The organism is Prochlorococcus marinus CUG1433 (assembly GCA_017644425.1).
GTDB classification, from domain to species: domain Bacteria; phylum Cyanobacteriota; class Cyanobacteriia; order PCC-6307; family Cyanobiaceae; genus Prochlorococcus_A; species Prochlorococcus_A marinus_U.
The window spans coordinates 513,341-569,425 of the sequence record JAEPLN010000001.1; the positions used below are offsets into that span (position 1 = coordinate 513,341).

At 30.7% G+C, this 56,085-nt stretch carries 72 protein-coding genes and 2 tRNA genes (2 of these 74 only partly in view); 32 read left to right on the plus strand and 42 right to left on the minus strand.

Annotated features, from left to right (window positions below; genetic code table 11):
- Positions 1–42, plus strand: the 3' portion of a protein-coding gene (locus JJ842_03000) for an NAD(P)H-quinone oxidoreductase subunit N (protein MBO6970883.1). 1,479 nt of this gene lie to the left of the window's left edge; only the last 42 of its 1,521 coding nucleotides appear in the window; the start codon falls outside the window, past its left edge; it ends in the stop codon at positions 40–42.
- 16 nt (positions 43–58) lie between these two features.
- Complete coding sequence (locus JJ842_03005; protein ID MBO6970884.1) at positions 59–745, plus strand: ABC transporter ATP-binding protein; 687 nt, start codon at positions 59–61, stop codon at positions 743–745.
- Between the two features lie 2 nt (positions 746–747).
- On the opposite strand, the gene JJ842_03010 is transcribed toward JJ842_03005, so the two are convergent.
- The gene (locus tag JJ842_03010) at positions 748–1,497 is read right to left on the minus strand and encodes a biotin--[acetyl-CoA-carboxylase] ligase (protein MBO6970885.1); all 750 of its coding nucleotides are present in this window, start codon (positions 1,495–1,497) and stop codon (positions 748–750) included.
- A 99-nt stretch (positions 1,498–1,596) separates the two neighbouring features.
- On the opposite strand from JJ842_03010, the gene JJ842_03015 reads away from it, so the two are divergent.
- Positions 1,597–2,058 (plus strand): DUF721 domain-containing protein, encoded by a 462-nt coding sequence (locus JJ842_03015; protein MBO6970886.1) that lies wholly within the window; start codon positions 1,597–1,599, stop codon positions 2,056–2,058.
- A 5-nt stretch (positions 2,059–2,063) separates the two neighbouring features.
- On the opposite strand, the gene ubiE is transcribed toward JJ842_03015, so the two are convergent.
- Positions 2,064–2,765, minus strand: a complete 702-nt coding sequence (ubiE, locus tag JJ842_03020; protein ID MBO6970887.1) for a bifunctional demethylmenaquinone methyltransferase/2-methoxy-6-polyprenyl-1,4-benzoquinol methylase UbiE — start codon at positions 2,763–2,765, stop codon at positions 2,064–2,066.
- Between the two features lie 44 nt (positions 2,766–2,809).
- Positions 2,810–3,580 carry an imidazole glycerol phosphate synthase subunit HisF gene (gene hisF, locus JJ842_03025; protein MBO6970888.1) on the minus strand — a complete coding sequence of 257 codons (771 nt, stop codon included), beginning with the start codon at positions 3,578–3,580 and terminating at the stop codon, positions 2,810–2,812.
- Between the two features lie 59 nt (positions 3,581–3,639).
- Here hisF and JJ842_03030 point away from each other — a divergent pair, with 59 nt between their 5' ends.
- Genes JJ842_03030 through JJ842_03040 form a run of 3 tightly spaced genes read left to right on the plus strand, consistent with a single transcriptional unit; the run spans position 3,640 to position 6,591 of the window.
- Positions 3,640–3,864: a DUF2862 domain-containing protein gene (locus JJ842_03030; protein MBO6970889.1), complete on the plus strand. Its 225-nt coding sequence runs from the start codon at positions 3,640–3,642 to the stop codon at positions 3,862–3,864.
- 8 nt (positions 3,865–3,872) lie between these two features.
- Positions 3,873–4,820 (plus strand): chlorophyll synthase ChlG, encoded by a 948-nt coding sequence (gene chlG, locus JJ842_03035; GenBank protein MBO6970890.1) that lies wholly within the window; start codon positions 3,873–3,875, stop codon positions 4,818–4,820.
- A gap of 1 nt (position 4,821) precedes the next feature.
- A complete protein-coding gene (locus tag JJ842_03040) occupies positions 4,822–6,591 on the plus strand; it encodes a transglycosylase domain-containing protein (protein ID MBO6970891.1) in 1,770 nt (589 codons plus the stop codon).
- An 8-nt stretch (positions 6,592–6,599) separates the two neighbouring features.
- Here JJ842_03040 and JJ842_03045 read toward each other — a convergent pair whose 3' ends face one another.
- From JJ842_03045 to JJ842_03070, 6 genes are all read right to left on the minus strand, one after another.
- Positions 6,600–7,916, minus strand: coding sequence for a 16S rRNA (cytosine(967)-C(5))-methyltransferase (locus tag JJ842_03045; protein MBO6970892.1), 1,317 nt, complete (start codon positions 7,914–7,916; stop codon positions 6,600–6,602).
- Between the two features lie 496 nt (positions 7,917–8,412).
- On the minus strand, positions 8,413–9,903 hold the full coding sequence (locus JJ842_03050; protein MBO6970893.1) for a cryptochrome/photolyase family protein: 1,491 nt from the start codon (positions 9,901–9,903) through the stop codon (positions 8,413–8,415).
- Positions 9,900–10,031 carry a DUF2256 domain-containing protein gene (locus tag JJ842_03055; GenBank protein MBO6970894.1) on the minus strand — a complete coding sequence of 44 codons (132 nt, stop codon included), beginning with the start codon at positions 10,029–10,031 and terminating at the stop codon, positions 9,900–9,902. Before JJ842_03055 ends, JJ842_03050 begins: the two co-directional genes overlap by 4 nt.
- A 3-nt stretch (positions 10,032–10,034) precedes the next feature.
- The gene (locus JJ842_03060; GenBank protein ID MBO6970895.1) at positions 10,035–10,271 is read right to left on the minus strand and encodes a TIGR03643 family protein; all 237 of its coding nucleotides are present in this window, start codon (positions 10,269–10,271) and stop codon (positions 10,035–10,037) included.
- A 2-nt stretch (positions 10,272–10,273) separates the two neighbouring features.
- Positions 10,274–10,666 (minus strand): DUF393 domain-containing protein, encoded by a 393-nt coding sequence (locus tag JJ842_03065; GenBank protein MBO6970896.1) that lies wholly within the window; start codon positions 10,664–10,666, stop codon positions 10,274–10,276.
- Between the two features lie 201 nt (positions 10,667–10,867).
- Positions 10,868–11,071 carry a hypothetical protein gene (locus JJ842_03070; protein MBO6970897.1) on the minus strand — a complete coding sequence of 68 codons (204 nt, stop codon included), beginning with the start codon at positions 11,069–11,071 and terminating at the stop codon, positions 10,868–10,870.
- A 98-nt stretch (positions 11,072–11,169) separates the two neighbouring features.
- Between JJ842_03070 and trmH the strand changes: the two genes are divergently transcribed.
- On the plus strand, positions 11,170–11,841 hold the full coding sequence (trmH, locus tag JJ842_03075) for a tRNA (guanosine(18)-2'-O)-methyltransferase TrmH (protein MBO6970898.1): 672 nt from the start codon (positions 11,170–11,172) through the stop codon (positions 11,839–11,841).
- A gap of 2 nt (positions 11,842–11,843) precedes the next feature.
- Here the strand turns inward: trmH and JJ842_03080 are convergent, their stop codons facing one another.
- From JJ842_03080 to JJ842_03090, 3 genes are all read right to left on the minus strand, one after another.
- Positions 11,844–12,599, minus strand: a complete 756-nt coding sequence (locus tag JJ842_03080; protein MBO6970899.1) for an ABC transporter permease — start codon at positions 12,597–12,599, stop codon at positions 11,844–11,846.
- A gap of 166 nt (positions 12,600–12,765) precedes the next feature.
- Positions 12,766–14,574 (minus strand): elongation factor 4, encoded by a 1,809-nt coding sequence (lepA, locus tag JJ842_03085; protein MBO6970900.1) that lies wholly within the window; start codon positions 14,572–14,574, stop codon positions 12,766–12,768.
- 54 nt (positions 14,575–14,628) lie between these two features.
- Entirely contained in the window at positions 14,629–16,125 is a 1,497-nt protein-coding gene (locus JJ842_03090) for a malate:quinone oxidoreductase (protein MBO6970901.1), read from the minus strand.
- Positions 16,126–16,195: 70 nt separating this feature from the next.
- Between JJ842_03090 and JJ842_03095 the strand changes: the two genes are divergently transcribed.
- Positions 16,196–16,441 carry a NifU family protein gene (locus JJ842_03095; GenBank protein ID MBO6970902.1) on the plus strand — a complete coding sequence of 82 codons (246 nt, stop codon included), beginning with the start codon at positions 16,196–16,198 and terminating at the stop codon, positions 16,439–16,441.
- Between the two features lie 21 nt (positions 16,442–16,462).
- Here JJ842_03095 and JJ842_03100 read toward each other — a convergent pair whose 3' ends face one another.
- Positions 16,463–16,720, minus strand: a complete 258-nt coding sequence (locus JJ842_03100; GenBank protein ID MBO6970903.1) for a hypothetical protein — start codon at positions 16,718–16,720, stop codon at positions 16,463–16,465.
- A gap of 251 nt (positions 16,721–16,971) precedes the next feature.
- Between JJ842_03100 and JJ842_03105 the strand changes: the two genes are divergently transcribed.
- The 3 genes from JJ842_03105 (at position 16,972) to JJ842_03115 (ending at position 19,238) form a co-directional block, all read left to right on the plus strand.
- The gene (locus tag JJ842_03105) at positions 16,972–17,145 is read left to right on the plus strand and encodes a DUF4278 domain-containing protein (protein MBO6970904.1); all 174 of its coding nucleotides are present in this window, start codon (positions 16,972–16,974) and stop codon (positions 17,143–17,145) included.
- A 77-nt stretch (positions 17,146–17,222) separates the two neighbouring features.
- Positions 17,223–18,017, plus strand: a complete 795-nt coding sequence (locus JJ842_03110; GenBank protein ID MBO6970905.1) for a methyltransferase domain-containing protein — start codon at positions 17,223–17,225, stop codon at positions 18,015–18,017.
- 36 nt (positions 18,018–18,053) lie between these two features.
- Positions 18,054–19,238, plus strand: a complete 1,185-nt coding sequence (locus tag JJ842_03115) for an aminotransferase class V-fold PLP-dependent enzyme (protein ID MBO6970906.1) — start codon at positions 18,054–18,056, stop codon at positions 19,236–19,238.
- A gap of 393 nt (positions 19,239–19,631) precedes the next feature.
- On the opposite strand, the gene JJ842_03120 is transcribed toward JJ842_03115, so the two are convergent.
- The 4 genes from JJ842_03120 to yidD all read right to left on the minus strand — a co-directional run bounded on the left by JJ842_03120 (position 19,632) and on the right by yidD (position 22,505).
- A complete protein-coding gene (locus JJ842_03120) occupies positions 19,632–20,336 on the minus strand; it encodes an SDR family NAD(P)-dependent oxidoreductase (GenBank protein ID MBO6970907.1) in 705 nt (234 codons plus the stop codon).
- A gap of 81 nt (positions 20,337–20,417) precedes the next feature.
- A complete protein-coding gene (locus JJ842_03125; GenBank protein MBO6970908.1) occupies positions 20,418–21,953 on the minus strand; it encodes a UDP-N-acetylmuramoyl-L-alanyl-D-glutamate--2,6-diaminopimelate ligase in 1,536 nt (511 codons plus the stop codon).
- An 8-nt stretch (positions 21,954–21,961) separates the two neighbouring features.
- Entirely contained in the window at positions 21,962–22,264 is a 303-nt protein-coding gene (locus JJ842_03130) for a glutaredoxin family protein (protein MBO6970909.1), read from the minus strand.
- Between the two features lie 4 nt (positions 22,265–22,268).
- Positions 22,269–22,505: a membrane protein insertion efficiency factor YidD gene (gene yidD, locus JJ842_03135; GenBank protein ID MBO6970910.1), complete on the minus strand. Its 237-nt coding sequence runs from the start codon at positions 22,503–22,505 to the stop codon at positions 22,269–22,271.
- A 95-nt stretch (positions 22,506–22,600) separates the two neighbouring features.
- On the opposite strand from yidD, the gene rpsD reads away from it, so the two are divergent.
- From rpsD to cysK, 4 genes are all read left to right on the plus strand, one after another.
- Positions 22,601–23,209, plus strand: a complete 609-nt coding sequence (rpsD, locus tag JJ842_03140) for a 30S ribosomal protein S4 (GenBank protein ID MBO6970911.1) — start codon at positions 22,601–22,603, stop codon at positions 23,207–23,209.
- Positions 23,210–23,283: 74 nt separating this feature from the next.
- A complete protein-coding gene (locus tag JJ842_03145; protein ID MBO6970912.1) occupies positions 23,284–24,447 on the plus strand; it encodes a PLP-dependent transferase in 1,164 nt (387 codons plus the stop codon).
- Positions 24,448–24,450: 3 nt separating this feature from the next.
- Positions 24,451–25,920 carry a PLP-dependent transferase gene (locus tag JJ842_03150; GenBank protein MBO6970913.1) on the plus strand — a complete coding sequence of 490 codons (1,470 nt, stop codon included), beginning with the start codon at positions 24,451–24,453 and terminating at the stop codon, positions 25,918–25,920.
- An 84-nt stretch (positions 25,921–26,004) separates the two neighbouring features.
- Positions 26,005–26,991, plus strand: a complete 987-nt coding sequence (gene cysK / locus JJ842_03155; GenBank protein ID MBO6970914.1) for a cysteine synthase A — start codon at positions 26,005–26,007, stop codon at positions 26,989–26,991.
- Positions 26,992–26,993: 2 nt separating this feature from the next.
- On the opposite strand, the gene queA is transcribed toward cysK, so the two are convergent.
- From queA to lipB, 5 genes are all read right to left on the minus strand, one after another.
- Positions 26,994–28,118: a tRNA preQ1(34) S-adenosylmethionine ribosyltransferase-isomerase QueA gene (gene queA / locus JJ842_03160; protein MBO6970915.1), complete on the minus strand. Its 1,125-nt coding sequence runs from the start codon at positions 28,116–28,118 to the stop codon at positions 26,994–26,996.
- A gap of 6 nt (positions 28,119–28,124) precedes the next feature.
- On the minus strand, positions 28,125–29,492 hold the full coding sequence (locus tag JJ842_03165; GenBank protein MBO6970916.1) for a 2-oxo acid dehydrogenase subunit E2: 1,368 nt from the start codon (positions 29,490–29,492) through the stop codon (positions 28,125–28,127).
- A gap of 216 nt (positions 29,493–29,708) precedes the next feature.
- A complete protein-coding gene (locus JJ842_03170; GenBank protein ID MBO6970917.1) occupies positions 29,709–30,152 on the minus strand; it encodes a YlqD family protein in 444 nt (147 codons plus the stop codon).
- Positions 30,153–30,190: 38 nt separating this feature from the next.
- Positions 30,191–32,134, minus strand: coding sequence for an AMP-binding protein (locus JJ842_03175; protein ID MBO6970918.1), 1,944 nt, complete (start codon positions 32,132–32,134; stop codon positions 30,191–30,193).
- 27 nt (positions 32,135–32,161) lie between these two features.
- On the minus strand, positions 32,162–32,812 hold the full coding sequence (gene lipB / locus JJ842_03180) for a lipoyl(octanoyl) transferase LipB (GenBank protein MBO6970919.1): 651 nt from the start codon (positions 32,810–32,812) through the stop codon (positions 32,162–32,164).
- Between the two features lie 44 nt (positions 32,813–32,856).
- On the opposite strand from lipB, the gene raiA reads away from it, so the two are divergent.
- From raiA to JJ842_03200, 4 genes are all read left to right on the plus strand, one after another.
- Positions 32,857–33,441: a ribosome-associated translation inhibitor RaiA gene (gene raiA, locus JJ842_03185; GenBank protein ID MBO6970920.1), complete on the plus strand. Its 585-nt coding sequence runs from the start codon at positions 32,857–32,859 to the stop codon at positions 33,439–33,441.
- A 7-nt stretch (positions 33,442–33,448) separates the two neighbouring features.
- Positions 33,449–34,108: a 2-deoxyribose-5-phosphate aldolase gene (locus JJ842_03190; protein ID MBO6970921.1), complete on the plus strand. Its 660-nt coding sequence runs from the start codon at positions 33,449–33,451 to the stop codon at positions 34,106–34,108.
- Positions 34,109–34,894, plus strand: coding sequence for a DNA repair protein RecO (gene recO / locus JJ842_03195; GenBank protein MBO6970922.1), 786 nt, complete (start codon positions 34,109–34,111; stop codon positions 34,892–34,894). It begins immediately after the preceding gene.
- An 85-nt stretch (positions 34,895–34,979) separates the two neighbouring features.
- Positions 34,980–36,146 carry a glycosyltransferase family 4 protein gene (locus JJ842_03200; GenBank protein MBO6970923.1) on the plus strand — a complete coding sequence of 389 codons (1,167 nt, stop codon included), beginning with the start codon at positions 34,980–34,982 and terminating at the stop codon, positions 36,144–36,146.
- Here JJ842_03200 and proC read toward each other — a convergent pair.
- From proC to aroQ, 10 genes are all read right to left on the minus strand, one after another.
- Entirely contained in the window at positions 36,143–36,955 is an 813-nt protein-coding gene (gene proC, locus JJ842_03205; GenBank protein MBO6970924.1) for a pyrroline-5-carboxylate reductase, read from the minus strand. The genes JJ842_03200 and proC overlap by 4 nt on opposite strands.
- A 7-nt stretch (positions 36,956–36,962) precedes the next feature.
- Positions 36,963–37,538, minus strand: coding sequence for a cell division protein SepF (locus JJ842_03210; protein MBO6970925.1), 576 nt, complete (start codon positions 37,536–37,538; stop codon positions 36,963–36,965).
- A 149-nt stretch (positions 37,539–37,687) separates the two neighbouring features.
- Positions 37,688–38,323, minus strand: a complete 636-nt coding sequence (locus tag JJ842_03215) for a YggS family pyridoxal phosphate-dependent enzyme (protein MBO6970926.1) — start codon at positions 38,321–38,323, stop codon at positions 37,688–37,690.
- Between the two features lie 3 nt (positions 38,324–38,326).
- Complete coding sequence (locus JJ842_03220) at positions 38,327–38,593, minus strand: PipX family protein (protein ID MBO6970927.1); 267 nt, start codon at positions 38,591–38,593, stop codon at positions 38,327–38,329.
- A 19-nt stretch (positions 38,594–38,612) separates the two neighbouring features.
- Positions 38,613–39,527: an energy-coupling factor transporter transmembrane protein EcfT gene (locus tag JJ842_03225; protein MBO6970928.1), complete on the minus strand. Its 915-nt coding sequence runs from the start codon at positions 39,525–39,527 to the stop codon at positions 38,613–38,615.
- Positions 39,527–40,900: a ribosome biogenesis GTPase Der gene (gene der / locus JJ842_03230; protein MBO6970929.1), complete on the minus strand. Its 1,374-nt coding sequence runs from the start codon at positions 40,898–40,900 to the stop codon at positions 39,527–39,529. The genes JJ842_03225 and der overlap by 1 nt, the downstream gene beginning before the upstream one ends.
- A 74-nt stretch (positions 40,901–40,974) precedes the next feature.
- Complete coding sequence (locus JJ842_03235) at positions 40,975–41,460, minus strand: DUF1823 family protein (GenBank protein ID MBO6970930.1); 486 nt, start codon at positions 41,458–41,460, stop codon at positions 40,975–40,977.
- Entirely contained in the window at positions 41,460–42,215 is a 756-nt protein-coding gene (cobI, locus tag JJ842_03240; GenBank protein ID MBO6970931.1) for a precorrin-2 C(20)-methyltransferase, read from the minus strand. The genes JJ842_03235 and cobI overlap by 1 nt, the downstream gene beginning before the upstream one ends.
- A gap of 15 nt (positions 42,216–42,230) precedes the next feature.
- Positions 42,231–42,839: a tRNA-(ms[2]io[6]A)-hydroxylase gene (locus JJ842_03245; protein ID MBO6970932.1), complete on the minus strand. Its 609-nt coding sequence runs from the start codon at positions 42,837–42,839 to the stop codon at positions 42,231–42,233.
- On the minus strand, positions 42,833–43,279 hold the full coding sequence (gene aroQ, locus JJ842_03250; GenBank protein MBO6970933.1) for a type II 3-dehydroquinate dehydratase: 447 nt from the start codon (positions 43,277–43,279) through the stop codon (positions 42,833–42,835). Before aroQ ends, JJ842_03245 begins: the two co-directional genes overlap by 7 nt.
- Before the next feature lie 102 nt (positions 43,280–43,381).
- Here aroQ and JJ842_03255 point away from each other — a divergent pair.
- The 3 genes from JJ842_03255 to JJ842_03265 all read left to right on the plus strand — a co-directional run bounded on the left by JJ842_03255 (position 43,382) and on the right by JJ842_03265 (position 44,137).
- Positions 43,382–43,463 (plus strand) — tRNA-Tyr (locus JJ842_03255).
- A 9-nt stretch (positions 43,464–43,472) separates the two neighbouring features.
- Positions 43,473–43,544: transfer RNA gene (locus JJ842_03260), tRNA-Thr, on the plus strand.
- A gap of 401 nt (positions 43,545–43,945) precedes the next feature.
- A complete protein-coding gene (locus JJ842_03265; protein MBO6970934.1) occupies positions 43,946–44,137 on the plus strand; it encodes a hypothetical protein in 192 nt (63 codons plus the stop codon).
- Between the two features lie 96 nt (positions 44,138–44,233).
- Here the strand turns inward: JJ842_03265 and JJ842_03270 are convergent, their stop codons facing one another.
- On the minus strand, positions 44,234–45,016 hold the full coding sequence (locus JJ842_03270; protein MBO6970935.1) for an SIMPL domain-containing protein: 783 nt from the start codon (positions 45,014–45,016) through the stop codon (positions 44,234–44,236).
- A gap of 198 nt (positions 45,017–45,214) precedes the next feature.
- Complete coding sequence (locus JJ842_03275) at positions 45,215–45,364, minus strand: hypothetical protein (GenBank protein MBO6970936.1); 150 nt, start codon at positions 45,362–45,364, stop codon at positions 45,215–45,217.
- A gap of 217 nt (positions 45,365–45,581) precedes the next feature.
- Here JJ842_03275 and JJ842_03280 point away from each other — a divergent pair, with 217 nt between their 5' ends.
- The 4 genes from JJ842_03280 to JJ842_03295 all read left to right on the plus strand — a co-directional run bounded on the left by JJ842_03280 (position 45,582) and on the right by JJ842_03295 (position 46,542).
- Positions 45,582–45,791 (plus strand): high light inducible protein, encoded by a 210-nt coding sequence (locus JJ842_03280; GenBank protein ID MBO6970937.1) that lies wholly within the window; start codon positions 45,582–45,584, stop codon positions 45,789–45,791.
- Positions 45,791–46,051 carry a high light inducible protein gene (locus JJ842_03285; protein ID MBO6970938.1) on the plus strand — a complete coding sequence of 87 codons (261 nt, stop codon included), beginning with the start codon at positions 45,791–45,793 and terminating at the stop codon, positions 46,049–46,051. Before JJ842_03280 ends, JJ842_03285 begins: the two co-directional genes overlap by 1 nt.
- Entirely contained in the window at positions 46,052–46,285 is a 234-nt protein-coding gene (locus tag JJ842_03290) for a M protein (protein ID MBO6970939.1), read from the plus strand.
- A 74-nt stretch (positions 46,286–46,359) separates the two neighbouring features.
- Positions 46,360–46,542: a hypothetical protein gene (locus JJ842_03295; GenBank protein ID MBO6970940.1), complete on the plus strand. Its 183-nt coding sequence runs from the start codon at positions 46,360–46,362 to the stop codon at positions 46,540–46,542.
- A gap of 36 nt (positions 46,543–46,578) precedes the next feature.
- On the opposite strand, the gene JJ842_03300 is transcribed toward JJ842_03295, so the two are convergent.
- The 3 genes from JJ842_03300 to JJ842_03310 form a co-directional block, all read right to left on the minus strand.
- A complete protein-coding gene (locus tag JJ842_03300; protein MBO6970941.1) occupies positions 46,579–46,956 on the minus strand; it encodes a phosphoenolpyruvate carboxykinase in 378 nt (125 codons plus the stop codon).
- A 71-nt stretch (positions 46,957–47,027) separates the two neighbouring features.
- Positions 47,028–47,495, minus strand: a complete 468-nt coding sequence (locus tag JJ842_03305; protein ID MBO6970942.1) for a cupin domain-containing protein — start codon at positions 47,493–47,495, stop codon at positions 47,028–47,030.
- Between the two features lie 83 nt (positions 47,496–47,578).
- Positions 47,579–47,722: a hypothetical protein gene (locus tag JJ842_03310; GenBank protein MBO6970943.1), complete on the minus strand. Its 144-nt coding sequence runs from the start codon at positions 47,720–47,722 to the stop codon at positions 47,579–47,581.
- A 182-nt stretch (positions 47,723–47,904) separates the two neighbouring features.
- Here JJ842_03310 and JJ842_03315 point away from each other — a divergent pair, with 182 nt between their 5' ends.
- Positions 47,905–48,090: a hypothetical protein gene (locus tag JJ842_03315; GenBank protein MBO6970944.1), complete on the plus strand. Its 186-nt coding sequence runs from the start codon at positions 47,905–47,907 to the stop codon at positions 48,088–48,090.
- A gap of 18 nt (positions 48,091–48,108) precedes the next feature.
- Here the strand turns inward: JJ842_03315 and thiD are convergent, their stop codons facing one another.
- Both thiD and JJ842_03325 read right to left on the minus strand, forming a co-directional pair.
- Complete coding sequence (thiD, locus tag JJ842_03320) at positions 48,109–48,888, minus strand: bifunctional hydroxymethylpyrimidine kinase/phosphomethylpyrimidine kinase (GenBank protein ID MBO6970945.1); 780 nt, start codon at positions 48,886–48,888, stop codon at positions 48,109–48,111.
- Between the two features lie 49 nt (positions 48,889–48,937).
- Positions 48,938–49,561 carry a TenA family protein gene (locus tag JJ842_03325; protein MBO6970946.1) on the minus strand — a complete coding sequence of 208 codons (624 nt, stop codon included), beginning with the start codon at positions 49,559–49,561 and terminating at the stop codon, positions 48,938–48,940.
- 86 nt (positions 49,562–49,647) lie between these two features.
- On the opposite strand from JJ842_03325, the gene JJ842_03330 reads away from it, so the two are divergent.
- Positions 49,648–51,144, plus strand: a complete 1,497-nt coding sequence (locus JJ842_03330; protein ID MBO6970947.1) for a deoxyribodipyrimidine photo-lyase — start codon at positions 49,648–49,650, stop codon at positions 51,142–51,144.
- A 128-nt stretch (positions 51,145–51,272) separates the two neighbouring features.
- On the plus strand, positions 51,273–51,446 hold the full coding sequence (locus tag JJ842_03335) for a hypothetical protein (GenBank protein ID MBO6970948.1): 174 nt from the start codon (positions 51,273–51,275) through the stop codon (positions 51,444–51,446).
- 23 nt (positions 51,447–51,469) lie between these two features.
- On the opposite strand, the gene pip is transcribed toward JJ842_03335, so the two are convergent.
- The gene (gene pip, locus JJ842_03340) at positions 51,470–52,420 is read right to left on the minus strand and encodes a prolyl aminopeptidase (GenBank protein ID MBO6970949.1); all 951 of its coding nucleotides are present in this window, start codon (positions 52,418–52,420) and stop codon (positions 51,470–51,472) included.
- Between the two features lie 1,206 nt (positions 52,421–53,626).
- Between pip and JJ842_03345 the strand changes: the two genes are divergently transcribed.
- A complete protein-coding gene (locus tag JJ842_03345) occupies positions 53,627–53,824 on the plus strand; it encodes a hypothetical protein (GenBank protein MBO6970950.1) in 198 nt (65 codons plus the stop codon).
- A 17-nt stretch (positions 53,825–53,841) separates the two neighbouring features.
- Entirely contained in the window at positions 53,842–54,702 is an 861-nt protein-coding gene (locus tag JJ842_03350) for a CPBP family intramembrane metalloprotease (protein MBO6970951.1), read from the plus strand.
- A gap of 255 nt (positions 54,703–54,957) precedes the next feature.
- On the opposite strand, the gene JJ842_03355 is transcribed toward JJ842_03350, so the two are convergent.
- Both JJ842_03355 and arfB read right to left on the minus strand, forming a co-directional pair.
- Complete coding sequence (locus tag JJ842_03355) at positions 54,958–55,206, minus strand: DUF1651 domain-containing protein (protein ID MBO6970952.1); 249 nt, start codon at positions 55,204–55,206, stop codon at positions 54,958–54,960.
- 72 nt (positions 55,207–55,278) lie between these two features.
- Entirely contained in the window at positions 55,279–55,707 is a 429-nt protein-coding gene (gene arfB / locus JJ842_03360) for an aminoacyl-tRNA hydrolase (GenBank protein ID MBO6970953.1), read from the minus strand.
- Between the two features lie 204 nt (positions 55,708–55,911).
- Here arfB and JJ842_03365 point away from each other — a divergent pair, with 204 nt between their 5' ends.
- A protein-coding gene (locus JJ842_03365; protein MBO6970954.1) for a hypothetical protein crosses the window boundary here: on the plus strand, positions 55,912–56,085 show its 5' portion. The gene runs 63 nt beyond the window's last position; only the first 174 of its 237 coding nucleotides appear in the window; the start codon lies at positions 55,912–55,914; its stop codon lies off the right edge, out of view.

Genomic DNA, 56,085 nt, shown 5'->3' on the forward strand with positions numbered 1-56,085 from the left:
TTCTTACAAGATGTTATTGCTGTAGCAAACAATATTTCCTAGAGGAATTTCTCAATAAATGTCTAAGAAAGTCGCAAGTTTAGAAAAAATATCTAAAAGATATGGGAAAGATGATCTAACTGTTAAAGCCTTAGATAGCATAAATTTAGAAATTTATAAAGGTGATTATTTAGCTGTAATGGGAGCTAGTGGCTCAGGGAAAAGTACAGCGATGAACATAATTGGATGTCTAGATAGACCATCTGAAGGAGTTTATAAATTAAATGGCATTCCTGTTGAGAAATTATCTGATGATGAGCTAGCGGAGATACGTAACCAAAAATTAGGCTTCGTATTTCAACAATTTCATCTTCTTTCAGATGCAACTGCACTTGAAAACGTAATTTTACCGATGATTTATGCTGGTATTGAGCCTGAGCAAAGATTAGAGCGAGGTAAAAATGCCTTAAAGAAAGTTGGCCTTTCTGAAAGAATGAATAATCGCCCCAACCAATTATCAGGAGGACAACAACAACGAGTTGCTATTGCTAGGGCTATCATCAATAACCCTGCAATATTATTAGCAGACGAGCCTACCGGAGCATTAGATTCAAAAACAACTGAAGATGTACTAGATCTTTTTGACAAACTGCATGAATCAGGAATAACTATAGTTTTAGTTACACACGAAGATGAAGTTGCAAATCGCGCAAAAAAAATAGCCAAATTTAAGGATGGGAAAATAGTTGAATTAAAAATAAATTAAATTCAGAACCTTCTAAGTACCTTAAGTTGAGTTTCATTTTCAATTCTTAAATTCCCATTCCAATCTATATCTTTAATTTTCCATGTATGAGGGCAAAAACCACTAGGTAAAAATTTTTTATTGAGAAACTTGTTTGCCGATTTGATCACATATTCTTTTTTGTTATTACATACAACTGAATCATGAAAAGCTTTAAGAACTTTAGCTGTCCAATAATATTGATTAATATTCTTAGTTTGAAGTACTTTTGATAATGAAATACCTTCTGATGGAGTGTAATTTAGAACATTCATGCCAAGACCTATTCTTACATAAACAATTTCCTTACCTCTGGTTATCACCCTTGGTAAAAATCCAATCAACTTTTTTGAACCAAAGAAAATATCATTAGGCCATTTCAAACAAACATTTATTTTTTCTTGTCTAAGCATTTCACATATCTTAATTCCTAGAGACAAATTAAATATTTGACTTGTAAATTCTTTTGAAAATATTGGGTAAGCTGCACTTAACCAAATTCCTCCTTTTGGGGAAACCCAAGTTTTTGAGTTTTGGCCAAACCCCGAGGATTGTTCTCTTGCTATTATGGCTAATGGCTGGTTTCTCTTTATTTCGGAATATCCAAGCCAGTTTGTTAGCTCATTTTCGGTACTTTTACATTTTATTTTGTATTGAAGTCTCCAACTTGGGTATTGACCCTGAATTTTTTTTAAATAAAAAACTGTCTCAGCTGCAGATCCAATAACTTTCACAAATTCTTTATTAAAACAACAAGCATCTTTTTGAAGATTATATTAACTTTAATCTTAATAAGTAAATTTTACAAATTGGACAAAAAGTATTTGCCGATATTGAATAAAAGAAATCCACATCCATTAAAAAATTGTCTTGATAATTTCAAAAAATCATGGGATGACTTAGATAAGCTTTCTAAAATCAACGAAAGCTGGAAAGACCTAATCGGTTTGGAACTATTTCAAGAATGCAAACCATTAAATATTGAAAAAAAAATACTTACTATTGCAGTAAATCATCCACAGTGGCGCCAAGCATTAATCTATAACAAGCATAAATTGAAAGAGAGAGTCGAGAAAATTGGAATAACTTTGAAAGAAATAAAAATTATACAAAATTATGAAATTAAGAATAAAAATATTAAAGCTACTAATGCAAAGATAGTTTGGGCAAATCATCCAAGCAGAATCCATCAAAATAATATGTGCATTTGTGCTTACTGTAAATCCCCAACTCCTGAAGGAGAAATCAAAAGATGGGGAAAGTGTTCTTTTTGTTGGAGAAAAATAAATAATTAAATACTTTATTTAGTTAAAATTAATATTCCCATTTGCCCCCAAAATATATTTCTATATTCAGCCTTTTTAAATCCAACATCTTTAGAAATTTTTATAAGCTCATTTTTCTTTGGAAAATTTCTAATACTTTTTTCAATATATTCGTACTCTAGACTTAAATTAAAAAGACGCGAAATGGGCACTACTATAAGTCTCAAATAAATTTTCTGAAAAATATTGGATAAAGAATTTTTTGTTGAGTGATTAAAGTCCAGGAATCCTGCCCTTCCTTTATCCTTCAAAAGATAAAAAACTTTTTTTATACCTTCTTCAACATTATGTAAGTTTCTTAAGCCATAGGACATGCAAATTCCATCAAAATTTCTCGAATAATCATTAATTTCCAAAACATCGTTAATTTCCCACTTAATAAATTTATTTTTTCTAAGCTCTGATTTTCTCTTTGCAATATTTAAAATATCCTCTGCACTATCAATACCAGTAATAGAGCCTCTTGGACTTACTTTCTTAAAAATTAAGAATGCTAAATCTCCAGTTCCACAGCACAAATCAGCCCAATCTTCACCATTTAAGGGTTCTAGTAAATTAACTAATTTTCTCTTCCATAATTTGTGCAATCCAAAACTTAATAAATTATTTAAAAAATCATATTTATAAGAAATTTTATTAAAAATGTTTTTTACTTCGATAGTTTTTGTGAATTTCATTTTTATTTTTTTAAATAAATTTTTTTGTGGATTTAAATAAATTTTTATTCATATGGTCTAATTGGAAGTTTTTTTTCAAGTAGAAAAGTTTTTATTTCTTGTAAGGTAAGTTTCTTATCATGGAGTAATGATGCCAAAAGTGCTGCTGATGCCCTGCCTTCTTTGAAAACATCATAAATATGTTCTAAAGAGCCTGCTCCTCCAGATGCAATTACTGGGATATTAACAATATTTGCAACAGATTTTGTCAAATCCAAATCATATCCATTCTGCGTACCATCACCATCCATTGAAGTCAGTAATATTTCACCTGCACCTAATTCCTCAACTTTCTTTGCCCAACTCAGAACATCTATTCCGGTATTCTCTCTCCCTCCTTTTATATATACATCCCATTGATCATCCTTATTAATCCTCCTTCTGGCATCAATTGCTATCACTATGCATTGATTACCAAATTCTTTAGAACTTTTAGAAATTAAATTAGGATTTTTAACGGCAGAAGAATTCAAGCTCACCTTATCGGCTCCTGCTCTTAAGAGATCATTTATAGAAGAAGGAGAATCTATACCTCCACCTACTGTAAAAGGGATTTTTACTGATTTTGCTGTTCTAGAAACAAGGTCAACTAAAGTATTTCTATTCTCAACACTTGCTCTAATATCTAAAAATACTAATTCATCTGCACCTTCATCAGAATACCTACAAGCTAATTCAACAGGATCACCTGAGTCTCTCAAGTTAACAAAATTTACACCTTTAACCACCCGTCCATTGGCGACATCTAAACAAGGAATTAAACGAAGAGCAACCATTTTAGTAAAAATTGTCCAAATGCTGTTAATCTTGCATAATAGCTTCCATTTTACCTCTTATGGCTGAAACAAAATTATTACCCAAAATCGGCAGTAAAATTAAAATTAACATTAATAAAGTAAAAGATAGACTACCAGAAAAATTAATTGATCAAATATCTTCTAATCCTAAAGCAGTAATAACAGGCTATAAAATGACAGATGGCAGAAGCATTGGTATTACTGCAAAATTTCAGAATGGAGAGCAAAACTGGTTTTTCCCAGAAGAAATTGAGAAAGGGTAAAGCGCAAAGTGAATGATCCAAAACAACTATTAGGAATTAAAGGCGCTTCTGAAACTTCAAGTATATGGAAACTTCGTATACAGCTAATGAAGCCAATTACATGGATCCCTTTGATATGGGGTGTTATTTGTGGAGCTGCTGCTAGTGGGAAATTTGAATGGACATTTAGTAATGTTTTAGCTTCACTAGCATGCATGTTGATGAGTGGGCCACTTCTAGCGGGTTATACACAAACCATAAATGATTTTTTTGATAAAGAAATTGACGCAATTAACGAGCCAAATAGACCAATTCCTTCTGGAAAAATTTCAATCAAAGATGTGAAAATTCAAATTTGGGTATTACTCATTGCAGGTCTTATAGTTGCTTTTCTATTAGATTTATATGCTAAACATAACTTTCCCTCAGTCTTACTTTTAGCATTAGGAGGATCTTTTGTTAGTTATATATATTCTGCACCACCTCTTAAATTAAAACAAAATGGTTGGCTTGGTAATTATGCATTAGGCGCATCATACATAGCTTTACCTTGGTGGGCAGGACAAGCCTTGTTTGGGAAATTAACTATTGTGACAGCATTGCTTACACTTGCTTATAGCCTCTCTGGGCTGGGTATTGCTGTTATTAACGATTTCAAAAGCGTTGAAGGAGACTCAAAGCTAGGTTTGAATTCTTTACCGGTAGTATTTGGAATTAAAAATGCAAGTAGAATAAGTGCTGGACTAATTGACATTTTTCAATTAGCAATGGTTGTAGTATTAGTCATTATTGGTCAACATTTAGCCTCTATAATTTTGGTTTTATTGGTAATTCCACAAATTACATTTCAAGATATGTGGTTACTAAGAGATCCTCTAAAGTTTGATGTCAAATATCAAGCAAGTGCACAACCGTTCCTGATAACTGGAATGTTAGTTACAGCTTTAGCGATAGGGCATAGTTTTTTAGTTGCCTAAAGTGCAAAAGATTAAATCCAAATCTTTTGTATTAATAATTCCAATATTGATTTTTTCTGGAATATCTCTTTATATTTATAATCTGATATTTACGACATTAAAATTCGAAATATCTAAAAACGAACGATACCGCTCAACCAAATATTCTTATGTAATATCATCTGCTGACAATAAGGTACTAAGCAAATTAAGCCGTAAATTTGAAATAGATAATAGTAGACATAAAATTCCATTTTTTCTTAAATATTCTTTTATAACTTCTGAGGATAAAAGATTTTATAAACATAATGGAATTGACTTCAGAAGTATTTCACGTGCCCTTTTTCAAAATATTAGAAGTGGTTATGTTAAGGAGGGTGGAAGCACGATTACTCAACAACTTGCCAGATTGATTTTTCTAAATAATGATTTAAGTTTTCAAAGAAAAATAAAAGAAATATTTATATCACTCATACTTGAATTCAGATATGACAAAAATCAAATTTTAAAATTATATTTAAACAATATTTATTTGGGATCAGGAGCATACGGGGTTAACGAGGCTTCTCAAGTTTATTTTGGAAAACTTGTAGAAGAATTGACTTTATCAGAATCCGCATTACTTGCAGGATTAGCTCCAGCTCCGTCAATTTATTCACCTTATCAAAATATAGAACTAGCTATTAAAAATAGAAATAAAGTTCTTGAATCAATGTATATTGATGGATATATTTCTCTTGAGAATAAAAATAAGGCTATTAAAGAGAAATTAAACTTAAATCATCAAACAGCTAATAATTCTTTAGATGATAAATTACTAATAAATTTTATCCTTGAGGAAACCGATAAAGTAATTGAAAGTAATAATGATTATAAGTTTTTAAGGATTAAATCTTCCATCAACAAAAATTGGCAAGAAAAAGCCCAAAAAATTTCAAGATATGTTGGACCTGAAGAACTTGAATTTGCCCTGTTATCTATTGAATCAAACACAGGACTAATCAGGACTATGGTAACCAGCAGAAATCCATTAGTTAATGAATACAATAGAGTGATTTTATCTGTAAGGCCTTTAGGTTCAACTTTTAAAATTATTCCCTATGCTGCTGCATTAATAGAAGGAATAAAATTAACTGATAATTTTGAAGACTTACCAAGATGCTGGGATAGTTATTGTCCAAAAAATTTTTCAGAAAAATACAGAGGTTCAGTATCTTTGATTGAATCATTTAAAAGTTCATCCAATATCGTACCAATATCAATAACAAACAAAATCGGCTCTAAAAATATTATTAATTTAGCGAATTCATTTGGTTTGGGTTATAAGCAAAAGTTTAAGGAATTCCCATCATTAGCTATTGGTTCCTACGGAGACAATCTTTTAAACATTACAAATGCGTATTCTGCAATCAATAATAGTGGGAAGATTCAAATCCCCAGCATCATAGAAAAAATAGAATCATTTAATAATAATACAATTTGGAAAAACAAATTTATTTCTAAGAAAATATTAGATTTAAAAGTAAACAAAAAAGTAAAAAAACTTCTTGAAAAATCTGTAAAAGAAGGAACATCTAAAGCAGCTTTTATAAAAGGAAAGAAAATTTATGGGAAAACAGGAACATCAGATGGGAATAGAGATCTCTGGTTTATTGGTTCAATTGATAAGCTTACAACAGGTATCTGGATAGGTTACGACAATAACGCAGAGACAGAATTATCTAGTGGAAATGCAGCTTATTTATGGAAAAAATTTATATCTGAAATTTATAAAATCCCAATTAAAAAATAAATTTTATTTTAAGATTTATAAGAAATTATTGCAGCGTAAAATCCATCACCAGGATAATCTAAGCTAGGTAAGATTTGTTTTTGGCTAACCAATTTTAAAGCTTTATTTTTTTCAATAAATCGTTCAATTAATATATTATTTTCATCAGGACAGATTGTACAAGTTGAATAAACTAAAGTTCCATCTTTTTTTAAAAGAGGGAAAATACTCTCTAAAAGTTTTTCCTGTAATAAAGTTAAGGATTTAATTTTTTCTTTACTTAAAGACCATCTAGAATCTGGATTCCTTGACAGAGTTCCAATACCAGAACAAGGAGCATCCACGAGAATTTTATCAAAATAAGATATAAACTTAGGATTCAATTTAATCAAGTTCGATGCATCAGCCTTAAGGGTTTTTACAGATTTTAAATTTAGTCTCTCTAAATTTGATTGAAGTATTTTCAATCTTTTTGCTGATCTATCTACAGCCAAGATTTCAGCACTATCATTTGCCAATTCTGCTAGGTGGGTAGACTTACTTCCCGGCGCTGCACATGCATCTAAAATCTTTTCACCTTCTTTTGGTTTTAAAAGAGGTGCTATCCACTGCGAAGATCTATCTTGAATTGTCCAAAGTCCATCTCTATATCCTGGTAAGTTTTGAATAGTTCTTGGATTAGATTTTAAAGTAATACCATTATTTAAATCCTCAATAATCTCTGCATCAATTTTATTTCCACGCAGTATTTTCAAAAATTCATCTAAATCAGTTTTCAATTGGTTTATTCTTAAATCAATTGAAGGTTTTTTATTAAATGACTTAATGATATTTTCACCCTCGATATTACCTACCCATTTATAAAGATCATTCACAAGCCATAATGGCAAAGATTCAAGATATGAAATTCTTTCTTTTCTATCAGAAGATATTTCTGGAAAAATTTCTTGTTCTAATTTTTTTGATGCATTTCTCAATATCGCATTTACAGTTCCTGCTAAACCATTTAAATCTGTTTTTTTAGCTACTTCTACAGTAGTAGAGATAGCGGCAGCTAATGGAACTTTATCCATTTTCAATATTTGATATAAACCTATATGTAAAAGCCATCTTAATTTTGGAGGCTGCTTTTTATGAGAAATTTTTGAGGTATGATCTGTCCAAAGATCGAGAAATTTTCTATACCTTATACATCCAAAAGATAATTCAGTAATAAAAGCTATATCGAGAGGAGTAAATTGATAATTTCTTAAAACCTTCTCAAGAGCATGATTAGAAAAATTACCATAACTAACTTTTAATAAAATTTCCCAAGCTGCTTTTCTTTGTAAAAATCCTATGCTCAAAATATAATTTATTCTTAAAGATAACTTTAATATACAAAAAATTTAAATATTTAAACTACTTTTTCAACTGAAGAATAAAACCAAATAAAACCTAAGATAGAGATAAGTGTCAAATTAAATCCTAAAAATAGAAAGATATTTAAAGCATGAATTCTTTCTCTAAAAAATAGTTTTTTCTCTTCTTGATACTTCATTAATAAATAAAATCTTAATTAGGAATTTAAACGGCAACCCATGTTTATTGATCCTGAATCAAGTAATCGGCCTAACTTTATGGCTATAGATTTCTCCAGCCTTGTGTAATTGGATTGATGGGTAGTTATCCAATCTAATTCAGAGAAAGTAATTATACCGGTAATAATACTTTTCAAAAAAAGAGTCCCTATTTCCATTAACTTCCGAATTTTGATTAACTTAACATCTGCTTTTAATATTTCGTAATATTATAATATTCTTTAAATTTTTCAAAAGTAACTACAAATTATGAAGTCTTAATTTATTGCATTTCACTTAAAAAATTATCGGCAATTTCTAAGTGATTATTTAATTTTTCCTCTGACATCTTATCGAGATTTCTCGTTAACATCGCCAGTCTATATTGCTTTCTAAAAAAGCTTTCATTGTCTTTAATAAATTTCCAAAATAAACCATCCCAAATTGAACACCAAGGTCCATTTTTAAAATTTGACATTTTTTTTACATAATTAGAGCTTGATATATATGGTTTAGTTGAGAAAATACCTCCATCGCTAAACTGACTCATTCCATAAACATTAGGAACCATTACCCAATCATAAGAATCAATAAACATTTCCATAAACCATTTATAAACCTGATTGGGGTGAATTCTACATAAAAGCATAAAGTTACCAATAATCATTAGCCTTTCAATATGGTGACAATAACCATATTTGATAATATTTTTTATAACAACGTCTACTGGTTCAATTCCTGTATTTCCTTTATAAAAGGATTCTGGAATCGGCTTATCTTCAAAATTCCAAAAATTACTGTTTCGCATCTTTGTTCCATACTTCTTATAGACAAGGCAGATAAATTCTCTCCATCCAATAATTTGACGAATAAAACCCTCTAAAGAGTTAATGGGAACATTATTATTTTTGGAATAAATTAATGCTTTATTTACTACTTCATCAGGAGTTAATAAACCGCTATTTAAAAGAGGAGAAAGTAAACTATGCCATAAAAAAGAATTTTCTCTAGAAATAGCATCCTCATAATCTCCGAATAGGGCAAATCTATGTTTAAAAAAATCATTTAACCATAGATCTGCCTCATGAAAATTAGTTGGATATATAAAGTGATTACTTTCTCCAATAAACTGAATATCAAAATTAGCTAATGACTTTTCGGCATTAACTACAAATTTATTTTTTGTTAATTTAGTTGTGTAGGGTATGGTAATTTTTTTTGGTAATTTTTTTCTATTCATTTCATCAAAACTCCACTTACCTCCTTCAGGGGTATCATCAGAATTAACTAATATCTTTTGGCTCTTTCTTTGATTCTCATAGAATCTGCCCATAAGAGGTTTTTTTGTATTCGATGCAAATACCTCCTTTACCTCTTCACTACTAATAAACATAGGAGAGGGCAGAACATTTAAGGCTAAATTATTTCTTACAACAAAATCATTGATCCTCTTCATTATCAAGAAATCATGAGGGTCTATAAGATTTATTTTCTGATATTTATCTTTAATAAATTCTGCTAAGTAGTCAACTGTAGAAATATTATTCTTGTTTTCTTTGTATAGAACTTTAAAGCCAGATTTTTCTAAATATTGTTTATAAGCGAGCATAGATGCTCTATGAAAAATCAACTTGTTTTTATGGTTAGTTAATTTATAAAATTTATCATTCCCAAAAAATAATGAATCTTCCAAAATTAAAATTTCACATTTTATTTTTAAAATAGGACTTTCTCTAAAAAGTTGGTTCGGGAAAATAATTGATACTTGTTTCATCTTTGCGACTTTCTGTTACTACATCTTTTTGAACAGTAGATAACATCATCCCAACAGTTTTTCCATTTCTTGCGCCACTCGAATGGCCTATTACAAACAGGACAAGTTTTTGTAGAAAGATTTTTCAAAATTTATAATTTCCTCTTATGAGTAGATTTGAACCTAGTTGAATCTTTTAACGCCATATGTTTAGTACTTCTTCCCGAAACCCGCTTTCTCCAAACTTTGAATGATTTAGGTTTAAGATTTTGACGCATAATTTTTATCGCATCTTCCTCTTTTAAACCAAATTGATACTCAATAGCTTCAAAGGGTGTTCTATCTTCCCAACACATCTCTATTATTCTGTCAATATCGATATTTTCCATATTTATTGCTCACATTTAGAGTTACAAAGTTTTTCAATATTAGATCGACCGGTAATTTGAAGTCTATATTTTGCCCAATATCTATAAACCAGCCTTAATATTGGCGACAAAAGTTTAATTTTCAAAGGATAATAAACCCAACCTAAACCAACTAATTCATAAGAATATGCGAGTACGTCTAGTCCTCTTATGATGTCACCATTTTCCATAATTCCATGCAGGTTTGACATGGCTTTTGAATACGAGATGTCATAAAAAAGTTTTTGATCAAAATCTTTACTGTTAATATCTACAAATGAAATTTTATTCAAGGTGTCTCTTTTTTTTAGAAAATTTGTTTCTCTTAAGCAAAGTGGACAACCACCATCGAATAAAAAAGTTAATTTATTTTTCATATTTTTATACAAATATAGAATTTAAATAACTTTTTTGTGGGAGATAAAAAAATAAAATTATCTAATACTAAGAAGCTAATTAGAGCACAAGCTTTATAAAGCCTTAATAATTACCAGTTCTAATTTAATGAAATTGTATTATCTTATTTAGTAATAAGCCATTGATTAAGGGATACATCAATGGTTTAAAACTATTTTTGATCATTCATCTAAAAGGTGAACCCCTTCGCCTACATCAGGAGTGAATTTACAATATTTTTCAAAAACGATACCAACTCCTCTCATTTTTTCTCCTAATTCATCTTTAAATTTAATCCAATCTTCAGTTTCTCGTTCAGGCAAATTCCATCCTTGTTTTTCTACCATGCTAGTAATAACTGTATAGTCCCATTCTATGTATGCCATTGAGTTAATTCAAACTACCTAAATATTATAAACTAAGAGATTTAATAGGTAATCAATATTTTTTGAATATAATTTAAAAAAAGTGTGAAAAATTATAAATGTCAATTTTGCCAAGAAGATTTGCGCGAATCAAAAGTGTTTTAGATTGCAGAATAAAGAACTTAACTGTTTTAGTTGAGGATGTCAATAAGCCACATAATCTATCAGCAATATTAAGAACCTGTGATGCGGCTGGAGTTTTCGAAGCAAATTTTATTAACAAAATGAATGCAGTTAAGACTTTTAACAGTACTGCTCAAGGGAGTCAAAAATGGGTGAAACTAAAAAATCATGAAAATACGATAACAGCTATATCTGATTTAAAGAATAAGGGTTTTAAATTATATGGAACAACTCTCAATAGTGAATCAGAAGATTACAGAAATTTTGATTATTCTCAAAATACATGTTTTGTTTTAGGAGCAGAAAAATGGGGATTAAGTAAAGAACTCATATCGATGGTTGATCAATCAATTTTCATACCTATGAGAGGTATGGTTCAATCCCTGAATGTTTCAGTTGCTGCTTCCATATTATTATTTGAAGCTATTCGTCAGAGAAAAAATAAAGGTATATTGCCAACTAATGGAGAAGGTTTGAATATAGATGAATATCAAAAGACGCTTTTTGAATGGTGTTACCCAGAATTAGCTATGATTTATAAAAAATCAGGTAGAAAATATCCAAAGTTGAATGATCAAGGAGAACTTGATCCTTCTAGAAATAACTAAATTTATTCAAACTTTTGATTATCAAAAATTTCTTCGAGATCCTCCCCTATAAAAGAAAGACCTAAAACTAAAAAAAACATTGCCAAACCTGGGAATAAAGCCGTCCACCATATACCAGTAGGTAAAGCTGCAAGTGCAAGATTTAAATCACTTCCCCACTCTGGGACATCTGCAGGAACACCAAGACCTAAAAATCCTAAACTACCTAGTACCAAAACAGCATCCGCAGCATTTAGGGTAAGAAGAATAGGCAAAGGAGTTATTACATTTGGAAGAATATATTTAAAAATAATTGTTTTAACATCAGCTCCTGAAACTTTAGCTGCTTCAACATAAGTTTCGGATTTAACCAACATTGTCTGATTTCTAATTAATCTAAAATATTGAGGCGAGTAAACAATACATAATGCCAAAGCCGCATTAAAAATACCCTTGCCTAATACAAAAGCTACAACTACTGAAAGCAAAATTACAGGTATTGAAAAAATAGTATCCATTATTAGTGATAGGCATTTATCAAAAAAACCACCAAAATATCCACTTAATAATCCCAATGGCAAACCCAAACTTAACGAAAAAAGAATTGCTAAAAATACAACTTCTATAGCTAAGGATGATCCTTGCAAAGTTCTTAAGCAAACATCTCTTCCTAATCTATCTGTGCCACAGAAATGACTAAGTGAAGGAGGGGCAAAGATATCATTGCTCAACATTGAAAATGAATAACCAAAAAAATTATTGACCTCTAAAAATTTCATTATTAAAACAACAAGAAGATAAAAAAGTACAATTAAAAATCCAACTTTTCTGATTTTTGCACCGATACGATTAATTGAGTAAATATCCAAAATTTTTTTTAAAGATATGAATGAAATATACCCAATTCTTAAAAAAAAAATAGCTATTAATTTTAAATTAAAAAAATTACTGGTTTAATTTTAGGACTGCCATAAAAGCTTCTTGAGGAACTTCAACTTTACCCATCGCCTTCATCCTCTTTTTACCTTTGGCTTGTTTCTTTAAAAGTTTCTTTTTCCTAGAAATATCTCCTCCATAACATTTAGATAAAACATCTTTTCGTAAAGCACTTATACTTTCACTTGCAATAATCCTGCTACCGATTGATGCTTGAATAGGTATTTTAAATTGTTGTTTTGGAATAAGTTCTTTTAATTTCTCAACTAAACTTCTGCCAATTCCATAGGCCTTTTCCTTATGAACAATAGAAGTTAATGGATCTGCTCTTTCTGAGTTTATTAGAACATCTAACCTAACAAGGTCATTCTTTCTATAGCCAATCAAATGATATTCCATTGATGCATAACCTTGGGTCCTACTTTTCATTTGATCAAAGAAATCTGTAACTACTTCTGCTAATGGAATTTCGTAAATTAAAGTAACTCGATCTGTTGTTATGTATTTCATATCTATAAATACTCCCCTCCTTTCCTGACATAAGCCCATTAATGTTCCATTAAATTCATTGGGAGCATAAATTTCCATTTTTACATAAGGCTCTTCTATTGATTCTCTAAGTTGTGGATCAGGAATTGTAGAAGGATTATCAATAAAGATATGTTCCTGTTGATTTAAATTAACCTTATAGATAACCGATGGTGCCGTTACGATTAGATCCAAATCATATTCTCTTTCTAATCTTTCTTGTACGATCTCCATATGAAGAAGTCCTAAGAATCCGCACCTAAATCCGAAGCCCATTGCGCTGCTGGTTTCGGGCTCATATTTTAAAGCAGCATCAGATAATTGTAATTTTTCAAGAGATACTCTTAAATCTGGGAATTGATCAGCATCAGTAGGAAATAAGCCGCAAAAAACCATAGGATTTGCTGTCTTATAACCAGGCAAAGGATCATTGGCAGGAGAATTTAAAAGAGTAATCGTATCTCCCACTCTCGCATCAGCGACTGATTTTATAGAAGCAGCTAAATAACCAACTTCTCCTGCATGCAATTCATCAACTTGCTGCTGATCAGGTGCCATTATTCCTATTTCATCAAGTTCATAATTTTTTTTACTCGCCATTAATAATATCTTTTCTCTCTTATTAAGAGATCCAGATATTACTCTGAAATAGACAATAACTCCTCTGTATGGATCATAATAAGAATCAAAAATGAGAGCCTTTGTAGGTAGTTTAATTTCATCTTGAGGAGGAGGTACTCTTCTTACGATTGCTTCCAAAATATCTTTAATACCAACTCCAGTTTTTGCTGAACAATTTATTGCATTAGATGTATCAAGTCCAATAATCTCCTCTATTTCTCGTTTTATTTTTTCAGCATCAGCACCTGGTAAATCAACTTTATTTAAAACAGGAATTATTTCAAGATTATTTTCTAAGGCGAGATAAACATTAGCTAAGGTTTGAGCTTCTACTCCCTGACTTGCATCAACCACCAGTAAAGCTCCTTCACAAGCTTGAAGTGATCTACTAACCTCGTAAGAAAAATCAACATGCCCTGGGGTATCTATTAAGTTCAAAACATATTCTTGAGAATCTTCAGCTTCATATTTCATCCTAGCGGCCTGCAACTTGATAGTAATTCCTCTCTCTCTTTCAAGGTCCATACTGTCCAAAAATTGTTCTTGCATATCCCTTTGCTGAACAGTACCAGTATCTTGGAGTAACCTATCGGCAAGGGTAGATTTACCATGGTCAATATGAGCGATTATGCAGAAATTTCTTATTTTTGAAACAGATATATCAGTCATTTAGAAAGAAAACTCTCCTCTTATTACATCTTGATTAATATTAGCTAATTAGATTTATGGATGGAAACCAAAAATTGAATTATTTCTTTTTTTGATGTCTTTTATGAAGGTACTGTCATTTTGAGAGGCCGATAATTCTGGATAAATTAACTCATTTATTTTTTTCTGAAGATTATGCTTGTCGTTTAAAAATAAAACGGATTTTTCTAGAACCTCAACCATAATTGAAACCGCAGTGCTCGCACCTGGGGATGCCCCTAACAAAGCAGACAATGATCCATCAGATGAATTCACAATCTCCGTTCCAAATTTCAAAGAGCCACCACCTTTAGTTTTTTTAATTATTTGAACTCTTTGACCAGCATTTTTTAAATACCAATCTGAAGGATTAGCTGATGGCATCATATTCTTCAAATTCTCAACTCTCGAGTTATGGTTCTTTAATGATTGTGATATTAAATAATTAATTAAATCTTTGTTCTTGTAACCAACGTCTAACATAGAAAAAATATTATTCTTTTTAATTGAACTAAATAAGTCTAAGTAAGAACTTTGCTTTAGAAATTTTGTTGTAAATCCAGCAAAAGGTCCGTATAAAAGAAGTTTTCTATTATCAATCCATCTTGTATCTAAATGAGGCACAGACATTGGTGGCGATCCAATATCAGCCTTACCATAAACTTTTGAGTTATGTTTTTCTGTTAGATCTTTTTTCTCGCAAATAAGCCATTTCCCACTAACAGGAAATCCGCCATAACTATTTGCTTCTGGAATTTTCGATTTTTGTAAATAATTAATTGTTTTTCCACCAGCACCAAGAAAAACATAGCCAGTTCTAATTGAAGTTGTTATACCTTCTGAACTAATTTCTAGTTCCCATTTTTTTCTATCAATTTTCTTTAAATCTAATAATTCTGTTTTGTATCTAATTTCAACATTATTGTTTAAAGAAACTAATGACAAATACTCTTTTGTGAGAGCCTCAAAATTAATATCTGTTCCTCTACTTATCCTGGTAGCAGCAATTTTGGCAAATGGATTCCTATCCTTTGTTATTAAGGGAGCCCATGATGAAATTTCATCAAAAGATGTAGAAAATTCCATATCATTAAATTCAGGATTTTCGGTCATTTTCTGAAACCTTTTTTTTAAAAAAGAAATATTATCCTGACCAGTCACAAAGCTTATATGAGGAATAAATTTTAAAAACTTTTTAATATCAATTTTCCCTGCTTCATACAATGAGGCCCACAAAGACATAGATCTTTCAAAAGAACGATTTATTGAGAGCGCTTTATCTATTTTTATATTTCCTTTTTCATCTAAAGGTGTATAATTTAGCTCGCAATTAGCAGCATGTCCTGTTCCTGCATTATTTAAAGCGCCAGTACTTTCACTTCCTGGAGAATTTAATTTTTCTATAATAAGAATGTTTATATCTGGTAAAACTTCGGAAATTAAAAGCGCTAAAGTACTGCTCATTATCCCTGTTCCAACCAAGACTGCATCAAAATAGCTAATATTGTCAGTGGAATTTTTAAATGAAGTCACAACAGAAAATTATCTTTTTTGCAATTAATCAAATTTCTTTCTAGGCTTATTATAAAGTTAATACAAAATTATGAGTACTGAAACACTCTCGCTGACAAATGAAAATGTAGAAAAAGTCCTTGACGAGCTTAGACCTTTTTTAATATCTGATGGAGGCAATGTAGAAATAGCAGAAATAGATGGTCCAATTGTCAAAGTCAGACTTCAAGGTGCATGTGGTAGTTGTCCAAGTAGTACTATGACTCTAAAAATGGGTATTGAAAGAAAGTTAAAAGAAATGATTCCTGAAATAAGCGAAGTAGTCCAGGTTTTATAGAAATTTATAACTGAAAATATTTTACTTAGTTTTTAATTCCTTCAACAAAGATGATTCCATATCAAGGCAATCAATTGGAAGGCCTTGACCAATAGCGATTAAAAGCGGTGCGAGAATTCCTAGAGTAAAAACTAAATTTGATTGGCTTACATCATATTTACTCAAAGTAAAAGTTATCAAATAAATAATTGAAAAATACGCATGCAATGAAAAAAATTCTTTTGGCTTTAGGACTGGCCACCTTAAAGTATTGCCCAAGAAATATAAAAAACCTGTCATAAAAAAATAGTTATATGAAAATTAAACCAAATATAAACATAATCCTTTTTAGAGACTATTAATAAAAAAATTTACCTAAGATAATAAAAAAAAGATTAAATCTTCGTTTCTATATGTTAAAGCTAGACATCTCCAGAGAAATACGTTTATAATTGTTTTGTAGCAATTGCTACTTTTCGTTCACCCTCTTCGGAGGGCGCAGTTCGAGTCATACCATGGAACGGGGGATGGCCGTGTTGTCACATCGAAACATGACTACTTTAACTTACAGAGGTAAAAACTACGTTCAAAATAAAGAAGCTGTTAAAAAGCAACTTGTTGAACTTACCTACAGAAGAAACGTATACACCAACAGATTGGATGACGCTTCTTCAAGTAATGAAAAAGCAGAATTAAATTACAGAGGTGTAAATTACACTAAATAATTTAATTTAAAAAAGGATAAGCCCCTATTTCAGGGGCTTTTTTTTTGGCTATATTTATCAAGAGTACTTTAAAAAATATGTCTGAAAGTTGCTGTAATACAAACACATCGAAAAAAACACCTAATCAACTAGATCATAAAGATGCGATTCAAGAAAGATATGGATCAGCCGCATTAGAAAAAGAGAGTTGTCTTTGTACACCAGTTGGCTTTAATCCCGCTTTACTTGAAGCAATTCCTCAAGAGGTTATTGAAAGAGACTACGGATGTGGTGATCCAACAAAATATGTTCAAAAAAATGATATTGTCTTAGATCTTGGAAGTGGTAGCGGAAAAAATGCTTTTATTTGTGCCCAAATTGTTGGAAAAGAAGGGAAAGTTATTGGAGTTGATCAGAATCCTGATATGCTTTCTTTATCTAGATCAGCCTCTAAAGAAGTTACAAAAAATATAGGTTTCAACAATACAGAATTTATTAAAGGATCAATTGAAAAACTTGATGAATTAGATAAAGATTTAAATCCATTAATCGCCGACAAATCAGTTGATATTATTTTAAGTAATTGCGTTTTAAACTTGGTAAGTCCAGAATCTAGAAATAACCTTCTAAAAAACATAAAGAGAGTTTTAAATGATAATGGAAGAATTGCAATTAGCGATATTGTCTCTAACAAAAAAGTTCCTTTAAGATTGCAAAATGATCATGATCTATGGACAGGATGTATTAGTGGAGCATGGTATGAGCCTGAGTTTATAAGTGATTTTAAAAAACTTGGTTTTAAAAATTTAGAATTTGCAGAAAGAAGTGCTGAACCTTGGAAAGTAATTGAGGATATTGAATTTAGAACAGTAACTTTAGTAGGCAAAATTTAAAAAAATCAAGAGTTTAAAAATATAATTTAAATTTCTATGAGAAATAATCTAAGAGATCAAATACCAGCATTAAAAAATAAGTATTATTTCAACTATGGTGGTCAAGGGCCATTACCAAAATCTTCTCTAGAAGAAATAATTAAATCTTGGGAAATTATTCAAGATTTAGGACCATTTACAAATGATATGTGGCCTTTTATTTACAAAGAAATATTGACCACAAAAAGAATCATTGCACAAAAATTAGGAATCAATTCAAAGAATGTAGCTTTAACCGAGAATATCTCTTCCGGTATGATTTTGCCCTTTTGGGGAATAAAAGTAGAAGAGGGGGAAGAGTTGTTAATAAGTGACTGTGAACATCCTGGAGTGGTTGCTGCAAGTCGAGAATTTTGCAGAAGAAATAAATTAATATTGAAAATTTTGCCAATCCAAAAAATTAAAAATCTAAATGACGAAAATATAATTTCAGAGATTTTAAAAAATCTAAATAGTAAGACTAGGATCCTAATTATTTCTCATATATTATGGAACTTTGGATATAAAATTCCTTTAAAACAAATTTCAATCGAATTAAAAAATAATCGAGAAAACTCTTATTTACTTGTTGATGGGGCTCAAACCTTTGGGCACATAAACATTGAAGAAGAAGTTTTTTATTCTGATTTATATTCAATTACTTCTCATAAATGGGCATGTGGTCCAGAAGGACTTGGAGCCATTTATTTATCAGATCGATTTATTTATGAAACAGATCCAACAATAATTGGTTGGAAATCATTAAAAAAAGAACAAGGAATTTATGAGCCTTCAGATAATCTTTTTCATGATGATGCAAGGAAATTTGAAGTAGCCACGTCTTGTATTCCTTTACTTGCTGGACTCCGGAATTCTTTAGATCTTTTGGATAAAGACTGCCCTGAAAAAGATAAATCTAAAAATATCAAAAAATTAAGTGAAAAACTTTGGGATAAATTGAATCAATTAAATGAAGTTGAATTAGTTTTAGATAAAAAATACTTAAATGGGATAGTTAGTTTTAATATCGACAATATCGAAGATAAAGATAAATTTGTGAAGAAACTTGGAGAAAAAAAAATTTGGATTAGAGTTTTAGAAGATCCAAAATGGTTTAGAGCATGCGTACATCAAATGACTACAGAAGCTGAGATTGATTTACTTTCTGAAGAAATAAAAAAAATACTGACTCAAAGTTTGTAACTAATCTTTTTTTTAATTATCGATTTTTTAGGATCCCTTTTTGATAACAATTAACAACTCTATTTTTACAATCTTTTCTATGAGTTTTAAAAAAGAGTTAAGAAACCTTTTTCAATGTTAGCCAACCTTTTTTCTATTTTTTTTAAAATTCTTAAACAAACATTCATGTTGAAAATAGTTATTGTTATTGGTAAAAATGTATAAAGGTCCTCAAAATATGGCGCTAAATACTTTTTTGCTTATCTTATTAGTAATCGCAAATTTTACGAATTTATATCTGACCCACTTTAGAAAAAAGAAAAAGTAAATCTTATTAGTAAGATAAATAAATTTTTTAATTTTCTTTGACTTTTATTAATTTTCAGTTCTATTAGTATGTAGAGGAATTTTGATTTACCAGGGTATTTCTGAGCTATCCCATGCAATAAATTTTCCAGAAGATTCTGGAGTTTGATTTTTAATAATATTGATCAAAAATTGGGATGATTTTTCTTTACTAAATAATTTATGTTCTGGAACAAATTTATGAAAAGGTCTTGATAAATCAGTATCTACTGTTCCTGGATGAAGCAGTGTAATAGTAGCCTTTGGAAAACGTCTAGCCCACTCAATACTTAAAGATTTAAAAAACTGATTTTGGGCAGATTTTGCAGCTCTATATGAATACCAACCTCCAGTTTGATTATCTCCTATGCTTCCCACTCTTGCACTTATACTTGCAAAATTAAAATCAAAATCTTTTGGGATAAATTCTTCAATCGCTTTAGCTAATAAAATAGGAGAAAAGGCATTTATTGAAAAACTGTCGATCATATTTTTTTTATCAAGATGTTGTAACCTTTTTTCTGGTTGAAGAGAATCACTATGAAGTCTACCTGTAGCATTAACAACTAGCCTTAATTTTGAATGATGATTTGATATTTTATTTTTCAACTGCAAAAGGGATTGAGGATCCTCTATATCTAATTCCCAAAAAGGATTAAATTCACTTTTTCTTCCACACAAAACAACATCTAAATCTTTTTCACTTTCATTCAGATCTTTAGCTAGTTGTGTTCCAATTCCACCTGCACCTACAACCAAGGCTAAGCCTTTCATTTTAATAAAAATAACTCCATTAATTCTAGGAAACTTTTCTTATGATTTGCGTAAAGATCTTGCTTATTTGATTAGGAAATTTTATTGAGATTTATTTTTTTCTTTTAATAATTTATAAACTATTTTTCTATCATCAAAATTAATAACTTTATCATTGAGAATTTGGTAGTCTTCATGTCCTTTTCCTGCAATTAAAACAATATCTTTTTTTTTGGCAAATTTAATAGATTCATTTATTGCTTTAAATCTATCAATTTCAATTCTTATTTTTTCTCTTTTTTTTATACCCATCAAAATATCATTTACTATCTTTTGGGGTTCTTCTGATCTTGGATTATCTGAAGTTATAAAAAGTTGATCAGAAAACTCTTCAGCTATTGATCCCATTAAAGGCCTTTTACTACGATCACGATCTCCGCCGCAGCCAAAAACAGTTATGAGTTTCCCTTCACAAAGTTTTTTAATTGATTCCAAAACTTTTCTTAATCCATCAGGAGTGTGGGCATAATCAACAATTACTGTTGGAAGAGATCTTGAAACGTCATCATTATCAATTTGTATTTTCTCCATTCTCCCAGGAGCACCAGGGAAAGATTGTATTAACTTTGATAGATCTTTTAAAGAAAAATTAAGTTTATACAAAATTGTTATTGCTTGAATCGCATTCATTAAATTAAATTCACCGACAAGTGGAACAAAAAGTTGAATTTTTTCCCTAGGTGTATGAAAAATACAGGTTGAGCCACTTTCAGTAAATTTTTTATCTGTTACGAAAAAAAAATCATCATTTTCAAATTCACTTTCAGTAATCTTTGTAGAGACTAATAAAGATCTTTTTTCAAGATCAGATGATAATTTAGATATCCAATGGTCATCATGATTTAATACACAAATCCCATCTTTTTCTTTTAAGTAAGGTGGGAAAAATAATTTTCTTTTTGTTTGAAAATATGATTCCATATCTGAGTGATAATCAAGATGATCTTGGGTTAAATTAGTAAAAATAGCCGCCTCAAATTCGCATCCTGATATCCTGTTTTGAGCAATAGAATGAGAACTTACCTCTAATATCGCGAATTCAGATTCTGCCTCAACAGCAGAATTTAATTTCTTTTGTAGTTTATCGGCGAAATCAGTTGTATGAAGAGCCACTTCTGAAAAGCCAGGCCATCTATTGACCAAGGTCCCAAATAATGCAGTCTTTTTCCCTAATTTTTTTAAAAGATATTCCAATAAAAAAGTAATTGTCGTTTTTCCATTTGTACCTGTAACACCAATAAGTTTAAGTTTTCTTGAAGGCCTGTTCCAAAACTCAGCGACTATTTGACCAAAAATATAATCTAAATTATCCTCTATAACCAAAATCCTTTCTCGATAAATAGATCCAATTTTCTCTTTTGCAGCAGGCCCAATAATGGCAGCCTCTGCACCATTTTCAATTGCCTCATTACAATATTTTCCTCCATCAACATTCAAACCAGGCATACCTAAAAATAAAGTTCCTTTTTTTACTTCTTTAGAGTTAAAAGAAATATTATTGATTTCATGATCGATTAAATCTAATGAAGGAATAATTCCAACCAAATCTAAAAGTTTATGTAATTTTATAGATCTCATATGAAAAATTATTTCTCCAGAATGGTTCTAATATTTTTTTGAAACCAATTCTTTAATTGATCATCTTTTAATCTTGGAGAAATGCGAGGCAATTCTATAATTTCCTCGGACCTAATTCCTTCAACAGCAATAACAGGTACTTCATAATCATATTTTTTATATTTATCTTTGTATAAATCGACCCTATCAATATCAATTTCTTTAAGCTCCTCTAGATTAGGGAATAACTCATTAAGATTTATTTTTGCAAGTTTATTTTTTAATGAATCACAAAGGCAACATCCCTGTCTAACAAAAATAAATATTTTCATTCATTTAGTCAGGCACAGGGTCACATCCACAGGGAGTTAAAGGATGACATCTGCTCAATCTTCTTAAAGTTAACCACCCTCCCTTCCAAGGACCATGTCTAGTAATTGCCTCATATCCATAAGAACTGCAACTTGGAATAAATCTGCATCTTGGTCCGAAAAAAGGAGAAAACCACTTTTTATAGAAGGAAATCATAAAAAGAAGTATAGAAGTAATTGATTTATTAATAGTTTTGATCACTTTAATGATGTAAAATAATATTTCAAGTAGTAATTAGTTTAATTGAATTTAATCAATTATCCAATTTATTGCAAATTTCTATTTAAATTAAAATTATGTCAAGATACCGCGGCCCCAGATTAAGGGTTACGCGTCGCTTGGGAGAACTACCAGGACTCACCAGGAAAGCTTCAAAGAAGTCAAATCCTCCAGGTCAGCACGGCCAAGCCCGTCGCAAGCGATCAGAATATGCAATTCGTCTAGAAGAAAAGCAGAAACTTAGGTTTAATTATGGAGTTTCTGAAAAACAACTAGTTCGCTATGTTAAAAAAGCTAGAGCTCAAGAAGGATCTACAGGAACTAACCTACTAAGACTTTTAGAAAACAGACTTGATAATGTTTGTTTTAGATTAGGTTTTGGAGGTACCATTCCAGGCTCAAGACAATTAGTAAATCATGGCCATGTAACCGTTAATGGAAAGGTTCTTGATATTGCTGGTTATCAATGCAAATCAGGCGATGTAATCGGAATTAAAGAAAACAAAGCAAGCAAAAAACTTGTAGAAGGTAATATAGAATTCCCTGGTTTAGCAAATGTTCCGCCTCATCTTGATTTAGACAAACCTAAATTGACGGGGAAAATAAATGGGAAATGCGATAGAGAGTGGGTGGCTCTTGAAATAAACGAACTACTAGTTGTTGAATATTATTCAAGAAAAGTTTAATACTACTTTTCTTTGGATTAATAAATCTCTCATAAAAAAATGAGAGATTTAATTTAATTCTTATTTTTAAAATAATGGAAAATAAGGAAAATAATATAAAAAAACCAGGTTTTAAGACCTTATCTATTCACCATGGGGATACATTTGCAGAAGAAACCGGATGCGTTATGCCTCCTATTTTTTCTACATCTACTTTCAAACATGGAAATAAAGATAATTTCGACTACACAAGATCAGGCAATCCAAACTTTAGAATTCTAGAAAGCGTCCTTAAATCAATAGAGGATTCTAAATACTGTACAGTTTTTGGATCTGGAATTAGTGCGGTAACTGCAATTTCATCAACACTAAAATCAGGTGACAAGATACTCTGCGAGTCAAATCTCTATGGTTGTACAGTGAGGATGTTCGAAAAAGTTTTCAAGAAATTTGGACTAGAAGTTTTATACACAGATTTTACAAACGAAAATAATATCAAAAAGATTTCATACTTCGAGCCAACCTTGATATGGCTAGAAAGTCCAACTAATCCTCTTTTGAAGGTACTTGATATTAAGGCGATTTGTGATGAAGCGAATAAACTACAAATCCCAGTAGTTGTAGACAACACCTTTTCAACGGCACTTATTCAAAAACCATTGGACCTAGGTGCAACTCTATCACTTGTAAGCACAACAAAATTCATTAATGGACATAGTGATGCACTTGGTGGAGCAGTACTGACGAATAATGAGGTATGGAATAGTAAGATGCTTTTCTCCCAAAAAGCTCTAGGGCTTCAACCATCTCCTTTTGATAGTTGGCTCATTACGAGAGGATTAAAAACTCTTCCTTTAAGGATCGAACAACAAACGCAAAGTGCAAAATTAATTTCTGAAGAATTAGAAAATCATAAAATAATTAGTAAAATAATTTATCCTTTTAATCAAAAACATCCTCAATTTAATTTAGCGAAATCGCAAATGAGATCTGGAGGTTCGATGATCACCATAAAATTAAATTTAAATAAAGAGGATACTTTTAAATTTTGCAAATCTCTCAAATATTTCTCTCTAGCAGAAAGCCTTGGAGGAGTTGAAAGTTTAATTTGTCACCCAGCAACAATGACTCATGCTTCTCTTGATGATAAAACAAAAAATCTTTTGGGGATAGATGATGCTCTTGTCAGATTATCGATAGGATGTGAAGAAACAAAGGATTTAATCTCAGACATATCATTTGCTTTAAATAAATTCTGAAAATTGAGAGATTTACTTAAAAACCCTATATGGAAAAATGTAGAGTTGGGATATTCTATTCCTGATAGTATTCATGCCGTTTCTGTAGCATTACCAACTTGGAATGATGTAATAAATTACGAGGAAAAAAATCAAGAATGCATGAATTTATTGAAGTCCATTTACCCAAGATTCGGGCTAAACCCCATAGTGAAAAGATTATGTGAAAAAGTAAAAAAGGAAAATTACTATAACAATAAAAGTATCTGGCCATATCCGAATGAAAGCATAGCTTTTAAAGCAAAAAAATTCATTGATAGAAATACTTCTGAACAATTCTCATTAATAGAAAAAAGAGATAATTTAGCTTTCTTAATAACTGAAAAAGAAGGAAGTATTTATGCGAAATCTTTTTGGCAACATACTGGTCTTGGCATATCTTCAAGGGCTGCTGCTGTAGAACTAGGTCTAGAAGATTGCCCTCCAAAAACTTACGTGAATGAATGTTCTCAAAGAATAAAAAATAGAATTTCTAAATCTACAAAAATTAACTCTAACGATATTCACTTAACTTCGTCTGGAATGTCTGCATTACATACATCATTAGAAATCATATATAAATTATTTCCAGCTAAACCAACACTCCAAATTGGTTTTCCATATGTAGATGTACTTAAATTACCAATGAATATCTTTCATGGAGCCAAGTTAATTACAGAAGAAAATTGTGAGGATATTGAATTTGAAATTAAAAGCATAGATCCATCAGCATTAATTATTGAACTACCGAGTAATCCAATGCTCAAATGTGTAAACATTAAAAAAATTTCAAAAATAGCAAAAAAGTTAAATATTCCCTTAATTGTTGACGATACAATTGGTTCAAATTTAAATATAAACTCCCTAAAACATGCAGATATAGTTTTTACTTCACTTACAAAAATTTTTTCAGGTAGTGGTGATATTCTTGCCGGATCATTAATACTAAATCCACACAGCAAATGGATTGATCAATTTAGAAATGCATTAAACGAGATTAATCTTCCAACACTTTCCGATGGAGATATAGTTTATCTAGAAAAAGTTAGTAGAGATGTAAATCAAAGAGTTTTTGAACAAAATAAAGCATGTTTAGAATTAAAAAAAAGATTAGAGACCCATAGCGAGATTAAAAATATTTTCCATCCTGAAAATTGTCCAAATTTTAATTCTTTACTTACTTCTGAAGGAGGATACGGCTGCTTATTATCATTTGAATTAAATGGAGGATTAAACAAAGCTAAGAAATTTTATGATTCTCTTCAAGTATCTAAAGGACCTAGTTTAGGTACAAAATTTACTCTAGTTTGTCCTTATGTTTTACTAGCTCATTATGACGAATTGGATTGGGCTGAAAGTTTTGGTATACCCTCACACCTTATTAGAGTATCAGTTGGTTTAGAAGACCTAGATCAATTATGGGAAAGCTTTTCTAAAGCACTAAATAATTTATAAATTCCTAGTATTTACCGTATAGAAACTTATATACTCTTTTTCTGAATAATAGTTAGTATTAATATATATTTTCTCAATATATAAATGGCAAAAATTTATGAGGACAATAGTTTTGCTATTGGAAACACTCCATTAGTAAAATTAAAATCAGTTACTAAAAACGCAAAAGCTACAGTACTTGCAAAAATTGAAGGAAGAAACCCCGCTTATAGTGTCAAATGTAGAATTGGCGCAAATATGATCTGGGATGCAGAGAAAAGTGGGAAACTTACAAAAGACAAAACTATTGTTGAGCCAACTTCTGGTAATACAGGAATTGCTCTAGCTTTTACGGCTTCAGCAAGAGGTTATAAACTCATCCTTACAATGCCAGAATCCATGTCAATTGAAAGAAGAAGGGTTATGGCAGTGTTAGGTGCTGAAATTGTTTTAACAGAGGCATCAAAAGGTATGCCTGGAGCAATAGCTAAGGCTAAAGAAATTGCAGAAAGTAATCCATCTCAATATTTCATGCCTGGTCAATTTGATAATCCAGCAAACCCTGAAATTCATTTCAAAACTACAGGACCAGAAATCTGGGATGATTGCGATGGTGAAATTGATGTCCTAGTTGCAGGGGTTGGAACTGGCGGCACAATTACAGGAGTTTCAAGATACATTAAGCAAGAGAAGGGTAAGAATATTACTTCTGTAGCTGTTGAACCATCACACAGTCCTGTTATTACACAGACAATGAATGGAGAAGAGGTTAAATCCGGACCACATAAAATCCAAGGAATTGGAGCAGGATTTATTCCTAAGAACCTTGACTTATCAATTGTTGACAAGGTTGAACAAGTAACAAATGACGAATCAATCGAGATGGCTCTTAGGTTAGCTAAAGAGGAAGGTCTATTAGTAGGAATATCTTGTGGAGCTGCCGCTGCTGCTGCTGTTAGATTAGCTGAACAAGATGAATATGCGGGGAAGACAATTGTGGTTGTTCTACCTGATTTAGCGGAGAGGTATTTATCATCAATTATGTTTACTGAAGTTCCAAGCGGAATCATTCAAGAACCAGTCAAAGCCTAAATCTATTTTTTCTCCAGTAGTGAATCTGGTGAAATATACATCGCATCGCCATAAGAGAAGAATCTAAATTTTTCTTTTATGGCTTTCTTATACAAATCTAATAATCTTTCTCTACCAATCATTGCACTTACTAAAAGTAATAATGAACTTTTAGGGAGATGAAAATTAGTTAATAATCCATCAACTACCTTAAATTTATAACCTGGCTTAATTACTAAATCTACGTATTTAGCTATGGGAATTAAGTCATTAATTTCGTGAGAATAACAACTTTCAAGAGCTCTTACGCTTGTCGTACCAATAGCAATTATTTTTCTATCTGTTTTCTTTATTCTTTTTATTTCCTCCACTACTTCCTTATTAACACTTACCCATTCTTTATGAAGTTTTAAGTTACTTAAATCTTCTTGATCAATTGGTTTGAATGTTCCATAACCCACGTGCAAAGTTATCGGTAAGATTATTACTCCTTTTTTTTTTAGATTGGAAATAAGACTTTTGCTTAAGTGTAAACCAGCTGTTGGTGCAGCAACTGCCCCCGGATTAGTTGCATACTCAGTTTGATAACTTTTCTCATGAAAAGATTCTTCTTCGGAATTTTTTATATAAGGAGGGAGTGGGATCTCCCCGAATTTATCAAGAAGTTCATTCATTGAATTGAGACAAGTTATATTTTCCGGAAATTTAATAAATCTCCCTCCAGTTTCTTCATCAACTCCATCAACAATCAAATTAATATCTTGTGCTAAAGGAGATTTTAATTTTAATTTATTATTGATTTTTAACTTTTTCGCTGGCTTTGCCAAACATAACCAAACACATTCATGGGATCTTTCTAAAACTAATAATTCAACTAATGTCTTATTTTCTAATTCAACCTTTAACCTAGCTTTCATAACTTTAGTATTATTTACAACTACAAGATCTCCTTCTCTAAATTCATCTAAAAGATTCTTGGTAAATTTATTAGTTAAGCAGTCTTCTTCTAAAACACTATTTCTAACTATCATCAATCTTGATTCATGCCTAATTGCAGAAGGTTTACTAGCAATTAATGAAGGATCAAGTAAATAATCATAAGCTTCAAGCTTATAATCTCTTTCTTCATTATTAATTTGAGAAATCAATTAAATTTAGGAGACAAGAGTCTCTGGCTCATCTTCAATTAGGGAAGCTAAGTCTTTTAAGAATGAAGCCCCATCAGCTCCATAGATCACTCTATGATCAGCTGTTAGATTTACTTGCATTATTTTTTTTACAGATATTGAACCATCACTATTAGCTACAACAGTTGGTTTCGATGATGCTATCGCTAAGATCGCACCGGTCCCTGGAGGAAGAATTGCGTCAAATCTATCAACTCCAAACATTCCAAGGTTAGATAACGTAAATGTTCCCGTTGAGTATTCATCTGGTTCTAGTTGTTTTGATCTAGATCTTTTTACGAGATCTTTCCATTCCCTAGATAATTCAAATAAATCAGTATTGCATGGTTCTTTTAATACTGGAGTTATTAGTCCCCCATCTTCCATCGCAACAGCAACAGCAATATTTATATTTTCTGGATAAGAAATTCCATTTTCTGAAAAGCTTGAGTTAACTTGAGGATGTTTCTTTAGTGTCTTTGCAACTGCCTTTACAAGTAAAGCAGTCATAGTCACTCCATTCTGTTTTACCTTTTTGTAGAAATTATCTAATTTATCTGTATGGATGGAGTATCCTACCCTAAAACATGGCACATCTAAACTAGATTCCATATTCTTATTAACCGCTTTTTGAAGAGTATTAAATTGAACTGTTTCTCCAGGATTACCAAAACTATTTCCTGAAGTTTCTGGTTTATTTTCAACTCCCAAATTTGCACCAGGAATACTTGCAGGAGAATCACCTTGACCTATCCATGGTATAGAAACAGGTTGGCCATTAGCTTTTAAAATATCATCGGCTTGAATTCTTCCATGAGGTCCTGATCCATGAACCTTCGCTAAATCAACACCCATTTGAGAGGCAAGTTTTTTAGCTCTTGGAGATGCAATTATCCTCGAAGAAACATTACTTGTAGCGGCATTAATTTGATCGGTATTAAAAGATGGGGCTGCCTTTTCACTCATTAATACGACTTCTTTTTCTTGTTTTTCAACAATTTCACTTTGAGCCACAGGTTTTTCCTCAGTTTTATTGCTTACCAATTCAAGTTGATCCGAACTAGAAACTTCGGGTTGATTTCCTTTATTTTGTTCTTGAACAGAAGCTATCTCATCCTCATTTTCCACAATAAGACCAATAGTCTCTCCTACTGGTGCAGTGCTGCCAGCTGGCATTAAAACAGCCGCAAGATATCCATCTTGAAAAGATTCAACATCCATATCTGCCTTGTCAGATTCAACAACCAAGACAGATTCACCTCTTTCAACTTTATCTCCTGGATTTTTCAACCATTCCACAATCTTGCCCTCCGTCATAGTAGAACTCAAGGCAGGCATGAATATTTCGTGAGACATAAGAAAATTGTTATTACATAAGTTTCAAGGGATTCTTACCAAACTTCCTTAAGTTTTTATGATTAAGAATCCTTTAAACTCTTGTTTTAATTATACGAAATCATGTTCACAGTGGAAACTCTGAAAACTTAAGAAAGTAATAATTTAGATCGATTAGAATTTAAAACTTTTCGATGAAGATTTACTTATATTTATAAAAAATACTAAATCTTCTATTTAATTATTATCTATAGATTGAATAACTCCATCTTTTACAGTAATTGAGACTTGCATTTTTTCAATAAGATTGTCTCCCACAGTGACATCACAGAAACTATCCACTTGCCCTTGATCAACAATTTCGTCCATTTTTAATTCGCGAACTTGACTCTGTTGTTGAAGTAGATTTCTTTTTTGTTCTTCAATTTCATTTCGTTTTGCTGCAACTTGTTGTTGCACCTGACTAACTTGTTCTTGAACTCTTGGATCAAGAGGATTAACCGATTGGGATCTAATATTATTTACTATTTGCTGCCCCTCTTGCTCAAGTTGAGATAATTGCTGGTCAATGTTTGAAATTGCTTTACTTAATTCTTTTTCAGCATCTTCCTTCCAAGTTGGTGTAACTACAGCTTTAATAGCTATTGAGCGCTTTATAGATATTGAGTTTTTTGTTTCCATAAAAAATTAAATTACCTTTTCAATATAGATAGAACAAATCAAATTTTCTTACTAAATTTGTTTTCATACATATTTTCTATTTGTAATGAATACTTTTTTTCTATTTCTTTTCTTTTTTGTTTAAGAGTTTGTGTTAATAACCCATTTTCTAGAGTAAAGGCATCAACAAAATAACAATCTAATATTTGTTCTTCTGATCTTGCTCCTAATCGACTTTTAAGCAAATTATTAATTTGTGATTTAAAAAATGTACCAATATTATTATTCAGGTTTAACTTTGAAAGGTCTTCTTCCAAAAACTTGCTTTTTACCAATTCGACATTAGGAACTACAAGGGCTGTTAAACATTTTTTATCTTGTCCTACTAGTTGAATCTGATTAATAAATTCAGAACTAAGGATTTCCGTCTCTAGCGGATTTGGTTCTATATTTTCACCACTTGATAGCACTATTGTATCCTTGGCTCTTCCTGTTATAAAGAGAGAACCATTTGGTATTAGAAAACCTAAATCACCAGTATCAAACCAACCATCTTTGGATAAAACATCTTTTGTAGCTATTTCATTATTAAGATAACCTTTCATTACTTGCGGCCCCCTTACAAGAATTTTTCCGACTTCTCTGAACTTCAGAATCTTTTTTTTATCATCATTCACTATTTTGATTTCAGTAAATGTTAGAGGCTGACCAGATGATCCTCTAACATTTAATTCTCTTTTCCTACAAGTTAATACTGGACTAGTTTCTGTGAGTCCATATCCCACCAAAACATCTACACCTAAAGATTCAAAAAAAAGATCTACATGTTCTGGCAATGCACCTCCACCATTAATGGGAAATTTCAGTTTTTCTCCACATAGTTGTCTAAGAATATTTGGCCATAAAAAAATAGTAGACAATTTATGTAAAGGATATCGGCTAATAACGGAAACCAGTAAGGGGATTTTTGATTTAAAAGTTATTTGATTTATATCTATATTTCTTATCTTTCTAAGACTTCTTTTGAAAACCGAACTATTACTTATCAAAAACTTAATAAGTTTTTGCTTTTTAGAAGGCATTTTTTTCAAAGCCTGAAAAAAACCATCATGTATTGCTTCCCATAGTCTCGGTACAGTAGCCATTACAACAGGTTTTATTTGTGTAATATCATCTTTTAGAAATTTTGGAATTGTATAGTATTGAGAACAACCGCATGAAAAAAAGAAGTATTCAGCACTTCTCTCATAAGAATGCCAGATAGGCAAAACGCTTAATACAGAGGTCCCTGGTTCTGGATCAGCGATATAGGCTAAATTGATTATTTGATGTAAAAAATTTGCATGAGTCAAAGGAACACCTTTAGGTTTTCCGGTCGTCCCAGAAGTGTAAAGAATAGTAGCGACGTCATCAATTTCTGGATTAAATTTTTCAAGATTATTATTTTGTGAATTTTCTTTTTCTACTGAACTTATGAATGTACTCCAACTTATTAAACTTTCAAATTCTTCATCTTCTAAATTGATTATAAATTTCAGTCTTTTTTTTAATTCTTCTTTGTTGTTTAACTTTAGCCAAATTTCCTTAGATTGAACTATTAGTCCTACTGAATTAGAGTGTTCGATAATATAGTCTAATTCTACTGAAGGAGAATTAATACCTCTCACTGCATTTATAGCTCCTAAACGCATTAAGCCTTGATCTACTGCTAGCCATCTTGGAGAATTTTCAGATATTACAGTAACTACATCCCCCTTTTTTAAACCATAGTTTTCAAAAGAACAAGAGACTTTTGTTATTAAATCAGCCAGCTCAGAATAAGAAAATTTTTCTTTGTATTTCCCTCTTAAATCGCAAACAGCTAAAACATCACCACATTTAAATTTTAATTTTTCCCAAATTTGATCTATATGATCAAGGTTCTTAATAAAATCTCTATTTTTGGCAAATTTATTTTTTTTATAAAGAGGTTTGGTTGGAGGCCAATACGCTAAATCATCCATATTAAATAGATTTTGAAATTTTAATTTCTATTTTGATATAAAATCAAAATTAAATTCTTCCTCGATGGTTTTTTTAACAATTCTCTTGACTTCTTGAATATTTAAATTTTTGTTGTAATCAATCATATTTGCCATAAGACAATTTTCTATTCCGCAAGGGACAATCTTATTAAAATTTTCTAATTCACAGTCAATATTGATTGAAAATCCATTTATCGTAATCCATCTTTTACACCCAATTCCAATTGATGCGATTTTCTTATTTCCTTTCCAAACACCAGTAAACCCTTTTTTAGAGTGGCAATCTATATTAAAAGCTCTAAGGATTTTTATAATAATTTCTTCAATTTTTCTTAAGTACCAATTCAAATCTTTATAAAAATTTTTCAAATCTAAAACCAAATAAGTTACTAATTGTCCTGGCATATGACAAGTTACCTCACCACCTCTATCAATCTTAAAAACATCATATTTAGCATCATTCAGAGAAAATAGTAAATTATCGTAATTAGATCCTCTCCCCAATGTATAACAGAGTTGATGCTCCCCTATCCAAATAAAATCAGGCTTAGAATTATCTAAAATCAATGACTCCTGATATTCTTTTTGTAATTTATAAACATCATTAAAAGAAGAAATATTATCAGGTTGTTTAATTATTGCTGTTCTATTCTTCATATTTAAGTAGATTTAGAAAGTAAGTAAATATTTTTAGATTTGTTATGAAAATTTTAATCCATGGAAAGAATCTTGAGCTCACTGGAGCATTAAAAGAATATACTGAGGCAAAGATAGAAAAAGCAACACATCACTATAAGGATATCGTTAAAGAAGCTGACATACACCTTTCAATTGAAAAGAATCCAAGAGTTTCGTTCCAAACTGCAGAAGTTACTATTTTTGCAAATGGTACCGTAATTAGAGCAGAAGAAAAAACTGAAAATCTATACTCAAGCATTGATTTAGTTTCAAATAAACTTTGTAGAAAATTACGCAAATACAAAGAAAGAAACAATAAAACAATTCATAATAAACAATTTAAAAATAAAGATTCTTTACCAATTGAAAGTATGGAATCAAATTTTTTAGATAAAGCTTTATTTAAAGAAGGAACTGAAGCAAGTCTGCCTGAGCCATCTATAAAAAATAAATACTTTGAAATGACTCCAATATCATCTGACGAAGCAAGAAAACAATTAGATCTAATTGATCATGATTTTTATGTTTTTCGTAACAAGAAAAATAATGAACTTCAAGTTATATATAAAAGGAATCATGGAGGTTATGGACTGATTCAATCTAAATAAGTATTAAATGCCCAATATTGAATATGAATTAAACGAGAAAATTCATGCGATTATTATTAACCCTTATTTATCATGGGAGGATTTCTGTGTGAATTGCGATTTAGTAAGAAAATACAATATCAAAAATATTTCTACTTCACTAAATTATTTAACTGATCTTAAAAACTGTTTGGGTAATTACAGTGCGGATATAAACGCACTTATTTCTTACCCTTTAGCAGATTTACCAGTTTCATTTATTGAAGAATTAGTTTGTTTTGCAAAAGATAAGGGTGCAAAAGGAATTGAATATATCCCAAACTTTATCAATTTATCCAAAAGAAATTTAGAAACTTTCGCTGCTGAAATTGAGCAAGTTAAATTATCTGGATTACCAGTTTCAATAATCATAAATAAATCAAAACTACAAGAAGAAGTTTTTGTTAATGCGATAGAAATATGTTTGGAATTAGGAATAAAAAATTTTCAATTCGGGGATGGGTTTGGGTCTCCTCTTACATCTAATGATGTCCAGGAAATACTAAAAATAACAGGCTCTCAAAATCAAATCAAAGTTGTAGGTGGCATAAAAAAACTGACGCAAGTAATTAATTTGTTTGATATTGGAATTAGTTGCGTGGGGACTTCCAATTTTTGTGAAATTTTTGAAGAAGTTAAAGTAATTTAAATGTCTGGTTCTGGTGAGTGCAGACTAAAAGGTCTCTGTATTAAAGCTTCTCCATTAGGCGAGAATGATAGATTAATAACTATCCTTACAGATGAGCAAGGGATTGTTAGATTAGCAGTACCTGGTGCTAGGCGTCCTAAAAGTAGTCTTGCCGCAGCTACTCCTTTAACATATTTAAGTCTGCAGATTTTTGGGAAAAGAAATCTTAAATCTGTACGTCAAATTAAAATATTAAAAAGCTATTCTGGTCTAGGGAAAAATATTGAATGTCTTGCAGCCGCGCAAGCAATAACTGAATTAACATTTTTATTAGTAGGTAATAATGACAAGCAACAAGACTATTTATCTTGCGTTCTTGCACATCTTGATAGGATTTATTTATATAAAGAGTCTCAAGAAAAAGATATTAAAATGCTCTCAATGAGTATTCAATCTTTAATCCATCTATTAGCCATCGGGGGTATTAATTTACCGATTCATCATTGTTGTAAAACTGGAGAACCTATTATTCCACCTATAGGAAATTGGGAATGGAGTTGTTATTTTTTACCTAGTGAAGGGTTTTCATCCATCGAAGATCCTCAAAGTAATCTAAAAATAAATGCATCTGAAGTTGCTCTATTACAGAGACTTCTTTTCCCCGAATTACCAATAAAATCTGATGGAGAGTTATTGGGACCTAAAAAAGTCTGGCTTAAAATATTATTTATTATTGAAACTTGGATCTCTACTCAACTAGAGAAAGATCTATCTTCACTTAAAATGTTGAGAGAAATATACAGTTAGCATTTTTATGAACAATTAATAATTTTTAAAATTATGATCTTGGGTGCTCTGACTGTTAATTTAATAAATAGTTAATTCATTTAATGTGGTTCACATTGCCTGGTTGGGTAAGAAATCTCCTTTTTGTGGAAATGTAACTTACGGTAATTCAACTACTCAGCAATTAAAGGCCAGAGGGCATAAAATTAGTTTTATTCATTTCGACAATCCTTCTAGCTCAAATTCTTCAAAACCATTGTTTCTTGCAAATGATCCTGATGTAAGTCTCCCATATTTAATTAAGTCTCAAGTTTACACGATACCCTCGCCAAGAGCAGAAAAAGAGTTAAGGCTATCATTGGAAAGATTAAAACCTGACATAGTACATGCAAGCCTAACTCTATCTCCTTTAGATTTTAGACTTCCAGAGCTTTGTAATGAAATAAATGTTCCACTTATAGGAACATTTCATCCACCATTTGATGCAAAAAATAGAAATTTAACTGCGAGTACTCAACAATTAACATATCAACTTTATGCTCCCTCTTTAGCAAAGTTCGATAAGATAATTATTTTTTCTGAACCTCAAAAAAATGTTCTTGAGAAATTAGGAGTACCTAAAGAAAAACAAATAATTATTCCAAACGGTGTTGACGAAAATATTTGGAGACCTTTTTGCAAAAAAAGTAAAAAATATGATCAGGTAAAAAACAAACTTGGAAATGAAAGAATCTTCTTATATATGGGAAGGATTGCAAATGAGAAAAATATCGAGGCACTTTTACGTTCTTGGCGCCAAACAAAAACTCAAAATTGCAAATTAGTTATAGTTGGGGATGGACCACTGAAGCCAACACTTGAAAATAGTTTTTCTAACCTTGGTAATGAGAAATTAATTTGGTGGGGTGCCGAATTAGATTTAGAAACTAGGATAGCAATAATGCAAATAGCAGAAGTATTTTTCTTACCAAGCTTAGTAGAAGGTTTATCATTATCACTTCTTGAGGCAATGTCTGCTGGTACTGCTTGTGTAGCTACAGATGCCGGAGCTGATGGTGAAGTTTTAGATAAAGGAACAGGAATAGTAATTTCAACTGATAATGTGGCTGCACAATTGAAAACTATAATCCCAATTCTTGTGGAACATCCTTCATTTACAAAAGATCTTGGTGAAAAAGCTAGAGAACGAGTACTTGAGAGATATACTATTACTAAAAATATAAATTCACTTGAAAAAGTTTATACAAAATTAAAAGATAATTATAAAACCTAACGAAACTCTTTACTTCTATTACTAGCTGAAATTATTGATTCAATTAATGCTGACCTTACACTCTTTTTTTCTAAAACCCTTAAAGCAGAAATAGTGGTACCACCTGGAGAGGTTACTAAATTTTTAAGCTCAGAAGTAGTAAGTTTATTTTCCTTTATTAGACAAATAGTTCCTAGTATCATTTCCATAACAAGTTCCTCTGAAATTATTTTTGGTAATCCCCCGCTTAATCCTCCATCACTTAATGCTTCTATAATTAAAGCAATAATTGCAGGACCTGATGAAGTTAAAGCTAAAAATATATCAAGGTAATCTTCAGTAAATTCATAAATCTTACTAGTATTTTCAAATAATTTTTTTGTAAATTGTTTCTGATCTTCTGTGATTTCTTTTCCCCAAGAAATGCCTGTTAAACCTTTCCCAATAGTTATAGGAATATTTGTAACCACCCTTACACATTTATGATTAGGGAACTTTTGAGTAAGTCTATTTAGTGAAACCCCCGCAAGAATTGAAACTATTAAATTATCCTTGTTTTTTATATGATGGGCCTCACTAATATCATTAAATTGTTGGGGTTTTATCGAAAGCAGTTTATATTGACAATCCCAAATTATTTTTGACTCTTTAGAACCTGATTTATATACGTTTATATTATATTTATAATTTTTTTTTATTTTTTCTAAACTTTTTTCAGTATTTACAACACAAAAAACATTTTCTGGCTGAATTAATTTGTCATCTAATAGAGGGGTAACTATAGCACTTGCAATATTTCCAAAACCAATAATCGCAATTTTATCTGTCACAGATTAATCATGAATAAGCACTTAATTTAGAATTACCCCATGCTGGTTCAGGAGTAGTATTTTTGCCCAAACTATATTGTGGTGTGTTTTCTTTAGATACAGAAGAAGGAGAAGCTTCTTCTGGGGAAGAACTAGTTACATTTACACAACTTGGAGCAAAAAGGAAAATACTTTCACCAACTCTCTCTTGATGTCCATCTATTGCATATGTACCCCCAGCAATAAAATCAACAGCTCTTTGAGCTTGATCAGGATCCATCATAGTTAAATTAAGAATTACAGTTTTTCTCTCTCTTAATGCTTGTATAGCTTGAGGCATCTCATCAAAACTTCTTGGTTCCATTAAACTTACTTCTGAGGATGAATTTGAGATTCCAGGCATACCAACTACTTTTGATGATCTGTTGTTATTCATAAAATCGAATGGATTTGAATTTGCAAGTGCATTTGCATTCTTTGGATTTTGTTTGAAATTATTAATATCATTTAATTCATCCTCTGAAGCATAATCCAACTCATCAAAATCATCATCGAGATACTCATCCCCTGCAACAACTGCCTTTAATCTAGAAATAAGTGACACCTTTTAAATCCTCTTGAAATTGATTACTAAGGTTTAAGAACCTTGAGTAATAGATTCATTTTTTAAATGAATAAACTACCTATACTTAAATAACGTTAGTTGAACTTTACTGCAAGTTTATAGATGAGATTTTTATAAAAAATAACTAATTAGGATCTACCTCCAAAAATCAATGATCCTAATCTTAACCAAGTTGATCCTGCGTCAATAGCTTCCTCCCAGTCACCTGACATCCCCATTGAACAATCTGGTAGTTGCAGTGAATCAGCGAGAGCACGACATTTTTTGAACAACCCTGAATTTTCTTTAGAGCTAAGTCCTTTAGGATTGATAGTCATCAAACCGGTCAATGAAATATTTTTCAACTCTTGAATTTCTCTCCATTTCATTATTAAAAATTCAGGATTAAAGCCTCCTTTAGTAGGATCATCACTCAACTTAACCTGCAACATTATTAATGGATTTTTCTTCTCTTCACGTGAAATATTAGAAATCTTTTGCAACTTTTCAAATGAATCTACTGAATGAATGTATTTAAAATTTTGAACTATTTTTCTTATTTTATTACTTTGTATTCTTCCAATAAAGTGCCAATTTATTTGTTTATGGTCTTTTAAGGTTAATTGTTTTTCAAGCGCCTCTTGAACCTTACTTTCCCCAAAATCTTTCTGACCTATATTTTGAATAGTCTTGATTTCTTGACTTTTAAATCCTTTACTTACTGCAAGAATATTTACATTTGAAGGTATTTTATTTTTTATTTTTAAATAATTTGAAGGGTTCACCTTTTATAAGAAAGTTTGCGTAAATAAATTCTCCCATTTAGATAGTTCTTCAGATCCTTTTCTTCTAGCTTTTTGAAGGTTTAATTCGGCCTGATTACGGGCATCTAAATAAGGTATAACTTCAAAAAAAACTTCTCTCTGTCGAACCTCTACTAAGAAAAACATTTTTTGAGCGTATAAAGTCGCATAAATATCTCTCCCATCATTCCCAGGAGAAACTTGATATAACATACCAAATGTTGGATGGTTTAAATAACGCTCAGAACTCAAACCTTAAATATTGTGTTATTTATAATGCACCATACAGTTTTCTAAGAAAAATTGCTATGCAAATAAAACAAATCGATAATGTATTAACAATTACATTGAGGGATTTTGAAGGATAAAGAGTTCTAAATCTGTTGGTTTTTATAATAATTTTTTTCTTTGAGAGTAATGATTCTGCTCCATGATCAATTCTCAGAAATATATTTTGAAATAACCTTTCCACTAAGATTAATAAAACATTAAAGGACTTCTTTAGTCCTAAATTTCGAAAATTTATTGATCTAACTGACACTGATTTGATGATATTCTGAAGTTCTTCCTGCACTAGAGGAATAAAACGTAATGCAATTAATAACTGAAAAAGCCACTTGCTAGTTGGCAATCCAATCTTTCTTAATGGATACATAAACCAACTTAATCCCCATACAATGTCTTCCTGCAATGTGGTTAAAAGCATCAAATTCACACTATGAATAACAGTAAATATCAAAGTGGAGGTTTTTATTCCTAGTTCAAAGGCTTTTCTTGATAAGTTGTAAGGACCAACATTAATAAACCAGATCTTCTGCGAAGGAATTTGCAAAATATTCCATTCTTTTTGGCTTTCCAGTACTACTTCCAACTCATTGGGATTTCTTAAATAGCCATCAAGAGATTGAATATCAGACGAGGCAAGTATTGATATGCATCCAATTAATAGTGACAAACATGAGAGATAAAATAATGATCGCCACCATACTCTAGATGGCAATAAACTTAGAAAAGTAATTAATAGTAAAAAACTAACTAAACTCAATCTCCATATTGGACCTGCCCAAATTGGAGTGATTAAAAATATCATTACCATAATTATTTTTAATCTACTATCTATAATTCGTAGCCAACTTCTATTACCATGAACGTATTGACCAACAGAAAATTTGGTTAGCAAATTCATTAATCTTTTTGAATTAACTCGATATTTTCTTTTTCGACTTCTTTATTTAAAGCTCTTTGCTGCTTCCCTCTCCAAAGTAAAATGAGGGGTGTGCCTTCAAAGCCTAAATTTACTCTAATTTGTTTTTCAATATATCTCCTATAAGTTATTCCGAATAATTTAGGGTCATTCACAAAAAGAGTAAAAGTGGGAGGTTTGTTCTTTACTTGAGTACCGTAATAAAGCCTACCTTGCTTGCCGCTCCTCTTCGTTGGAGGACTTTTCCAACTTATTGATTCTTTAAGTACTTCATTAACTACAGAAGTTGTAACTCTTCTTCTGTGTTGATTTACAGCGTTAAGAGCATGCTCAAAAATATTATCAACCCTTTGACCAGTTAGGGCAGATATAAAAATCATTTTTGACCAGTGTAAAAAATAAAGTTTAGATCTAAGTTCTTTTTCTACTTGATAAATTGTTGAACTATTTTTTTCTACAAGATCCCATTTATTAACAACAATAATACAAGCTCTGCCTTGTTCCTCTATTCGCCCAGCAAGCTTCTGGTCTTGATCAGTCACTCCGTCAACCGCATCTATAACTAAAACACAAACATCACTTCTATCTATAGATTTAAAAGCCCTATTAATACCAAAGAATTCAGTGCCATATTTAACATTTTTTTTTCTTCTAATCCCTGCAGTATCAATAATTTTCCAGTGATTATCACCTTTTTTAATAAGCGTATCTATTGAATCAGTTGTCGTACCACTAATATCACTAACTATTGCTCTCTTTTCTCCACAGATTGAATTTAACAAACTAGATTTACCAACATTAGGCCTACCAATAATTGACATCATTATCTTTTCTTCATCATCCTGGATATTATTTTCAGGAAGTTCGCCAATAACGAGATCTAAAAGATCTCCAGTACCTGATCCATGAATAGCCGAAACAGGATTAGGTTCGCCCAATCCTAATTTCCAGAACTCTGAAGCTAAGGATATTCCAAGAGTAGTCGATTCGCATTTATTAACAGCAACAATTGTTTTACAACTTGAGTTTCTTAACCATTTTGCTATTGATAAATCACCATCAGTAACACCCTGGTTACCATCTACCACCAGTAACGCAAGTGAAGCCTCTTCTAAAGCCAAGAAAACTTGCGTCCTTATCTCTGGGAGAAATTCACTATCATCATCAAAAACTAAACCTCCAGTATCAACTATTTGAAATTCCTTACCTCCCCATGAAGCATTTTGATAAGTTCTATCTCTAGTAACACCAGGCTTATCAAATACTATTGCATCATTACTTTGACAAAGACGATTAACTAAGGTGGATTTCCCAACGTTCGGTCTTCCGATAATTGCTATTGTTGGAAGAATCAATTCTTCTCTCCAAAGAAAGTAGTATCCATTACAACTATACCTTTAATAGAATCATTTACCTCATTCAAAAAAACTTATTTAATTTCTGGATCGCCAAAATGTCCTTTAACTGGATTAACGGGTTGTGAAATAGGACTTGGCATTAATCCATTATCTTTTGAAAAACAATCATTTTCAATCGCCCAATAAATCAACCAATTTACTGCCGTCGCTCTTCTAGTTCTTCTTGGATAGAGTTCATTAATCTTATAACCTTTAAAATTAAGAAAATTTTTCAATCCCTGTTTATAGTCTTTGGGAATTGATCGAGTTAAATGTACTGAGGCTTGTCGCTCTGAAATGATTTGAGGAGCTTTTTCAAATTTTTCTGACCAATAAGAAGGAGTTAATGCGCTAGAAACCCAATTATTTAAAGTTGTTTTTCTAGTATAAAAAAGTCTTTCCCAAACCAATTCACAAACAAAAACATCACTAACCCTATCCTCTAGAACAAGAAATAATAGATCCTTACATATTGGCCATGTAAATTGATTTTCAACTAATTTTTCTTTTTTATACATTAATCGAACCTTATTAACATTAAAGAAAAATAAGGCATAAATTCTTTTTTATATTCTGATGCATATTGAATAATTTGATCAGGCATCCCAACACTTAAAGCTATTAATGTTGTATTGATGATATCCTCTTTTTTTAAAATTTCCCTGACTAAATTCCATCTTTTGCCAACTTTCATAATAGCCAATACCGATTTATTAGCCTTACTTTCCCTAATGAGACTTGTTAATTCAGATTCTGAAGAAGGACATTCTTTGATAATCAATGTCTCGCCTTTTTTTACCAAATCAAAATCATTCAAAGCTGCTGTTGCGGAAATAGAGGAAATCCCAGGTATGGTTTTGGTAATAATTTCAGCATGATTATTTTTTATTAACCTCAGAATATTAGAAGAACTTGCAAATAGTGAAGTATCTCCAAGACAAAGTAAAACAACTGATTCGCCATTTTGTATAAATTTCACAATTTTTTCTACAGCATTAGACCATATTTCATCTGGATCAATATCCTTCCTTGCCATTGGAAAGATAATAGGGATATTTTTTTTAAATTTGGTGTATTTCTTGACTATTTCCGCAGCAAAACTCTTTTTATTATCATCTGATATTGGGAAAACTATAACTTTCGCGTTTTTTATTGCATCCACAGCAGCAATTGTTATAAGCGATGGATCTCCAGGACCTACACCAACTATGGTGAATGTTGGCAAATCAGTTTTATTTCGATTAAGTAAATTTAAGAACTTATTTATTATCATTTTATTTTATTAACTTTAGCTATGTACCCTTGGTAATATAAAAGTCTCAGCTAATATTGCCGACTCAATTTCAGACAATTTCTCTAACCTTTTGAAAGTTTGATTTTTAGAGAATTTAGTTTGCGCTAGTTTCCAGTAAACTCCAAAATGTCTTGCCTCACTCTCTAGCAGAGACTCATAAAGGCATTGAAACGATTTATCTTTAGAATTCAACGCAAGCAAGGCTAATCTTTCATGACTTCTTGCTTCAATTAATCCTGCTATTAAGAAACTATCTAGCATCCTTAAAGGTTCTTCCTTTCTAATGTTCTTAGCTAACTCAGCACCATATGGAGGGGGCTTTAAAGCTTTGAGAGAATGTCCAAGATTCTTTAAAAAATGAAGTATTTTTTCAAAATGTTCTAATTCCTCTCTTGCAATTGGGCTTAAAACTTCAGCTAAATTTGGTTCAGATGGATACCTAAACATTAATTGAATAGCAACGCCTGCAGCTTTTCGCTCACAGTGAGCATGATCAATCAAAATATCTATTGGATTTGATAATGCTAAATCAATCCACTTATCGGATGTTAACGATGATAAATACTTTATATGAGAAGTAGGTCTTTTAAAATCAACTAGCATTTATTTTTACTATTTAAGTATTCAATTATTCCCTCCAAAGCAAGAGAATAACTTGATATGCCAAAGCCACTAATTATTCCTATTGCCTTATCTGTAAGAAAAGATTCTTTACGAAAATCTTCTCTACTGAAAATATTTGAAATATGTAATTCTACAAATGGAATTTTTGACCCGATTAAAGCATCTCGAATAGAAATTGAGGTATGAGTAAAAGCGCCTGCATTTATAAGAATGCCTTGGATCTTATTAACAGAATCATGAATTTTATCAACAATTTCACCCTCATGATTACTTTGAAAACACGTGAGGAATATTCTTTTACTTTCTGCAGACTTCGTTAATTCCTGTTCGATATCACTTAATGTTTTTTTACCATATATTTCAGGCTCTCTAGTACCCAGAAGATTTAGATTTGGTCCATTTATCAATAAGATATTCATCATCAAAAAAGTCTCTTTTAATAAAATGCTATCTAGATTGAAACAAAAAAACCAAAATATTTTTACACAAAGTGTCCATTAACTGATAAGTTCAAATAGTGGGGGTCGGTGCCCGAGTGGTTAAAGGGGGCGGACTGTAAATCCGCTGGCTCTGCCTACGTTGGTTCAAATCCAACCCGGCCCACTTTAAATTGCCCTTGTAGCTCAGCGGTAGAGCACTCCCTTGGTAAGGGAGAGGTCTCGGGTTCAAGTCCCGACGAGGGCATGGCCGAGATAAATTGATAACAATTTGCTTATCGCTATCGCACAAAGAAATTATTCAGAAGTGGAAGTCCTTTTTCGGGTCCACTTTTCTGTTTTAAAGGCAGATATCTTGAGGTACATCACACTATAGGAACTTAAATAAAGTAGGCGAATTATATGTTTACACACATACCCACGTACCTTTTATTTTTATTTTAGTTGTGATTGATTATGCTTTTTGAACCTAATTACAATGATGATGTATACACATCAAGTAAGAAAGTACCGGGCCAATTTATTATCTTTTTTACAACATTCCCGCTGTATTATAGTGGGTTTCACAATTAACCTGTATGACTGAGATCTCAGAGGTCGGCATTTTGTCTTAAATTCACATATATTTAACAGAGATTGTCTTCAGTAATGCCATTATCGTCATACAGGATGCACAGAATTTATCTTGCAGCGACCATGAATTATGGTCTAGGTTCTGATGACCCAGAAGAGTTGGCCTACTACTACAAAATCAAAAAAGAGATGGATGATATGAAAAAAGAACCAGTTAAAAAAGGGATACCCCTTAATTGGGATACCCCTGCAGGAATGGATAAATGAATCTGAATACTTTTTTATTAATTGATGGAAGTCTGATGCTTATTGGTCTGCCTTTACTTATGATTTTTAAAGGCAAAGAGAAGACCTCTTAAGTCATCACTTAACCGCAAAAGTTACTCCCATAACCGCAGTGATGTCTTTCTTGATAGTTGAAGTGTCATAAGAACCCCAACTACTTACCTTCGTGGAATTAGGAACTGTGATCTGGAAAACACCAGTATTGACTTTTTTAAGACCACCCACTTCAGATCCAGCCTGAAGGGCGATAGCCTCAGCTCTGGTTCGTGCATCCTTCGCTGCCTTTGCGAGCATATCAACTCTTTTATCAGCAAGCTTTGAATATGTGTATTCCGGAGAGCTGGGTCTTACTAAAACACCATCACCAAGAAGTTCAGTTATCTTGCTATGGGTCTTTTGAATTCGATAAACATCAAAACTATGGATTCCAATACTCTGATAAGTGATCCATTCTGTTCTTATGATTTCATTTGTCTTGGGATGCTTGGTTTCATATTCTTTGATGCTGGCAGGTCCAAGATAAACTGCCTGTTTGATACCATCTTCAATTCCATTTGCTTTAAGAAAATTCATAGTCTTTTTCATTGACTCCTTATGCTTGTTGAATGAGTCAATCTGAGTTTGCCCCGTAGCCCTTACCTGAACGGACCATTTGGCAATATCACTCTCAAAACTTTCAGTACTTGCACCTGTAACAGTGATAGAATTTTCAACCATCCTGAACCCTCTTACGAGGACCGTAGAGGCGCCTATAAATCCTCCGACAGACAAGACAGCCATTGCGAAAACAAGTGGTGGGGTGCGGCGTATAACATTCAGAGAATCGCCTGGCAACGACCTGAGCCTCTTAATAATTTTCATTGTCTATAAGTATGTGTGTAAGAACTTTTTAACAGCTGAACCGAAAGAAAAATATTAGAAAATCCCTGACTTTTATTCCTTCAGTTCTATCTGGCCATTAATGGGAACATCTTATATTGATGTGCCAATTTTGGAGTCGGTTACTTATTTTGCCAAATGAAATTACGATCCGCAAGAAGTATTTTTGTATTATTAAAACTATCTTCCTGCCTTTGTATATTCGAGATTAAATAAATACTTTTCACCATCATCATCACTGTCATCGTCATCATCATTGAAAGAGGCAATTAAGACATAAACGCCTCCCAGCCCAAGGATCATTGATAAGTAGAAAATAGGATCTGTCATTCTTTAATTTTGATCAATCAAAAACAAATCCGAGGAAGCTTTTTCATATCTCCATGATCTTTTAATTATTAGCTTCAACTTTAAAGATAAATTAATTTTTGTTACGGTTCTGTATCAGAAATGCCTTAAAAGTACCGAATTACACATATTTTTAACCTTTTTCTTTACATTAATTAATAAAAATGTTATGTTTGTTAACAATTAAATTATTTAACTAATGACTAATTCTTCATACATAACTACAGAATCAGGCGGAAGGCAAAATATTTTCCCAACTGAGCCTCGTCCTTATGTTGATCAATCTGTTTCTTATGATGGATATCCTCAAAACGCAGAAAAAGTTAATGGTCGCTGGGCAATGATCGGTTTAGTCGCACTTTTGGGAGCTTATGTAACTACAGGTCAAATAATTCCAGGTATTTTTTAATGTCTTCTCTTTCAGGCTTTTTAGCTGTAATCGTATCCTTAACAGCTATCCTCGTTGCTTATCTAACCAAGCAATTTCAAAACGAAAATTTAAACTATCTAACTTCAAATCCAATGACAAATTCAACCCCTAAAGTAAAAACAATCGAAAAAGAAAAAGTTGTTGCAGAAACTCTTAATGGAAGATTTGCAATGCTTGGATTAATTGCTGCTATTGGAGCTTACTTAACAACAGGTCAAATAATTCCAGGTTTCGTTTAAATGCTTTTACTATCTATACCATTTTACGATTTTCCATCTTCGCCCATACTAATAATTGGCGCAATGGGGATTTTTGTAGCACTGGCTGTATTTTTCCTCTCTTACAAAAAGTACTTTAATTCTCCATTTAACAAAGAACTTCAATTAAAGAAAAAAGCTCTATTAAAGGAGAAAACAGAACTTAACAAAAAACTTGAGAAAATAGAGCAGGATTTAAAAAATTTATTAAATTGATCTTTCACTTTAGTATTTTTTCTTTTTGTAGCAATTGTACAGTTTGGTTATTTTTTTTTAGATACTACTAGAGTATGAGTTATTTTGCTGAAGCTAATCATATTGAATATGATGCATGGTTCGATGAAAATATCGACCCTCTAGACCTTGTAAATTATTCAGATGAAAAGGAGTTCAGTGATTCGGTACACTTTAAGTTCCATAAGATGTCCACTAAGAATTTAACGATTGGTTCTTCTGATAATTTTCACTGGTAAGTAAAAGATTTCTCACTACATAAATATTTATGAATCTTACGCAGAATATGTTCCATCACTTTCTCTTCTTGCCTTGGCTAATACAATTTCATCTACAACTTTCTCAATCATGTAAGCACTTTTTTTACCAAAGCATTTTTCTTTTTTAATGCTCTTAAAATCATTTGGGATTAAATCATTATGTTCACAACAGTCGCATTTAATATCAATTTTCATACCTCTGAAAACCTCCAAAGCTCTAGAAAAAATCCATTGCTGAACTGAAATACTTTCCCAACTATCAAAATTCGACCATTCATCAAAATCCCCATTAAGGATGCCTTTTAATCCATTAGCCTGATTTACATATACTAAGTATGAATCTTTTCTTGGTTCATCATTAATACCAATTGTTTTGACAGAATTTTTATTCATTAAATATAGATTGTATTGAGTGGCCTTATAAATCTAGAGGATAATTTCAAAAATATAAACCAAAAAATGTCTCAAATAAGATCATTTATTGCTTTATCCAATCTACAAGTATGATTTGTATTTCTAAGTAATTCAAAATCCTTAAAATCAAAGCCAGGGCCAACACAACAACTAACTAAAGTAAATTCACCTGTACTTTTTGCAGCTTGCCAATATCCAGATGGGATCATCTCTACTGGATTATTGGAATCTAAAATTAAATTTCTTATTAACTTATTATCATTATCTAGGCACCATAAATTTAGAGGATCGCCCCTTAAATAAATCCAAATTTCATCAGCATTTTTTACTCTGTGCCAAGCACTTTTTGCATCTCTCTCCAAAAGATAATAAATTCCCGTAATAAAGTTTCTACTTTGGCCATCTTCCCTTATTAGAGAATTCTCACTCCTTACTATCTCCCTAAACCATCCACCCTCAGGATGAGGAGACAAATTGAATTGTTTAATTATTTCTATGTTTTTTTTATTAGAATTCACATCACAAAAATAACTTTTAAATTTCTCTTATAATTAAAAGCTAACTGAAAATAAATCAAAATAAACTATATTTTCCAAAAAAATTAAGCACAAATAACTGATAAATCTATAAAATTTTTATTTTCATCTGCCAGTTCAGTAATGATTCTATTGAGCCATTCAGAGGTCGTTTCACAATATCCTACATTTAAAATAGTTTTTTGCTTTACTGATTCTTTTTTATTCATAGTTAAAGTATTTTTATTTAAATTAGTCTTTAATTAAATCTATGTGAATAAGTCTTAATTACTATCTATTTTAAAAAGTTGTATTTAATACATATTCAAGAACTCCTAGTAAACAAATAAAATTAAATCGTTGACAAGAAAATGTATCCAAGTAAGAGTAGAAAAAATTTATTATTTAACCTATGAATAACATCAAAATTGAGGAATTGATGAAAGTAAGGTTCGATGGTATTGCTAATAGAATTGGGCAATTAAGCAAAAGGGAAAGTGAGTCTTTATTACTTGAGCATCTTGAGTGGTTGGAAGGAGGATGGGAGACTGAAGAAATCTTATTTTTAAAAAAGCCCTACAGAAAATGGTGGTTCTAACTCCACTTCTATAAATAATTAATGATGGCCTAAGGGACCAGGGCCAGATCCTATTTTATAAGAATTGTCTAAAGCTTTCTCAACAAATAATTTTGCTTTTTGTATGGAATCAAATAGATCAAAACCTAAAGCCTTGTAACCACAAATAGCAGCACTCAAAGTACAGCCACTACCGTGTGTATTTTTTGTGTTTATAAAATCATTAAATAGCCACTCTTTTCTACCATTTAAGTCAAAGAAAAAATCCTTCCCTTTCATATCTTTTAAACCGCCACCTTTAATAAGTACCGCTTTAGCTCCAAGACCAATAATTTTTCTTGCTGAATTTTCTATATCTTCTTTACTCCTTATTTCTAAACCAGAAAGTAGATTTGCTTCATAAATATTTGGAGTTACCAAATCAGCAATTGGTAATAATAATTTTTTATAAGCATTAATAGCAGAATCTTCCAGTAATTTACAACCAGTTCTTGTAACCATTACAGGGTCAATAATTTTGGTTATTTTGTATGTATTTAATTTTGAAGCAGTATCATTAATTATCCTTTCATTTAATAACATTCCAGTTTTTAAGGCATCAATACCAAAATCAGCAAATAAAGTATCTAACTGATTTAATAAAGTATTCTTCTCTACTGGTTGAACGCATCTAACCTCTATACTATTTTGTGCGGTAACACATGTAATTACAGAACATCCATGTACTTTAAGGGCCATGAAAGTTCTCAAGTCAGCCTGTATACCTGCTCCACCACCGGAGTCACTACCGCCTATTGAAAGTGCAATTTTAGAATACATAATTTATTAACTCGTTTTTGAAAGTACTATAAATAAATTTTAATTTAAATCAGAAATCTGAATATGCATTAAAAAAATCTAACTCTAATTCCATGGCTCTCCTGTATAAATATTTTACCTGATTAATGTCATATGTTTCTTTATTAGTCTCAATAAGATTTTCAAGAGAATCTGCAAGCTTTTCAAAGCTCACATCAGAATAAGTAATTATCCATTCTTTATATTTAATGTCAAAATCCTCCTTATACAAACTTTTTCCTATCCAAGAATAAAGTCGCATACATGGAGTCATTGCAAACATTATTTCGACGGAGCCAAGTCTTTTGGAAGTATCATCAAGAAAATCTGTATAATTTTTAGTAGCTTTTTTTATATAGTTATTAGACAAATCAATATCCCATTCTTTTGCATACGTTTCATGAAGTATTAACTCCTCTGAAACGCCCATTAACAGTTCACTTAACTTTCTTATTGAGTACTTATCTTTTGATTTAGAAACAGCAAGTCCATAAGCCTTAGCAAAAGTCTCTAAAAAGAAATAATCTTGAGCTAAATATTCTTGAAATATATTTTTTGGGAGACTTCCATTCTTTAAACCTTGAACAAATTTTGTATTTAAACTTAGTAAAGCAATCTCATAATTATCCTCCCAAAGTTTTTTTGTTATTTTCATTTTTTTTTGTTTTAGTTATTCTAAAATTTTTTATATTTTTTACCTACAAACTTAATCTTATTTTTCTAGGATTAAAAGAAAAAATTATGAAAGAAATAAATATTTTATGGTTTAAGAAAGATTTAAGAATTTTTGATAACGAAGCTCTCTGTGAGGCTATAAAAGATAATGATATTTTACCTATTTATGTTATTGAGTTAGATATTTGGAGACAAAATACTCATTCAAATAGACAATGGCAATTTTGCAAAGAAAGTTTAATAGATTTAAGAAACGCACTTGCTGAGATTGGACAACCATTAATTATTAGGACTGGCAATGTTATTAATATTTTTGATGAAATTAGTTCAAAATTTAAAATCAAAGGTATATATAGCCATCAAGAAACCGGAGATTGGCTTACTTATAAAAGAGATCAAAAAGTAAGAGAATGGGCTTTAAGCAAAAATATTATTTGGAAGGAATTTCTACAATTTTCAGTTTTTAGAGGAAATTTAGATAGGAATAATTGGTCTAAAAAGTGGCAAGAAAATTCCGAAAAAAACTTACTTAAAGCTCCATTAAGAATTAATTCTATTAACTTTAATATTGGAGAAATACCGTCAGACGAAATTTTTACCTTTAAAAAAGAAACTTGTCCAGGAAGAATGCAAGGTGGAAGAAAGAAAGGTTTAGCGAGAATGCAATACTTCTTTAGTAATAAATTAGATTCTTATTCAAAAGATATATCTAGCCCAGAAAAATCATTTGATAGTTGTACAAGACTATCCCCATATATTTCTTGGGGATGCATCTCATTAAAAGAAATTTTTAAAAAGGCAAATATATCAAAAAACAATAATTCCAGGATGTTAAAAAGCAGATTAACTTGGCATTGTCATTTTATTCAGAAACTTGAAAGTGAACCAGAACTAGAGTTTAGGGAATACCATCCTTTTTTTAAAAATATTAGAGAAAAAAATAATGAATTACTTTATTCATGGAGTTCAGGTAATACGGGCTTTCCTTTTATAGATGCATGTATGCGTTCATTAAATTTCAATGGATGGATTAACTTTAGGATGCGAGCGATGTTAATGTCATTTGCAAGCTATAATTTATGGCTACCATGGCAAGATTCAGGTTCTGAATTAGCAAATAAATTTGTAGATTATGAGCCTGGAATACATTGGAACCAATGCCAAATGCAATCTGGAACTACGTCTATAAATACCAATAGAATTTATAATCCTATTAAGCAGGGAAAAGATCATGATCCTCAAGGAAAATTTATAAAAAAATGGATACCAGAATTAAAGGATATATCGCTTAATTTCATTCATGAACCATGGCTATTATCTAGATTTAATCAAGAAGAATATGAACTAATTAATTACGTAAGACCAATAATTGACATCCCAAATAGCACTAAAACTGCAAAGAAGAAAATTCAGGAAATCACTAAAAAGGATGGATATTGGGATATCTCAAAAGAAATTTATTTAAAGCATGGCTCTAGAAAAAGGCTCAGAAATAATATAAATAATAAAAAAATTGTTTCTAAGAAAAAGGAAAAACAATACGAGCTGAAATTAGATTTCTAGATTTTATTGTCAGAAATTTCCAGATTCCTTTTAGCGCCAGGGAAATTTTTTTTAATTTTGGAAATTATATATATAAATCCACGATGAACTGATCCAAGCTTTAATGTAATTATGAGATTTTATTAATTATGTCTGAAAGATTTGAATGGGACGATACAAATAGTTCAGGTATATGGTGGAGTACTAATGTAAGTATTAGAGACGAGTGCATTTTGCTAAAAGAAGATACTAAATGCGAAGATTCTGATATCGTCGAACTTCTTAGGAGTATTGCACAAAATATTGAAGATAATGGCCTTTAATTTTTAAAGGAATATTCTCTCTTTTAGAGATTTTGAATTCCTTTTACAGCTTTTATTAATTCGATAGAGATACCATTTTCACTCATTGAATGACCAGCATCATTAACAATAATTAATTCAGAATTCTTTAATTTCTTATTTAGATCCCAAGCACTCCTAACAGGACATACTACATCGTACCTCCCTTGAATTATTTTTGTTGGAATCGATTCTATTATTTTTATATTTTTCAAAATAAAATTATCTTCTAAGAAAATATTATTAACAAAATAGTGGCATTCGATCCTTGCGAATGCATCTGAAAAAGAATTAACTTGGGACTTATTAAAATCGAATTTTTTATTTATTAAATGACTAGTTGAGAGTTCCCATTTTGTCCAAGCTGCTGCTGCTTTTGATCTAAGATTTGCATCTGATGATGTTAGATATTTATAAAAAGAACTTATCAAATCATTTCTTTCTTCTTTTGGTATTACAGAAATATACTCTTCAAATTCATCAGGGAATATCTCACTTGCACCATATTGATAAAACCACAATAATTCAAACTTTCTACATAAAAATATTCCTCTCAAAGTTAAGCTCGAAACTCTTGAGGGATTTTTTATTGCATATATAAGTGAAAGTGTTGACCCCCAAGATCCACCAAACAAATGCCAACTATCTATTTTTAATAGAGTCCTTAATTTCTCAATATCATCAACTAAATGATTAGTCGTATTTTCTTTTAATTCTGAGAAAGGAGTTGAAGAACCGCAACCCCTTTGGTCAAATTGAATAATATCGAATTTATCTGGATCAAAGTATCTTCTATATCTTGGTTGACTTCCTCCTCCTGGGCCTCCATGAATAACTAGTATCTTTTTACCATTTGGATTGCCAGATCTTTCCCAATAAATCGTATGAATATCACTTACTTGTAAAAAGCCCTTTTCACGAACTTCAATTTTAGGAAACAAGACTTGATCTTTCATTGTGAAATATTTTTAAACACTTAATAAATCAATATTATCCAAAAAGAAGTCTATTTTAGAAGTAATTTGTAAAAAAAAAGGACTGGTGGTACAGTCCTTTTTGATATTTGATTTCCTTCTAACAGGATATAAAGTTACATATTTTAAAGTCTATTTACTCATAAACCTAGAATACGTGAATTCGGGGATTTCTCTCGATAATTTCAGTCCCTGTTGTCGCTAGTAATTATAGAGCGAAGTCTTATCAGACTAATTGATTGAACTTAAATTTTCGAATAATCCCATTCTCAGGAATACGCTTCCTATATTTTGTAATTTGCTAAATTTCAGGCGGACTATCAATCATCTAGATTGCCTCCGAACTCAACATTTATAAATTACTCCTTTTTATATTTTCAGTAAATCCGTAAATATGCTGATTTACTTTTTTCTTAATTTGTAAGAGGATTTTAATGATCCTTTGTTTTTTATAGATAAATATAAAAATTAAAGTCTATAATCCTCAGTTAAAGAAACACATAGAGCAAAATAGATTCAATTATTCTTTTATCACTATCAGAAAGTTTATAATTTTTCAATTTCCACTCAACAAATTTTAAACACTCATCAATAGAAGGATTCTTATCCCGGCGCTTACGCCACTATCTAATCCAATCTGCCAAGGCAAAAGTTATTTTTGTATTAAGCCTATTTACCAATCAGGATAATTAAAATATCGGACAATAGGTTCTTCATAAAATCCCCCTTCTTTTATACCCTTATCATATTTTTCAATAATCTTTTTAGTAGAAGCTATTGGGGAAATAAAATACATATATTGACTCCATCGTAGTTGATATAATGATTTTAATTATTTATTATTCTATAAAAGAATTTAATAAATAGATTATTAATATTCATTATGGATTTCATCAAAAAGAACAAGATCTTAATACTAATGGCGGTTATTGCATTTTTATCATTTGTATTAGAAAAAGTAGGCATAATACACCCTTAAATTAATTAAGTTTATTTGATAAATGCTTCCTAATGAAATAAGTAAACAGATACTATTACTGCAAAAATAAGCAATGGAGATAATAATGTAAAAATTAAAGTTGCAAGATTAATCAGCATAATTTTTAAATAAATACACAAATTTAATAAACATCACTTTTAAGCATTTGCAATAAGTAAAATTTAAATTATTACGATATAAAAAAACAATTGATTAAAGAAAGATATAAAGAAGAATATAAAGAGGGCTCAGACCTACTATGTCCTAGTGATAAAGAAGATAAAATAACAAGGCAATTTTATAAAGATTTATCTTTTCTTTCAAAAAACATAAACTATAGTAAAAAGAAAAAGCTAAAACTTTTTGAACAAATAGTTAGAATATTAAAAGGTAAAGGCTTGGGTTGATTAATATTCAAACTAAAATGAAAAATGTAATGATACTAATTAGAAGTTTTTTTCTTTTAAGACCAAGATTTTTATCCACTATATTTTTTATTCCTATTCTTTATGGCATTGGCTGGGCTTTATCTCAGCCACTTTTATTGTTTAATTTTGAAAAAGAAAATTTATCCTTAATTGGTACTATTATTACTTTCTTACTTTTTATCTTTTTACTTCCATATTGGTTTTATATCAAACGAAATAAATCAAGTGCTTGGATACTTCTTGGGATAACAAAAGACAAATTCTTAAAAAACTTTTTCAATTTTTCTCAAGGTATTTTATTTGCTTTAGTTTTAATAATTCTAATTCTGGTACCACTGTTTCAAAAAAATTATATTTCTTGGATAGGTGAATTCTCGCCAATAATATTGTTAAATTCTATTGTTCTAGGATTAGGTGTTGGATTCGCAGAGGAAATAATTTTTAGAGGCTGGTTACTAGAAGAATTAAAATTTGAATATGGTACAAAAATATCAATAGCTTTACAATCTTTAATTTTTAGTTTGGTTCATAATTTATCAAATGAGATCTTTTGGAACATAGCAGGATTACGTTTGGGATTTATTTTACTTGGGATATTTCTATCATTAGTAAAAATTAGAGATAAAGGTTCTTTGTGGAATTGCATAGGAATTCATGGAGGACTTGTTGGCATTTGGTTTTTATTAAATAACGGATTGATAGAATTCAAAGAAAATACACCTTCTTTTTTAGCAGGTCCTTTTACACAAAATGTTCCAAACCCAATTGGAAGCTTTAGTGCAATTTTAATATTACTTTTATTATGTATTTTTTATACAGTAAAATCAAAAAATATTTTTACTAGACGTTTTAATTAGATATAAATACGGATTGATTTTTGATTAGTAATTGTCAGATTAAAATAAAGCTTAATACTCATATGAACTTTGAGGCAGGAATAAGGTTTATTGTGTTTTTAATAATTTTTGGAGTTACAAACTATCTAATGATGTTGAGAAGATATGAAAACGACATCAAAAAAAAGAAATATTTACAGCAAAAAAAAATTTCCAGACTATACCCTAAAGGTTCATTTATTTTCTGAAATTAAAAAAAGTTTTTGTAGAATTTCCTCACCATTTTTTATTAGTTTTTTGCCAACCTTCATTTAATAATTTTTGCCATAATAATCTTGCTTCTTCAATAACAATTTTTTTTCTAGTTTTCATTAATGGAGGTTTTTCTCCATGAATTCCCATAATAATTCCTTCTTCAATAAACATATAATCATTAGATTTATCAGAATTATCTCTATCTTTGTAAAAACGCATCACCCCTACAAAATTGGGGTCAATTAACCAGAAATCATTAGTTGTATTCAATAAACCAAAATGAAATTAAATTAATAATATGATTTCATTACAATTTGCGAGGTAATTATTTATTTAGTTTATTCATATTTGATATGTTTTTTCTTTTTGTCTATTTTTTTTCAATTCGCCACGTTTTTTTTTAACCTCAACTCTTTTCTTTTGCGATGCTTTAGTAGGTTGTGTAGATTTTCTTAATTTAAATGGTTTATTTAAAGCATTTTTTATGATTGAACTAAATTTCATTAAAGCTAGCTGCCTATTTAATAATTGATTTCTGTGTTCTTGAACCGTTAAACGTAAGCTATTATTCACTAATTTGTTTTTCAAGTTTATCTTAAGAATTTCTTTCTGATAATCATTTAATACTTTGGAATCTTCTAAATTAAAAATAATCTCCACTCTGCTTTCAATTTTATTTACATTTTGTCCTCCAGGACCGGAGGATCTGGAAAATCGCCATTTAATTTCGTTGGAGGGGATTACTAATGTTTTAGTAATTTTTAAATCCATTTTTAGTTCTTTTTGATTTAGATCTTTAGAATCATCTCCTTAATATTTTAAAGCATACCTTAAAATTCGATCGGTAAATACTGGGCGGTTAAGTTAGGTAAACCGAATTTCGGTGTATTTGCCGTATCAATATCTTCGGTATTTATCCTTTCATATTTCAAAGAATTATCAGATATTGAATTTGTACTAATTCAAAGGTCACTTATGTATTCAATGTTTGATCTGCTTTTTGAAACACCTTCATATCGCCCAGTATATGTTATTTCCGATAGTGAAATGAAGGAGTTAAAGAAAAACCAACATCAAGAAGAGCTTGATGAAATTACAAAACAAAAAGTAAGACTTGAAGATGCTTTTAAAGCTCAACTAAAACATCTT

Coding starts and splice junctions, on each gene's coding strand:
- JJ842_03005 (MBO6970884.1), top strand. CDS start 59: ATGTCTAAGAAAGTCGCAAGTTTAGAAAAAATATCTAAAAGATATGGG.
- ubiE (MBO6970887.1), bottom strand. CDS start 2,765: ATGAAATTCACAAAAACTATCGAAGTAAAAAACATTTTTAATAAAATT.
- hisF (MBO6970888.1), bottom strand. CDS start 3,580: ATGGTTGCTCTTCGTTTAATTCCTTGTTTAGATGTCGCCAATGGACGG.
- JJ842_03030 (MBO6970889.1), top strand. CDS start 3,640: ATGGCTGAAACAAAATTATTACCCAAAATCGGCAGTAAAATTAAAATT.
- JJ842_03050 (MBO6970893.1), bottom strand. CDS start 9,903: ATGAAACAAGTATCAATTATTTTCCCGAACCAACTTTTTAGAGAAAGT.
- JJ842_03060 (MBO6970895.1), bottom strand. CDS start 10,271: ATGGAAAATATCGATATTGACAGAATAATAGAGATGTGTTGGGAAGAT.
- JJ842_03065 (MBO6970896.1), bottom strand. CDS start 10,666: ATGAAAAATAAATTAACTTTTTTATTCGATGGTGGTTGTCCACTTTGC.
- JJ842_03070 (MBO6970897.1), bottom strand. CDS start 11,071: ATGGCATACATAGAATGGGACTATACAGTTATTACTAGCATGGTAGAA.
- trmH (MBO6970898.1), top strand. CDS start 11,170: ATGTCAATTTTGCCAAGAAGATTTGCGCGAATCAAAAGTGTTTTAGAT.
- JJ842_03080 (MBO6970899.1), bottom strand. CDS start 12,599: ATGAAATTTTTAGAGGTCAATAATTTTTTTGGTTATTCATTTTCAATG.
- lepA (MBO6970900.1), bottom strand. CDS start 14,574: ATGACTGATATATCTGTTTCAAAAATAAGAAATTTCTGCATAATCGCT.
- JJ842_03095 (MBO6970902.1), top strand. CDS start 16,196: ATGAGTACTGAAACACTCTCGCTGACAAATGAAAATGTAGAAAAAGTC.
- JJ842_03100 (MBO6970903.1), bottom strand. CDS start 16,720: ATGACAGGTTTTTTATATTTCTTGGGCAATACTTTAAGGTGGCCAGTC.
- JJ842_03105 (MBO6970904.1), top strand. CDS start 16,972: ATGACTACTTTAACTTACAGAGGTAAAAACTACGTTCAAAATAAAGAA.
- JJ842_03110 (MBO6970905.1), top strand. CDS start 17,223: ATGTCTGAAAGTTGCTGTAATACAAACACATCGAAAAAAACACCTAAT.
- JJ842_03115 (MBO6970906.1), top strand. CDS start 18,054: ATGAGAAATAATCTAAGAGATCAAATACCAGCATTAAAAAATAAGTAT.
- JJ842_03120 (MBO6970907.1), bottom strand. CDS start 20,336: ATGAAAGGCTTAGCCTTGGTTGTAGGTGCAGGTGGAATTGGAACACAA.
- JJ842_03125 (MBO6970908.1), bottom strand. CDS start 21,953: ATGAGATCTATAAAATTACATAAACTTTTAGATTTGGTTGGAATTATT.
- JJ842_03130 (MBO6970909.1), bottom strand. CDS start 22,264: ATGAAAATATTTATTTTTGTTAGACAGGGATGTTGCCTTTGTGATTCA.
- rpsD (MBO6970911.1), top strand. CDS start 22,601: ATGTCAAGATACCGCGGCCCCAGATTAAGGGTTACGCGTCGCTTGGGA.
- JJ842_03145 (MBO6970912.1), top strand. CDS start 23,284: ATGGAAAATAAGGAAAATAATATAAAAAAACCAGGTTTTAAGACCTTA.
- cysK (MBO6970914.1), top strand. CDS start 26,005: ATGGCAAAAATTTATGAGGACAATAGTTTTGCTATTGGAAACACTCCA.
- JJ842_03165 (MBO6970916.1), bottom strand. CDS start 29,492: ATGTCTCACGAAATATTCATGCCTGCCTTGAGTTCTACTATGACGGAG.
- JJ842_03170 (MBO6970917.1), bottom strand. CDS start 30,152: ATGGAAACAAAAAACTCAATATCTATAAAGCGCTCAATAGCTATTAAA.
- JJ842_03175 (MBO6970918.1), bottom strand. CDS start 32,134: ATGGATGATTTAGCGTATTGGCCTCCAACCAAACCTCTTTATAAAAAA.
- lipB (MBO6970919.1), bottom strand. CDS start 32,812: ATGAAGAATAGAACAGCAATAATTAAACAACCTGATAATATTTCTTCT.
- raiA (MBO6970920.1), top strand. CDS start 32,857: ATGAAAATTTTAATCCATGGAAAGAATCTTGAGCTCACTGGAGCATTA.
- JJ842_03190 (MBO6970921.1), top strand. CDS start 33,449: ATGCCCAATATTGAATATGAATTAAACGAGAAAATTCATGCGATTATT.
- recO (MBO6970922.1), top strand. CDS start 34,109: ATGTCTGGTTCTGGTGAGTGCAGACTAAAAGGTCTCTGTATTAAAGCT.
- JJ842_03225 (MBO6970928.1), bottom strand. CDS start 39,527: ATGAATTTGCTAACCAAATTTTCTGTTGGTCAATACGTTCATGGTAAT.
- JJ842_03235 (MBO6970930.1), bottom strand. CDS start 41,460: ATGTATAAAAAAGAAAAATTAGTTGAAAATCAATTTACATGGCCAATA.
- cobI (MBO6970931.1), bottom strand. CDS start 42,215: ATGATAATAAATAAGTTCTTAAATTTACTTAATCGAAATAAAACTGAT.
- JJ842_03245 (MBO6970932.1), bottom strand. CDS start 42,839: ATGCTAGTTGATTTTAAAAGACCTACTTCTCATATAAAGTATTTATCA.
- aroQ (MBO6970933.1), bottom strand. CDS start 43,279: ATGAATATCTTATTGATAAATGGACCAAATCTAAATCTTCTGGGTACT.
- JJ842_03265 (MBO6970934.1), top strand. CDS start 43,946: ATGCCATTATCGTCATACAGGATGCACAGAATTTATCTTGCAGCGACC.
- JJ842_03270 (MBO6970935.1), bottom strand. CDS start 45,016: ATGAAAATTATTAAGAGGCTCAGGTCGTTGCCAGGCGATTCTCTGAAT.
- JJ842_03275 (MBO6970936.1), bottom strand. CDS start 45,364: ATGACAGATCCTATTTTCTACTTATCAATGATCCTTGGGCTGGGAGGC.
- JJ842_03280 (MBO6970937.1), top strand. CDS start 45,582: ATGACTAATTCTTCATACATAACTACAGAATCAGGCGGAAGGCAAAAT.
- JJ842_03285 (MBO6970938.1), top strand. CDS start 45,791: ATGTCTTCTCTTTCAGGCTTTTTAGCTGTAATCGTATCCTTAACAGCT.
- JJ842_03290 (MBO6970939.1), top strand. CDS start 46,052: ATGCTTTTACTATCTATACCATTTTACGATTTTCCATCTTCGCCCATA.
- JJ842_03295 (MBO6970940.1), top strand. CDS start 46,360: ATGAGTTATTTTGCTGAAGCTAATCATATTGAATATGATGCATGGTTC.
- JJ842_03300 (MBO6970941.1), bottom strand. CDS start 46,956: ATGAATAAAAATTCTGTCAAAACAATTGGTATTAATGATGAACCAAGA.
- JJ842_03310 (MBO6970943.1), bottom strand. CDS start 47,722: ATGAATAAAAAAGAATCAGTAAAGCAAAAAACTATTTTAAATGTAGGA.
- JJ842_03315 (MBO6970944.1), top strand. CDS start 47,905: ATGAATAACATCAAAATTGAGGAATTGATGAAAGTAAGGTTCGATGGT.
- thiD (MBO6970945.1), bottom strand. CDS start 48,888: ATGTATTCTAAAATTGCACTTTCAATAGGCGGTAGTGACTCCGGTGGT.
- JJ842_03325 (MBO6970946.1), bottom strand. CDS start 49,561: ATGAAAATAACAAAAAAACTTTGGGAGGATAATTATGAGATTGCTTTA.
- JJ842_03330 (MBO6970947.1), top strand. CDS start 49,648: ATGAAAGAAATAAATATTTTATGGTTTAAGAAAGATTTAAGAATTTTT.
- JJ842_03335 (MBO6970948.1), top strand. CDS start 51,273: ATGTCTGAAAGATTTGAATGGGACGATACAAATAGTTCAGGTATATGG.
- pip (MBO6970949.1), bottom strand. CDS start 52,420: ATGAAAGATCAAGTCTTGTTTCCTAAAATTGAAGTTCGTGAAAAGGGC.
- JJ842_03350 (MBO6970951.1), top strand. CDS start 53,842: ATGAAAAATGTAATGATACTAATTAGAAGTTTTTTTCTTTTAAGACCA.
- arfB (MBO6970953.1), bottom strand. CDS start 55,707: ATGGATTTAAAAATTACTAAAACATTAGTAATCCCCTCCAACGAAATT.